The sequence below is a fragment of the Pseudomonas vranovensis DSM 16006 genome (assembly GCF_000425805.1).
Lineage (GTDB): Bacteria > Pseudomonadota > Gammaproteobacteria > Pseudomonadales > Pseudomonadaceae > Aquipseudomonas > Aquipseudomonas vranovensis.
Genome location: NZ_KE384458.1, coordinates 5014 through 60975, shown reverse-complemented (window position 1 = coordinate 60975; position 55962 = coordinate 5014). Strand labels below are relative to the sequence as shown.

57 protein-coding genes (1 of these 57 only partly in view) are annotated in these 55962 nt (G+C 60.5%); 34 read left to right on the top strand and 23 right to left on the bottom strand.

From position 1 onward, the window contains the following. A protein-coding gene (locus H621_RS0125210; RefSeq protein WP_028946039.1) for a ParA family protein crosses the window boundary here: on the top strand, nucleotides 1–121 show its 3' end. 653 nt of this gene lie to the left of the window's left edge; only the last 121 of its 774 coding nucleotides appear in the window; its start codon lies beyond the left edge, outside the window; the stop codon is at nucleotides 119–121. A 74-nt stretch (nucleotides 122–195) separates the two neighbouring features. On the opposite strand, the gene H621_RS0125205 is transcribed toward H621_RS0125210, so the two are convergent. Next, a complete protein-coding gene (locus H621_RS0125205) occupies nucleotides 196–672 on the bottom strand; it encodes an isochorismatase family protein (protein WP_028946038.1) in 477 nt (158 codons plus the stop codon). Between the two features lie 234 nt (nucleotides 673–906). On the opposite strand from H621_RS0125205, the gene H621_RS0125200 reads away from it, so the two are divergent. The 3 genes from H621_RS0125200 (at nucleotide 907) to H621_RS0125190 (ending at nucleotide 4900) form a co-directional block, all read left to right on the top strand. Then, a complete protein-coding gene (locus H621_RS0125200; protein WP_028946037.1) occupies nucleotides 907–1422 on the top strand; it encodes a sigma-70 family RNA polymerase sigma factor in 516 nt (171 codons plus the stop codon). After that, nucleotides 1419–2342, top strand: a complete 924-nt coding sequence (locus tag H621_RS0125195) for a FecR domain-containing protein (RefSeq protein ID WP_028946036.1) — start codon at nucleotides 1419–1421, stop codon at nucleotides 2340–2342. Before H621_RS0125200 ends, H621_RS0125195 begins: the two co-directional genes overlap by 4 nt. Before the next feature lie 110 nt (nucleotides 2343–2452). Beyond that, entirely contained in the window at nucleotides 2453–4900 is a 2448-nt protein-coding gene (locus H621_RS0125190) for a TonB-dependent siderophore receptor (protein WP_028946035.1), read from the top strand. A gap of 116 nt (nucleotides 4901–5016) precedes the next feature. Here H621_RS0125190 and H621_RS0125185 read toward each other — a convergent pair whose 3' ends face one another. The 5 genes from H621_RS0125185 to H621_RS0125165 form a co-directional block, all read right to left on the bottom strand. Continuing rightward, on the bottom strand, nucleotides 5017–5991 hold the full coding sequence (locus tag H621_RS0125185) for a 5-oxoprolinase subunit C family protein (RefSeq protein WP_028946034.1): 975 nt from the start codon (nucleotides 5989–5991) through the stop codon (nucleotides 5017–5019). Continuing rightward, nucleotides 5988–6860 (bottom strand): 5-oxoprolinase subunit B family protein, encoded by an 873-nt coding sequence (locus H621_RS0125180; RefSeq protein WP_028946033.1) that lies wholly within the window; start codon nucleotides 6858–6860, stop codon nucleotides 5988–5990. The genes H621_RS0125185 and H621_RS0125180 overlap by 4 nt, the downstream gene beginning before the upstream one ends. Beyond that, nucleotides 6857–8230: an acetyl-CoA carboxylase biotin carboxylase subunit gene (locus tag H621_RS0125175; RefSeq protein ID WP_028946032.1), complete on the bottom strand. Its 1374-nt coding sequence runs from the start codon at nucleotides 8228–8230 to the stop codon at nucleotides 6857–6859. The genes H621_RS0125180 and H621_RS0125175 overlap by 4 nt, the downstream gene beginning before the upstream one ends. A 10-nt stretch (nucleotides 8231–8240) precedes the next feature. Further along, the gene (locus H621_RS0125170; RefSeq protein ID WP_028946031.1) at nucleotides 8241–8486 is read right to left on the bottom strand and encodes an acetyl-CoA carboxylase; all 246 of its coding nucleotides are present in this window, start codon (nucleotides 8484–8486) and stop codon (nucleotides 8241–8243) included. A 63-nt stretch (nucleotides 8487–8549) separates the two neighbouring features. Beyond that, on the bottom strand, nucleotides 8550–9308 hold the full coding sequence (locus tag H621_RS0125165; RefSeq protein WP_028946030.1) for a 5-oxoprolinase subunit PxpA: 759 nt from the start codon (nucleotides 9306–9308) through the stop codon (nucleotides 8550–8552). 125 nt (nucleotides 9309–9433) lie between these two features. On the opposite strand from H621_RS0125165, the gene H621_RS0125160 reads away from it, so the two are divergent. After that, nucleotides 9434–10351, top strand: a complete 918-nt coding sequence (locus tag H621_RS0125160) for a LysR family transcriptional regulator (protein WP_028946029.1) — start codon at nucleotides 9434–9436, stop codon at nucleotides 10349–10351. 217 nt (nucleotides 10352–10568) lie between these two features. Here H621_RS0125160 and H621_RS0125155 read toward each other — a convergent pair whose 3' ends face one another. From H621_RS0125155 to H621_RS0125145, 3 genes are all read right to left on the bottom strand, one after another. Further along, nucleotides 10569–11981 (bottom strand): DUF1254 domain-containing protein, encoded by a 1413-nt coding sequence (locus tag H621_RS0125155; protein ID WP_028946028.1) that lies wholly within the window; start codon nucleotides 11979–11981, stop codon nucleotides 10569–10571. A 203-nt stretch (nucleotides 11982–12184) separates the two neighbouring features. After that, nucleotides 12185–13651: a DUF1254 domain-containing protein gene (locus H621_RS0125150; RefSeq protein ID WP_028946027.1), complete on the bottom strand. Its 1467-nt coding sequence runs from the start codon at nucleotides 13649–13651 to the stop codon at nucleotides 12185–12187. Between the two features lie 301 nt (nucleotides 13652–13952). Next, nucleotides 13953–14891, bottom strand: a complete 939-nt coding sequence (locus tag H621_RS0125145) for a LysR family transcriptional regulator (protein WP_028946026.1) — start codon at nucleotides 14889–14891, stop codon at nucleotides 13953–13955. 278 nt (nucleotides 14892–15169) lie between these two features. Here H621_RS0125145 and H621_RS0125140 point away from each other — a divergent pair, with 278 nt between their 5' ends. The 3 genes from H621_RS0125140 (at nucleotide 15170) to H621_RS0125130 (ending at nucleotide 18074) form a co-directional block, all read left to right on the top strand. Beyond that, nucleotides 15170–16606: a purine-cytosine permease family protein gene (locus tag H621_RS0125140; RefSeq protein ID WP_028946025.1), complete on the top strand. Its 1437-nt coding sequence runs from the start codon at nucleotides 15170–15172 to the stop codon at nucleotides 16604–16606. 38 nt (nucleotides 16607–16644) lie between these two features. After that, nucleotides 16645–17622: a carbon-nitrogen hydrolase family protein gene (locus H621_RS0125135; protein WP_028946024.1), complete on the top strand. Its 978-nt coding sequence runs from the start codon at nucleotides 16645–16647 to the stop codon at nucleotides 17620–17622. A 68-nt stretch (nucleotides 17623–17690) separates the two neighbouring features. Beyond that, nucleotides 17691–18074, top strand: a complete 384-nt coding sequence (locus H621_RS0125130) for a hypothetical protein (protein ID WP_028946023.1) — start codon at nucleotides 17691–17693, stop codon at nucleotides 18072–18074. A 226-nt stretch (nucleotides 18075–18300) separates the two neighbouring features. On the opposite strand, the gene H621_RS0125125 is transcribed toward H621_RS0125130, so the two are convergent. Further along, entirely contained in the window at nucleotides 18301–19026 is a 726-nt protein-coding gene (locus tag H621_RS0125125) for a tellurite resistance TerB family protein (protein ID WP_028946022.1), read from the bottom strand. 157 nt (nucleotides 19027–19183) lie between these two features. Between H621_RS0125125 and H621_RS0125120 the strand changes: the two genes are divergently transcribed. After that, nucleotides 19184–19780, top strand: a complete 597-nt coding sequence (locus H621_RS0125120) for a DcrB/PsbP domain-containing protein (RefSeq protein WP_028946021.1) — start codon at nucleotides 19184–19186, stop codon at nucleotides 19778–19780. A gap of 172 nt (nucleotides 19781–19952) precedes the next feature. Next, nucleotides 19953–20813: a CAP domain-containing protein gene (locus H621_RS0125115; protein WP_028946020.1), complete on the top strand. Its 861-nt coding sequence runs from the start codon at nucleotides 19953–19955 to the stop codon at nucleotides 20811–20813. A 94-nt stretch (nucleotides 20814–20907) separates the two neighbouring features. Here the strand turns inward: H621_RS0125115 and H621_RS29065 are convergent, their stop codons facing one another. Further along, the gene (locus tag H621_RS29065) at nucleotides 20908–21549 is read right to left on the bottom strand and encodes a GIY-YIG nuclease family protein (protein WP_028946019.1); all 642 of its coding nucleotides are present in this window, start codon (nucleotides 21547–21549) and stop codon (nucleotides 20908–20910) included. Between the two features lie 264 nt (nucleotides 21550–21813). Between H621_RS29065 and H621_RS0125105 the strand changes: the two genes are divergently transcribed. Then, nucleotides 21814–22215, top strand: coding sequence for a P-loop NTPase family protein (locus H621_RS0125105; protein ID WP_028946018.1), 402 nt, complete (start codon nucleotides 21814–21816; stop codon nucleotides 22213–22215). A 3-nt stretch (nucleotides 22216–22218) separates the two neighbouring features. Beyond that, on the top strand, nucleotides 22219–22833 hold the full coding sequence (locus H621_RS0125100) for a class I SAM-dependent methyltransferase (protein ID WP_028946017.1): 615 nt from the start codon (nucleotides 22219–22221) through the stop codon (nucleotides 22831–22833). A gap of 159 nt (nucleotides 22834–22992) precedes the next feature. Here the strand turns inward: H621_RS0125100 and H621_RS29355 are convergent, their stop codons facing one another. Beyond that, nucleotides 22993–23298: a hypothetical protein gene (locus H621_RS29355; RefSeq protein ID WP_028946016.1), complete on the bottom strand. Its 306-nt coding sequence runs from the start codon at nucleotides 23296–23298 to the stop codon at nucleotides 22993–22995. On the opposite strand from H621_RS29355, the gene H621_RS29125 reads away from it, so the two are divergent. From H621_RS29125 to H621_RS0125060, 7 genes are all read left to right on the top strand, one after another. After that, a complete protein-coding gene (locus H621_RS29125; protein WP_425337443.1) occupies nucleotides 23208–23864 on the top strand; it encodes a TonB-dependent receptor domain-containing protein in 657 nt (218 codons plus the stop codon). The two genes, H621_RS29355 and H621_RS29125, sit on opposite strands and share 91 nt — an antisense overlap. A 159-nt stretch (nucleotides 23865–24023) precedes the next feature. Next, nucleotides 24024–24854, top strand: coding sequence for an alpha/beta fold hydrolase (locus H621_RS0125085; RefSeq protein ID WP_028946014.1), 831 nt, complete (start codon nucleotides 24024–24026; stop codon nucleotides 24852–24854). Nucleotides 24855–24872: 18 nt separating this feature from the next. Then, on the top strand, nucleotides 24873–25175 hold the full coding sequence (locus H621_RS0125080) for a PLD nuclease N-terminal domain-containing protein (protein WP_245219128.1): 303 nt from the start codon (nucleotides 24873–24875) through the stop codon (nucleotides 25173–25175). A 117-nt stretch (nucleotides 25176–25292) separates the two neighbouring features. After that, a complete protein-coding gene (locus tag H621_RS0125075; RefSeq protein WP_028946012.1) occupies nucleotides 25293–26168 on the top strand; it encodes a universal stress protein in 876 nt (291 codons plus the stop codon). Between the two features lie 314 nt (nucleotides 26169–26482). Beyond that, the gene (locus tag H621_RS0125070) at nucleotides 26483–26980 is read left to right on the top strand and encodes an RNA polymerase sigma factor (protein ID WP_028946011.1); all 498 of its coding nucleotides are present in this window, start codon (nucleotides 26483–26485) and stop codon (nucleotides 26978–26980) included. Beyond that, nucleotides 26977–27957, top strand: coding sequence for a FecR family protein (locus H621_RS27555; protein ID WP_051270723.1), 981 nt, complete (start codon nucleotides 26977–26979; stop codon nucleotides 27955–27957). Before H621_RS0125070 ends, H621_RS27555 begins: the two co-directional genes overlap by 4 nt. Nucleotides 27958–28035: 78 nt before the next feature. Then, complete coding sequence (locus tag H621_RS0125060) at nucleotides 28036–30435, top strand: TonB-dependent siderophore receptor (RefSeq protein WP_028946010.1); 2400 nt, start codon at nucleotides 28036–28038, stop codon at nucleotides 30433–30435. Nucleotides 30436–30508: 73 nt separating this feature from the next. Here H621_RS0125060 and H621_RS0125055 read toward each other — a convergent pair whose 3' ends face one another. After that, on the bottom strand, nucleotides 30509–31807 hold the full coding sequence (locus H621_RS0125055; protein WP_028946009.1) for an SLC13 family permease: 1299 nt from the start codon (nucleotides 31805–31807) through the stop codon (nucleotides 30509–30511). A 30-nt stretch (nucleotides 31808–31837) separates the two neighbouring features. Beyond that, nucleotides 31838–32662, bottom strand: coding sequence for an amidohydrolase family protein (locus H621_RS0125050; RefSeq protein WP_028946008.1), 825 nt, complete (start codon nucleotides 32660–32662; stop codon nucleotides 31838–31840). A gap of 158 nt (nucleotides 32663–32820) precedes the next feature. On the opposite strand from H621_RS0125050, the gene H621_RS0125045 reads away from it, so the two are divergent. From H621_RS0125045 to catA, 5 genes are all read left to right on the top strand, one after another. Then, on the top strand, nucleotides 32821–33558 hold the full coding sequence (locus H621_RS0125045) for a GntR family transcriptional regulator (protein ID WP_028946007.1): 738 nt from the start codon (nucleotides 32821–32823) through the stop codon (nucleotides 33556–33558). 171 nt (nucleotides 33559–33729) lie between these two features. Beyond that, the gene (locus H621_RS28615) at nucleotides 33730–33963 is read left to right on the top strand and encodes a hypothetical protein (RefSeq protein ID WP_156905656.1); all 234 of its coding nucleotides are present in this window, start codon (nucleotides 33730–33732) and stop codon (nucleotides 33961–33963) included. Nucleotides 33964–34089: 126 nt separating this feature from the next. After that, nucleotides 34090–35448, top strand: coding sequence for an 8-oxoguanine deaminase (locus tag H621_RS0125040; RefSeq protein WP_028946006.1), 1359 nt, complete (start codon nucleotides 34090–34092; stop codon nucleotides 35446–35448). Between the two features lie 131 nt (nucleotides 35449–35579). Then, nucleotides 35580–37094 (top strand): nucleobase:cation symporter-2 family protein, encoded by a 1515-nt coding sequence (locus H621_RS0125035; protein WP_028946005.1) that lies wholly within the window; start codon nucleotides 35580–35582, stop codon nucleotides 37092–37094. A 468-nt stretch (nucleotides 37095–37562) separates the two neighbouring features. Continuing rightward, nucleotides 37563–38195, top strand: coding sequence for a type A chloramphenicol O-acetyltransferase (gene catA / locus H621_RS0125030; RefSeq protein ID WP_028946004.1), 633 nt, complete (start codon nucleotides 37563–37565; stop codon nucleotides 38193–38195). 197 nt (nucleotides 38196–38392) lie between these two features. Here catA and H621_RS0125025 read toward each other — a convergent pair whose 3' ends face one another. Continuing rightward, nucleotides 38393–39391 carry a cyclase family protein gene (locus tag H621_RS0125025; RefSeq protein WP_028946003.1) on the bottom strand — a complete coding sequence of 333 codons (999 nt, stop codon included), beginning with the start codon at nucleotides 39389–39391 and terminating at the stop codon, nucleotides 38393–38395. A gap of 98 nt (nucleotides 39392–39489) precedes the next feature. Between H621_RS0125025 and H621_RS0125020 the strand changes: the two genes are divergently transcribed. Continuing rightward, nucleotides 39490–40407 (top strand): LysR family transcriptional regulator, encoded by a 918-nt coding sequence (locus H621_RS0125020; protein ID WP_028946002.1) that lies wholly within the window; start codon nucleotides 39490–39492, stop codon nucleotides 40405–40407. Between the two features lie 126 nt (nucleotides 40408–40533). Here H621_RS0125020 and H621_RS28870 read toward each other — a convergent pair whose 3' ends face one another. Both H621_RS28870 and H621_RS29055 read right to left on the bottom strand, forming a co-directional pair. Further along, nucleotides 40534–40674, bottom strand: coding sequence for a hypothetical protein (locus tag H621_RS28870; RefSeq protein WP_177431061.1), 141 nt, complete (start codon nucleotides 40672–40674; stop codon nucleotides 40534–40536). After that, nucleotides 40652–41044 (bottom strand): hypothetical protein, encoded by a 393-nt coding sequence (locus tag H621_RS29055; protein WP_028946001.1) that lies wholly within the window; start codon nucleotides 41042–41044, stop codon nucleotides 40652–40654. Before H621_RS29055 ends, H621_RS28870 begins: the two co-directional genes overlap by 23 nt. Nucleotides 41045–41286: 242 nt before the next feature. Here H621_RS29055 and H621_RS0124995 point away from each other — a divergent pair, with 242 nt between their 5' ends. Beyond that, nucleotides 41287–41778 carry a GNAT family N-acetyltransferase gene (locus H621_RS0124995; protein WP_028946000.1) on the top strand — a complete coding sequence of 164 codons (492 nt, stop codon included), beginning with the start codon at nucleotides 41287–41289 and terminating at the stop codon, nucleotides 41776–41778. Between the two features lie 138 nt (nucleotides 41779–41916). Here the strand turns inward: H621_RS0124995 and H621_RS0124990 are convergent, their stop codons facing one another. Beyond that, a complete protein-coding gene (locus tag H621_RS0124990) occupies nucleotides 41917–42846 on the bottom strand; it encodes a LysR family transcriptional regulator (protein WP_028945999.1) in 930 nt (309 codons plus the stop codon). 193 nt (nucleotides 42847–43039) lie between these two features. Here H621_RS0124990 and H621_RS0124985 point away from each other — a divergent pair, with 193 nt between their 5' ends. From H621_RS0124985 to H621_RS0124955, 7 genes are all read left to right on the top strand, one after another. After that, nucleotides 43040–44386, top strand: a complete 1347-nt coding sequence (locus H621_RS0124985) for a dicarboxylate/amino acid:cation symporter (protein WP_028945998.1) — start codon at nucleotides 43040–43042, stop codon at nucleotides 44384–44386. Nucleotides 44387–44405: 19 nt separating this feature from the next. Beyond that, nucleotides 44406–45305, top strand: a complete 900-nt coding sequence (ttdA, locus tag H621_RS0124980; RefSeq protein WP_028945997.1) for a L(+)-tartrate dehydratase subunit alpha — start codon at nucleotides 44406–44408, stop codon at nucleotides 45303–45305. Beyond that, nucleotides 45302–45910: a L(+)-tartrate dehydratase subunit beta gene (gene ttdB / locus H621_RS0124975; RefSeq protein ID WP_028945996.1), complete on the top strand. Its 609-nt coding sequence runs from the start codon at nucleotides 45302–45304 to the stop codon at nucleotides 45908–45910. Before ttdA ends, ttdB begins: the two co-directional genes overlap by 4 nt. Before the next feature lie 142 nt (nucleotides 45911–46052). Then, nucleotides 46053–46922 (top strand): isocitrate lyase/PEP mutase family protein, encoded by an 870-nt coding sequence (locus H621_RS0124970; protein WP_028945995.1) that lies wholly within the window; start codon nucleotides 46053–46055, stop codon nucleotides 46920–46922. Between the two features lie 700 nt (nucleotides 46923–47622). Then, a complete protein-coding gene (locus tag H621_RS0124965; RefSeq protein WP_028945994.1) occupies nucleotides 47623–47964 on the top strand; it encodes a DUF3077 domain-containing protein in 342 nt (113 codons plus the stop codon). 378 nt (nucleotides 47965–48342) lie between these two features. Then, complete coding sequence (locus H621_RS0124960; protein WP_028945993.1) at nucleotides 48343–48717, top strand: avidin-fold protein; 375 nt, start codon at nucleotides 48343–48345, stop codon at nucleotides 48715–48717. After that, a complete protein-coding gene (locus H621_RS0124955) occupies nucleotides 48714–49220 on the top strand; it encodes a GNAT family N-acetyltransferase (protein ID WP_028945992.1) in 507 nt (168 codons plus the stop codon). Before H621_RS0124960 ends, H621_RS0124955 begins: the two co-directional genes overlap by 4 nt. 22 nt (nucleotides 49221–49242) lie before the next feature. On the opposite strand, the gene H621_RS0124950 is transcribed toward H621_RS0124955, so the two are convergent. From H621_RS0124950 to H621_RS0124930, 5 genes are all read right to left on the bottom strand, one after another. Continuing rightward, on the bottom strand, nucleotides 49243–49674 hold the full coding sequence (locus H621_RS0124950; RefSeq protein ID WP_028945991.1) for a glycine zipper domain-containing protein: 432 nt from the start codon (nucleotides 49672–49674) through the stop codon (nucleotides 49243–49245). A gap of 153 nt (nucleotides 49675–49827) precedes the next feature. Continuing rightward, nucleotides 49828–51084, bottom strand: coding sequence for an OprD family porin (locus H621_RS0124945; protein WP_028945990.1), 1257 nt, complete (start codon nucleotides 51082–51084; stop codon nucleotides 49828–49830). Nucleotides 51085–51131: 47 nt separating this feature from the next. Further along, entirely contained in the window at nucleotides 51132–51845 is a 714-nt protein-coding gene (locus tag H621_RS0124940; protein WP_028945989.1) for a sulfite exporter TauE/SafE family protein, read from the bottom strand. A 21-nt stretch (nucleotides 51846–51866) separates the two neighbouring features. Further along, nucleotides 51867–53264, bottom strand: coding sequence for an amidohydrolase family protein (locus H621_RS0124935; RefSeq protein ID WP_028945988.1), 1398 nt, complete (start codon nucleotides 53262–53264; stop codon nucleotides 51867–51869). Between the two features lie 21 nt (nucleotides 53265–53285). After that, a complete protein-coding gene (locus H621_RS0124930) occupies nucleotides 53286–54635 on the bottom strand; it encodes a uracil-xanthine permease family protein (RefSeq protein ID WP_028945987.1) in 1350 nt (449 codons plus the stop codon). Between the two features lie 254 nt (nucleotides 54636–54889). Here H621_RS0124930 and H621_RS0124925 point away from each other — a divergent pair, with 254 nt between their 5' ends. Beyond that, nucleotides 54890–55915: a substrate-binding domain-containing protein gene (locus tag H621_RS0124925; protein WP_028945986.1), complete on the top strand. Its 1026-nt coding sequence runs from the start codon at nucleotides 54890–54892 to the stop codon at nucleotides 55913–55915. The last annotated feature ends 47 nt before the right edge of the window (nucleotides 55916–55962 follow it).

Below are 55962 nucleotides of genomic sequence, written 5' to 3'. Positions count from 1 at the left end.
CAGCTCGGTGAAGATGCGCGAATCCCACGAAGCGTCGATTCCACTGGTCCGTTTGGCACCTCGCAGCAAGCTTTCGCTGGAGTTCGTGGATTTACTGGGCGCCCTGGAACGTGCGGCGTAGGCCCGTATACGGTGGAACCGCTGGCGACCGCCTGCGATCGGCCGCGCAGCGCTCGTGGTTCGAGACCGTTACGCCTAGCCCAGTTCGGCGATGACCTCGGCGCGGGTGGTGACCTGGCGCAAGTGATGCTTCCACAGGTTGATGCCCATCTGGCCGGACCTGTCCAGGGACGAGCCCACGGTCAGGTCGGTGATCAGCGTCGGGTTAAGGCCTGCATCGAACAGCGCAAACCCGGCAGCCAGCACACAGGTTTCGGTCTGGATGCCACAGACCAGCACCCGCTCGACACCAAGCTGCTTGAGGTAGGCGATGGTTTCAGCGCTCTGGCCGTAACCGTGCTTGATGAACACCTGGTCAGCCTCGACCAGGCTTTCGTCCTCGGCCGCCGGGTGCCAGCCGAGTTGCTTTTCAAAGGGGGTGATCTGCTCATCATGCAACTCCACCGACGCGACCGCAGGCATCCTCGCAGACAGCGCCCGCACGCCATCGACCAGCCACTCGGGCGGGCTGAAGGTGGACTGGACATCAACGATAAGCAAAACCTGGCGCATGAACTTCTCCCCCGCAGCGCTTGATATGGCCGCGGAGTATACGCCGATGCGGCAACGGTCTTGCACTGATCCGGTGGGAGCGACTGTCTTGCACCACGACCGCAGTGCGGTCGGTCGCAGGCAGCGGGGCAGAGACGTCGCAGCCTCGCTCCCACCAGGCTTTCCAACTTCCCTTCGGCCTTATACAATCGCGACAAATTCCTATTCGCATTAATTGCCTTCCAGGGAGAGGGAATGTCCACAGCAGGCTGTGATGCAGGGCACCACGAGCATCTGCATGAGCTCTATCGGGATTACAACGGCTGGCTGCGAGGCTGGTTGCGTCAGCGTCTGAACAATTCAGCCGATGCAGCCGACCTGGCGCAGGACACCTTCGTGCGCGTGCTGCTGGCTCGCACATCCGGCACCTTGCAGGAGCCTCGCCGCTATCTGGCGACTATTGCCCGTGGCCTGGTGATCGACCTCTACCGTCGCCGCAGCTTGGAACAGGCCTACCTTGAAGCGTTGGCGCTACGCCCCGAGGTGCATGCGCCTTCGGCAGAAGCCCGTGCCTTGATTTTCGACAGCCTGATGGCCATCGACCGCATGCTCGATGGCCTCGGTGCCCGTACGCGCCAGATCTTTCTCGCCGTGCAACTGGACGGGCTCACCTACGAGAAGACGGCTGAACGGCTTGGAGTATCGGTGAGCACGGTACGCAAGCATCTCGCCACTGCCCTGATGCACTGCCTGCTGCTGGATGAGGCATGAAAGTCGTTCTTGCCCAGGCAGTGGAATGGTATGTGCGCCTCAACGAAAGCTCCGTCAGCGAAACCACCCGCCGCCAATGGCAAGCCTGGCTGGCCGCCGACCCGCAACATGCCCAGGCCTGGGAGCGTATCGAGCAACTGCAGCAACGCCTGGCCCAGGCACCCGCTGCGGTAGCGTCCAGCACGCTCGAACAGGCCCGACAACAGCGTCGCGCCGCCCTGAAAATGTTCGCCTTGCTGGTGGGTGTCGGCATGGTCGGCTGGCAGGGCTACCAAGCTTCGCCCTGGCGCGCAGACTACGTGTCAAGGGTGGGGCAACGTCGTACGCTGACTCTCGCCGATGGCAGTCGACTGGTGCTCGACACCAACACCCGGGTCGACGTGCAATTCGATGACCGTCAACGGCTGATTGTCCTTCGCCAGGGCGAAATCCTGGTCGAAACAGCCAAGGATTCGCGCCCGTTGAGTGTGCAAAGTGCCGAAGGCCGCATCCTCGCCCTCGGTACGCGCTTCGCGGTGCGCCAGGGCGAGGGAATCACCCGGGTGACCGTCGAGGCCCACGCCGTGGAGGTACGTCCGCGCCTGACGACGGCGCAGGCAGTGCGCGCTGACGCCGGGCATACCCTGAGCTTCGCCGCCGACAGCGTTGGCCCGCTGCTGCCCGCGCCAGCACAGGTGTCGGCCTGGACACGCGGCATGCTGGTGGCGATCGACTGGCGGTTGCAGGACCTGCTCGCTGAGCTTTCCCGTTACCGCCACGGGTATCTGGGCTGCGCCCCCGAAGTGGCCGACCTGCGTGTTTCAGGCACCTTCCTGCTCGATGACACTGAAGCCGTACTGGCCAACCTGCAGGACTCCCTGCCGGTGTACCTGCGCCGCGTGACGCGCTACTGGGTTCGCGTGGAAAGCAGGCAAGCCTGAGCGCGTGAAAAATTTTCGTTATGTGGGTAACAGATTTTCATTCCTGTTTCGGCTCTACCTGCACGTGCGCATCAGACGCAGCCCCTGCCAACCCGAACAGGAACCTTTGCATGTCCTTCCACCCTTCGATTCTTGGGTGCAGCATCCACCATGCTGCGCTTGCCCTGGGCCTGTCCGGCTCGCTTCTGGCAATGGCGCCAGCCTGGGCCGAACCGCTCACCTACGACATCCCGGCCGGAAGCCTGTCTGTTGCACTCAGCCAGTTCGCCGCGGCCAGTGGCGTGATGATTACCTTCAGCTCCGAAGACACCGCCGGCCTGCCATCGCCGGGCCTGCAGGGTGACTTTGAACTGGACCAGGGGTTTGCCCGGTTGCTGCAAGGCAGTGGTTTGCGCGTGGTCCAGGCCGGGGAAAAGCGCTACGTGCTGGCCAAGGTTGACAACAGCGGCGCCGTGGAGCTCGGCGCTACCAGCATCAACGCCGCTGGCCTGGGTGCCACCTCCGAAGGCACCGGCTCTTACACCACCGGTTTGAGCAGCACCGCGACCAAACTGCCGCTGTCATTGCGCGAGACACCGCAGTCGATCAGTGTCGTCACCCGACAACGCATGGACGACCAAGGCCTCAACGACCTTACCGAAGTACTCAAGCAGACACCCGGGCTGTCGGTGCAGAGCCTGGGCAGCGAGCGTTTCAACATCTACTCCCGCGGCTACAGCGTCGACAACTATCAGTTCGACGGCATACCCACCACGCTGGACATCGTCAGCCAGGTCTCGGCGCAGAGCCTTGCCGACATGGCCATCTATGACCGCGTCGAAGTGCTGCGCGGCGCTACCGGCCTGATGACCGGTGCCGGTGACCCCTCGGCCACCATCAACATGGTGCGCAAGCGCCCCACCGCCGAGTTCAAGGGACACATCACCGCGGGCCTGGGCTCGTGGGACAAGTACCGCACCGAGCTCGACCTGTCTGGCCCGCTCACGCCGACCGGCAACGTGCGCGGGCGCATGGTGGCGGCGTATCAGCAGAACAACAGCTACGTTGATCACTATTCCCAGGAAAAGCAGATTTTCTACGGGATCCTCGAAGCGGACCTGACCGACACCACCGTGCTCACCGTGGGCGCCGACTACCAGAAGAACGACCCCCAGGGTTCCTCCTCGGTGGCGTTCCCGTTGTTCTACAGCAACGGTCAGCAGACCGACTTCTCCCGCTCGACCAACAGTGCCGCGCGTTGGAGCAGCAACCCCCAGGACGCACTCAACACCTTCGCCAGTATCGAGCAGCAGCTGGGCTACGACTGGAGCCTGAAGGTGGCCGTCAACCAGATGTACATCAAACGTGATGACTACAAACTGGCCACCGCCAGCTGGGGCTTCCCCGACCTCAACACCGGCGCCGGCGTGCGCCTGTACGGTGGCGCCGGCAGCACCTGGCAGAAGCAGACCGGTGTAGACGTACAGGCCCAGGGGCCTTTCCAGCTGTTCGGCCGCCAGCATGAGCTGATCGTCGGCTACAACTTTTCCCGCTACGAAAACCGCCACTCGCCCCTGCGTGGCTCGGCCATCGAAGGCACATTCGTCAACTTCTACGCGTGGGACAACTACACCAGCGAGCCGAACACCAGCAACGGCAAGCTGTATGACGGCGACACCACCATTTACCAGAACGGTACCTACATCGCCACGCGGCTGCGCCCCACCGACGCGTTGTCGATCATCCTCGGCGCCCGTGCCAGCGACTACAAATACAACTACGACCTGGAGTATGTGCTGACCCCGAACAGCAACCGCACCACTCAGTACCGCGAAAGCGGCGTGGTCACGCCTTATGCCGGCGTGGTCTACGACCTCAACGACATTCACTCCGTGTATGCCAGCTACACCAGCATCTACAAGCCGCAGAGCGTGCGCGACGCCAGCGGGGCAACCCTCGACCCGCGCGAGGGTGACAACTATGAAATCGGCCTGAAAAGCGAGTTCTTCGGTGGCCGCTTGAACACCAGCCTCGCGGCGTACGAAATCAAGCAGGACAACCTTGCGGTGATCGATCCGGGCCAGGTCATCCCCGGCACCACCTCGGCGGCCTACAAGGCGGTGAGTGGCGCTACCACCCGCGGGTTCGAGATCGAGGCCAATGGTGAGTTGATGCCGGACTGGAACGTTGCCGCCAGCTACAACCACAGCATCACCGAAGATGCCGACGACGAACGCATCAACACCGAAGCGCCGGCCAACATGGTCAAGCTGTGGACCACCTACCGCCTGCCCGGCGACCTCAATCGCCTGACCATCGGTGGCGGCGCCAACTGGCAGAGTGGTACCCACATCACGGTGACCCCGAGCACCGCCCTGGGAACCGTCAAGGCCAGCCAGGATCAGTTCACCGTGGTCAACCTGATGGCCCGCTACCAACTGACCGATCAGCTCTCCACCACCCTCAACGTCAACAACGTGTTCGACAAGAAGTACATCAGCGCCCTGGACACCACCTTCTTCAGCGGCTACTACGGCGAGCCGCGCAACGTGATGCTCTCGACCCAGTACCGATTCTGATACATCGCAACCACGACTGCTGCGCAGTCGATCGCAGCCTCGTGCCTCGGCAGCGCCTACAGATTACCGGTATAGCCGCTGGCGACAGCCTGAGAGCGACCGCGCAGCGGTCGCTCTCAGGACGGAAACAGCTTGCTCAGGCAGGCCAGTTTTTTCTTGTAGGAGCGTCGTGCCTCCAGTGCTTCTTCAAGGGTAACGGCAACAAACCGGGCCTTCTGGTTAGGCTGCATCTGGCCGACCAGGTCGAGGTCGGCGCTGATCACGGTGCCAATCATGGCGTAGCCGCCACCGGACACCGCATCGCGGTGCAGCACGATAGGTTCAAGCCCGGCCGGCACCTGGATAGAGCCGATCGGATAGCAGCTGTCGACGATGTTCGACGGATCGGACCCGGCACCAAACGGTTGTTCACGCGGTTGAAAGCTCAGCGCACTGCCACCCTTGAAGCGGTAGCCGATGCGGTCGGCCTCCGAGCCCACGGTCCAGGCTTCGGCGAAAAAGCTGTCCGCTGCAGCGGCAGTCAAACGCTCGTAGTACAAGCCCGGTACCACGCGCAGGGTGATCTCGCCGCCCAACGACTGGCGCAAGGCCATGGGCAGGCTGGCACCGGCCCGGCTCTTGCCACTGGCAACCCCCACCGGCAACACATCACCGGCGATCAACCGACGCCCCTGGAAACCACCCAGGGCGCCCAACGCATAGGTAGAGCGACTGCCCAGCACCACCGGCACGTCGATGCCCCCTGCAACGGCCAGGTAGGCCCGCGCGCCGGCCTTGGGAAAATCAAAGCGCAGCACTTGTCCGGCCTTGACCGTAAAGGCGGTGTCGGGGTGCATGTCCACACCATCGACCTTGGGCGTCATGTGCGCGCCGCACACGGCTACCAACGCATCCTGCTGGAACTCAAGCTCCGGGCCGAGCAGCGTACATTCCAGCCCCGCCGTGCCCGCCGGGTTGCCAACCAACTGATTGGCCGCGCTCAAGGCATATTGATCGAGCGCACCGGAAGGCGGAATGCCCAGGTGGTAGTAGCCTTCGCGGCCCAGGTCCTGCACGGAGGTGGCCAAACCTGGTTTGAGTACCTTGATCATGCCAGCACCTCCTGCAGCGACTTGGGATAACCGACCGGGTCGGCCAGAAACGCATCCAGCGAGAACTCCACCGGACGAATACGCAGGTCAAAGCGTCCTGCGTCCACCTCGGCCACAGCCTGGTCGTAGGCCTCGCGATCCATCGGCTTGAACTGCACGATGTCGCCCGGGCGGAAAAACACCATGTGCTCCTTGAGGTACGCCAGGTTCTGCTGCGGGTCGTAGATCGGCGCCGGCGTCACGCCGAACATCTGGTAGCCACCGGCACCGCGCACCGAATAAATGCAGCCAAAGCAGCCGCCGTGGCCCAGGGTCAACTTCGGCGTGTCGGTGCGTGGGCGCAGGTACTTGGGCACCTGCAACTGGCGCTCGCGCTCGACCATCTGGAACATGAACGGCAGCCCCGCGACAAAGCCCACCATCGAGACAAACCACGGCGCACCACTGTGGGCGGCGATGAACGCCTCGACATCCGCCAGGCCGTTGATCCGGGCAGCGTATTCCAGGTCGGTTACGCTCGGGTCTTGATGACGGTCGCGAAAACGCATCAGGGTTTCGTGGGTCCAGGGGTCGTTGTACAGCACCGGAATCTCGATGATTCGCGTGTGCAGGGTACGTTGGGCGACGGCCTCGGCTTCAGCGGCTTTCACCGCTTCAAGCAGCGTATGCGGGGCGATACGGTCCGGGTCGAAACGAATTTGGAACGACGCATTGGCCAGGCACACATCCAGCACGCCGTCGAGGGCCAGGCGCTCCACCGCGCGCGTCACCGCCATGCCTTTGAAGAAGGCTTCCAGCGACATGCTGTCACTGACTTCGGCAAACAGATGTTCATCTGCGCCAAAGCTGTAACGGATTGGGGTGCTCATGCGTTACCTCCGCTACGGCGCTCGGCCAGCCAGGTTTCGAGGGTGCCGGTATGAAAATCGGCGCTGTGCAGCCAGGGTTGCTCCAGCAGTTCACCGTGCAGCGACAAGGTGCTGGCCATGCCGCTGAGCGTGGTCTGCTCCACTGCCAGGCGCGCACGGGCCAAGGCCTGGGCACGGTCGCTGCCATGCACGATCAATTTGGCCAGCAGCGAGTCATAGTAAGGCGGCACGCGGTAACCCGGGTAGAGATGGCTATCAACACGCACACCCTCCCCTTGCGGCCACACCAGCGTGTCTACCTGCCCGGGGCTTGGGAAAAAGTCCCGGGCCGGGTCTTCGGCGTTCAGGCGCATTTGCAAGGCGGCGCCGTGCAGTTGAATGTCGCTTTGCTTGAGTCCAAGCGGTTCGCCACCGGCAATGCGCAGCATCGCCTGGACCAGATCGACGCCGGTAATCAACTCGCTGACCGGGTGTTCCACCTGAATCCGCGTGTTCATCTCGATAAAGAAGAACTCACCGGTGACATCGTCATACAAGTATTCCAGTGTTCCGGCGCCCTGGTAGCCGAGGGCTTCGGTCAAGCGTACCGCACTGGCGCAGAGCGTCTCGCGCTGCTGCTGATTCAGGGCCGGCGACGGCGCCTCTTCAAAAATCTTCTGCCGCCGACGCTGCAGGGAACACTCGCGCTCGAACAGGTGAACGGCGTTCTTTCCATCGCCCAATACCTGCACTTCGATGTGCCGCGCCTTGCTGATAAAACGCTCCAGGTACACCGCGCCATTGCCGAACGCCGCCTGGGCCTCGCGTTGGGAGCGCGGGAATTCCTCACTCAATTGCCGGGCGTTTTCCGCCAGGCGAATACCGCGCCCGCCGCCACCGGCCGACGCCTTGATCAGCAACGGGTAGCCAACAGACTCGGCCGCCTTGAGTGCCGAATCCACATCGAACAACTCCCCCGGCGAGCCCGGCACCACCGGCACGCCAGCCTCCTGTGCCGTGCGCCGTGCCTCGGCCTTGTCACCCATGCGCCGGATCGTTTGCGGGCTGGGGCCGACAAAAATCGCCCCGGCGGCGAGCACGGCCTCGGCAAAGTCGGCGTTCTCCGAGAGAAAGCCGTAACCCGGATGCACCGCGTTGGCGCCCGTGGCCTGCAAGGCACCGAGCAGCGCCTCGACATTGAGGTAACTTTTATCGGCGCGGGCCGGGCCGAGGACATGGACTTCATCCGCCAGGCGCGCGGCCTGGGAGTCAATGTCTGCCTCGCTGCAGGCGGCAACGGTGGGAATGCCCAGCGCCTTGGCGGCATGGATGATCCGCACGGCAATCTCGCCACGGTTGGCGACCAGCAATTTACCAATGGCTTGCGTCATGATCGCGCCCTCACAGGTTATCGAGCGTGGCGATGACCTGACCCGGCTCCACCGGATCGCCGTCTTCCACCAGAAAGGCGCCCAGGCGGCCATCCACCCCGGCGGTCAGTTCCGAAAACTGCTTCATGACTTCGATCAGGCCAATCACGGTGTCGGCGCTGACCTGTGCGCCCTCCTCGACGTATACGGGTGCGTCAGGGGTAGCCTTGCGGTAGAACGTACCGGGCAATGGGGTAATTACGCTGTGTTCGGCCATGTCTGTTCCTCTTGGAATTAGTTGTAGAAAGGCAGGCAAAAATGATGGTTACGGGCGCGGGCTTCAGCGCGGCGCGCGTACGCTGATCCCGGCGTTGTCGAGTGCCTTGCGCGTGGCTTCAACCAGCGCCAGGGCGCCGGGCGTGTCGCTGTGCAAACAGATAGAGTCGAATTCGATTGCCAGGTCTTCCCCCTCGACCGTGCGCACTACCCCTTCCTGGCAGGCACGCAACACCCGCGCAGCCACTTGGGCCGGATCGTAGGCACGCACGTTGCGGGTAAACACGATGGAGCCGCTGAGGTCGTACTCACGGTCGGCGTAGAACTCGCGGATCACCGGTTGACCAAGCTCGTTGGCGACCCGCCAGATCACCGACCCCGGCATGCAATACAGCAGCAGCTCGGGCTCAAGGCGCTGCAGGTTCTCCACCAGCAAGCGCGCTGCCTCTTCGTCTCGTGCGAGGTGCATGTACAGCGCGCCGTGGGGCTTGATGTGCTGCAGCGCAACGCCCTGAACCCGGGCGAGCTCGCGCAGCGCCCCGAGCTGATAGAGCATGTCGTCGACCAGCTCCTGGGCCGGCGCATTGATGTGCCGGCGGCCGAAGCCGACCAGGTCACGAAAGCCCGGATGCGCGCCAACCGCCACGCCCAGCCGCTTGGCCTGCTCGACCGTGCGGCGCATGGTGCCGGGGTCGCCGGCATGAAAACCGGTGGCGATATTGGCCGAACTGATGAAGCCCATCAGCTCCGTGTCGACGCCATCGCCGATGGTCCATGGGCCAAAGCCTTCGCCCATGTCCGAATTGAAATCTACTGCCTGCATGGTGCTCGCTCCTGACACTTGTCACTACCTGCAGGCCACGTTAGATTCCCTCTCACCCCTTGGGAAGATCTATTAACAGATATGGCATCTTCTGAAAAACAGATACCTGTCCGACCGGAGCGAACATGTCACTGACCCTGCGCCAGGTGCGCTACTTCGTCGCCACCGCCGAGATCGGCCAGATCTCCCAGGCGGCGATCCACCTGAACATCTCCCAATCGGCGGTAACCACCGCCATCAAGGAGCTGGAAGCCATGCTGGGAACCCTACTGTTCCAGCGCTCGGCCCAGGGCATGAGCCTGACCGATGCCGGGCGGCACTTTCTCAACCGTGCCTACGTGATCCAGCGCAGCGTCGACGATGCCCTCAACAGCCCGCTCCCCGACGTACGCGCCAGCGGCCAGCTGCGCCTGGCCGCCAGCTACACCGTGATCGGCTACTTTCTCCCCCACCACCTGCAACGCCTGGGGCACTGGCACCCGGACGTCGCCATCGAAGTACACGAACAAGAACGCCACTCCATCGAACACGGTCTGCTGGAGGGCCAATTCGACATGGCTGTGGTCCTCACGGCCAACCTCACCCACCCGGACATCGTCTCCGAAACCCTGTTCAACTCCGAACGCCGCCTGTGGCTGCCCAGCCACCACCCACTGTGCGAGCAGTCCGCCGTGAGCCTGGCCGACGTGGCCAAGGAGCCCTACATCCTGCTGACCGTCGACGAAGCCGAACAAAGCGCCATGCGCTACTGGGAACACGCGCACCAACGCCCGAACGTGCGCGTGCGCACCAGCTCGGTGGAAGCGGTGCGCAGCATGGTGGCGAACGGAAGTGGCGTGGCGATTCTGTCGGACCTGGTTCATCGCCCGTGGTCGCTGGAGGGCAAGCGGATCGAGACACTGACAATCACCGACAAGGTGACGCCGATGAGTGTGGGGTTGGCGTGGCATCGGGAGCGGGAGTTCAGTCCGGCAATGAATGCGTTTCGCAATTACTTTCATGATGCGTTCTTGGCGCCACAGCAGCTTTCGGCGCGGCGGTGACTTGAACCACGATCGCAGGCTGTCGCCAGCGGCTACACCGGCTCGGCTTGCATCCGTACTGGCTCGGCTTGCAGCTGTAGCCGCTGCCGAGGAACGAGGCTGCGATCGACTGCGCAGCAGTCGCCAGGCAGGAGCGGGCTTGCCCCGCGATGCGGCCAATAGCGGACGGTCACGTCCAGACTATTGGCCGATGATCAGGATTGAAGGTACTAAGCACTCAATTGACTTTGTTCAATTGCGGCAACTGCCACTTGCCCGAAAGCACATCGTCTGTGGGTTGATACAGCCGTAACATCACGTAGAAACCGCCTTCGGGTGCCGGAAGCCAGTTAGCGGCATTTTCTCCCTGTGGTTTTTTGTGGGAAATGGGAATGGTGATCGAACCGTCCGCCGCGACTTTCAACCCCTTCGTATCGGGACCTACCTTGTAGCGACTGATCTCGTTATCGACCAGCATTTTGTCGCTGGCGTCATACATGGTCAGCGACCAGAAGGCATTCACCGGCGGTGCCGAAGCCAGTTTGATTTCGTATTGATTGGCTCCAGTGAGTGGCTGGTTTTTGCTGTCGGTGAAGCGCAGTGGATACATCGCTTCATGCTCACCCTGGCCTCCCAGATAGGGGCCGGCCACCATGGCGCGCAGCGGGTAGTTGTAACCAAAACTGTCAAGGCCGGTCACCCAGTTCCAACCATTGCGCACTTCCGACGTGCTGGCCAGCGACGCAATCGCCACGTAGGGCGCATCTTTCAAACCTTCCTCAAGACCTTTGCGTGTGGCCGGATTGAGCTTCTCGGGTGAAAAGCCCTTTTCCGTCAGGCCGATGCGCGCGAATTGGGCAAACAATGCCGCGTCGCCTGGTTTGACCGGATTGTCCTTGAGCGCCGACGCCAGCTCGGTGAAGAAACCCAGCGGGTCGTCACCCGTCTTCGGCAACGCAGGCAAGGTTTGTTCCTTATGCGTTTTGCCACTCAACGGCATGACACTGAACTGTTTCTGCAAGGCGAGAATCGGTGCCACATCTTCACCCTGGTTGACGTGAATACGCCCCCACAGCCAGATTTTCTTGGTGGAGACGTCCAGGCGCTTCGCGTCTTTTGGCAGCTCGCCCTTCCAGCCCGGCGGCACCAATACAAATTTTCCGGCCTTGGTACCTGTCGTACGCCGGCCGACGTAGTGCTCAAGTTCCTGCCACATATTGAACACATCGACCACGTAATAACGGTCATGGGTATCGGGCACAGTCAACACGTAGGGCTCGGTCAGGTCCAGCACCGCACTCATGTAGTAGGTGTCATTATTGGCAGTGGGCATGTCCTTGGCGGACGGTGACGCCAGCGAAGTCGCCCAGCCGATCTGGTTCAGACCTGCACGATAGCTGGTGTCGGGCCTGGGTGAGGGAACGGTGATGTATTCACGTGCCACTCGTTCCATGCGAACCAGCGGATAACCCCAGTTGTAAGCCGAGATCGCCAGGCTGTAGCCATCGGCCTGCATCCCTTTTTCTACTGCATCAGGTGTTGCAGGTGTGGTCAGCAGTAAATCCGGTGTGCTGGCTTGCACGTGCATCGCGCTACCGAGCGCAACACACAAGGGCAGAACACAAGCCAAAAGACTACGTGGTGAAATCATAACGAGCATCCTTCCATGAGTACTTCGACTGGCGCAGCCGTCTGAAGCGCCTGTCTGACGATTGAACATCTGCAAGAACCGTAGGCACTGGGTTTCGACTCGTCAAACGAACCTGGGCTAATGGCGTTGCGATAACGGCCGGATATCCCAGGTGCGACTGGCAATTTTACCGATCGAGACTGAGGCACGCTTCAGCGCACTGCTCACTCAACCCGTTCGAAATCCGGCAGCTTGAAGCTCTTGTCGTTCAGTGCCTCAGTGCCGCCATAGAAGCGCATGGCCGGTAGCGGCCGCTTCCCGGCGGTGGGAATCCAGTTGCTGTCCAGTCCGGCAGGCGCTTTGGGGCCGACGTAGATCGTGACGCTGCCGTCGGCATTTTTCTTCATTGCATCCAGATCGTACGAGGACAACGTCGTGCGATTGGTATCGCTGTAGATGAACGACATGGTGTCACGGTTATAAACGGTCAATGCCCAGAACTGCTTGACCGGCATCTGTGCGGGCACATCGATTTTGTAGTTCTGGCCAGCGTCGAGAGGTTTACCGTTTTTATCCGCCATGGCCATCAGATATTGGGTTGCCGGTGAGTCGCTTAACGCCTTCGGCATATAGGTACACCAGAAGTACTCCGCCGCCCGCCCGATCAGATCAATACTGTCAGCATATTCAAAAGAGAAACGCTTGTTTTCATCGGTCATCAACAGCGAGGCATAGTGGCGGTCCGGCCAATAGAGCTTGTCTTTGGGTAGGTTATCGAACCAGTGTTGCAGGTAGAACCAGGCATCAATTGCCGCCTGGCGCATCGCTTTTTTCGTCACCTCGTCTGGGGCAAACGGCTTGCTTTTCTCGATGCCCAGTGACCGCAGCATCCCGATCATCACCTTGTCCTGTGGACGCGCAGGCTCGACGCTCATTACCGCATGCATGTCCGCGAAGTGCCGTTCGTCATAGAAGGGCAACGTCGGGTAAACCTTGTCGATCGGGTCGATAAAGCGCTGCTGCGGAGGATGACTCGCTTCTGCCAGGTAATACATGCGCAGTTGTTTTGCATACTGATAAGCGTCAGCGGCGGATTTGCCTGGGGCGCGCACAGAGCGGAAAGCGAGGGCGATCCGGTAGTTGGGTGACGGCACGTGAATGTAGCCAGCGGGAACTTCGCCGGTATATCCCGGCGGCGTGAAAAGCAATTTCCCGCCCTTGCCCTTGTCTAGACCCGATGGGCCCACGTCGGCGATGGTGAGCTGCCAGGCATCCACCACCTGCCCGTAGACGCTGCCCTCCTCGCTCGCGGCAGGCAACTCCAGGACCACCGGGCCTTTTTGCAGATCGGTGAATGCCGTGATGTAAGGAGTACTGCTATTGGCCGTGATCGCTTCAAGTTTCGGCGTTGCCGGCGCCGAATAGGCAATGATGTCGTTGTCCTTGACCCCCAGGTTGTCAAAGGCTGCGCGCCTGAAACTGTAGATGGCGATCGCCGGCATGTTCCAGAGCACGGCTTCGAACGCGCGCTGGTATTTTATCTGATAGTCGAAATCCTGGATGGAACTGCGCGAGCCAGGAGGAGGTTGCCCGCCCTGGGTTTCCATACCCTCCTGAGCAAAACCAACCTCGGAGCCAGCCAATACCGCAATAGCCAGCAAGGTGACGGTGAAATGTCTGATCCTGTGCATCGTTCGTACTCCCGCAATTGATCCCTGATTAGCAGGTAAACGATGAACACTATAGACAAACGATAAACCAACACCTTTCGTAGGATGCGTTGCTCAACTTACCTGCCATTGAAGTACTCATGTCAGTCATTAAGGCATGACCTGATCGGGTCTCTCATTTACCAACGCAACGCCCAGCCTATTCACCAGGCTCGTACGCGTAGACTGTGTTGAAACCCTGCCAGACATTCGACTCAGCCCCGCAGAGATAGGCGTGATAGAACCACCTCGCTACGCAACGCGGCACATGCTCGTATCAAGTTTATGAGCGTGGCATAACGTCGCCCGACTTCAATGCCACCGCGTGCTGTGCCGTCTGCAACGCTTGCAGCAGCTTGGCCAGTGACTCCGTCGGTACTTGCCCTTGTCGGGTAATGCAGTGAAATGCTGCGCTATACCTCAGCCGCTGCGGTGCAATTACACGCAGCATGCCGCGCGCTACCCAGATATCGGCGTAGTGGGTCGGCAGGTAGCCGATGCAGGTGCCGGAAGCAATCAGCGTGGCGATGGCCTCCATGGAAAAAGCGCTTACCGAGTTGCCGAAACGCAATTTGTGCGGCCGGCGGCTTTCGAGCATGTAGCCACGGTCTACGTAATCTGCAGCACCGATTTCCTCGTCCGTAAAATGCTCGTCGGGACGCGCGAAGAAAGGATGTCCGCGTCCGCAATACAGGTTTTGTTCTTCCTCGAACAGCGCCTGGTAATGCAGGCCCGAAAGCTGGTGGTTAAAACAACCAATGGCGAGGTGCAGACGTCCTTCGAGCACGGCTTGCTCTAGCTCGTCGGCGCGCATTACCTGAAGGTCGATGCGGGTACGGGGCGAGTCTCGGCGAAAGGCCGCAAGGGCCAGCGGCAGTGGTGCCTGCTCGAGCGAAAGCAGGTTATCGGCACTGCCTATCTGCAAGAACTCTGGATACTGCTCGTTAAGCATGACCACCCGCTGATGAAAGCGGTCGATATCAGCATACAGTTCCTGCGCCGCCGCATAGGTTTGGGCGCCTTGCTCGGTAAGTTGAAAGCCGCTCTTGCCGCGACGGCAGAGGGTGTAGCCGAGGCGAACTTCCAGATCTCGCACCAAAGTGCTCAGGCGAGGCAGGCTGGTATTCAGGCGTACCTGCGCGGCAGTGAAGCCTCCAGCCTCGACGATGGTGCAGAAGATGCGCAACTTGCGCAGATCCACGTCTGAGAGATTGGTGAGCATCAAGACCTCCGGTACAGATTCACGAATGCCATCGGGACAGCCCTTATACCAGCAAAGTTGCCTTGCGGATCAATGCGCCTGAACGGTCGCGAAAGAGGCCGTGCTTTAGTTGCGATTTCGAGTAAGTCAGCTTCTGTACTGCAGGATTTACCGGCCATTTCTTTCTTCCGATACTCGCGGTGCTGCTGGGCGGCAGTGTTGCAGGGAGGTAAGCCACTGCCGCAGCCTGCACGAGCACGACTTCACCCAGAAAAAAAATAACGTTTACGGAGTGCGGTATGGCAACTCAACGAAGTAGCGGGTCGAGCCGACCTACCATCGAAGCTCGCTCAATCGATTATGTGCCTCGTGCAGAACGGCACGGTAAGGTCTGGCACCAAGGCCCGTTCTGGTTTACCGGCAACTTTGTGTTTCTCACAATGATGGTCGGCTTCGTTGGGCCGAGCATGGGGCTCAGCATCCTGTGGAGCGTACTGGCGGTTGTCATGGGTGCTGGCTTCGGTACCGTATTCATGGCCTTGCACGCCAACCAGGGGCCGAAGATGGGCTTGCCGCAGATGATCCAGTCACGCGCGCAGTTCGGCAGCCGTGGAGCCATTGTGCCGTTTGCGGCGACTATCTTTGTTTACATCGGTTTTATAGTGTTCGGCGTCATTTTGGTAACCCAGGCCATACAGCTGGTTCTGCCGGGCTCGACGTGGTTCTGGTACCCCACATTGATTGCGATCAGCATTGTGATCGCCGTGGTGGGCTATGACCTGTTGCACTTTGTGCAGCGTTGGCTCACGTACCTGCTGATTGTGGTGTTTGGCATCGTGACGTTGATGGCTGTTACTGCACTGCCAGCGGCGGCTCCACCACCGGCAAGCTCGGGCTGGAGCACCACCGCGTTCCTGGTGCAGTTGTCACTCGCAGCGGGCTACAACATCAGCTATTCGGTGTATGTCTCCGATTACTCACGCTACTTGCCCCAAGATTCGTCCAGCCCCAGGTTGATCTTCTGGACCTACTTGGGCGCGGCTGCTTCGGCGGCCTGGCTGATGTCGCTGGGCGTGGTGTTGTCCAGCTATATACCGGGCGCCGATGGCATCGTTTCGCTGGTGCAAACCGGCAATTATTTGTTCCCTGGCTTTGGCATATTCGTCGCGTTGGTAGGGGCCGTCGCACAGTTGTCGGTCACCGGCATAAACAGCTATGGCGCCATGCTTACCGGCATCAGCGCAGTGGACGGTTTCCGACCAGTACGCCCCGGTGTCCGTGTGAGAGTGATTGGCCTGAGCGTGGTGGGCCTGGTGTCTCTGGTGATCGCGCTGGCGCTGCCGGCTGCCTACATGGCCAGCTTCAATGGCTTTGTGCTGCTGATGCTGTACTTCCTGATCCCGTGGACGGCGGTCAACCTCGTCGACTTCTATTCGATTCGCAAAGGTGAATACGCCATCGCCGAAATATTCAATCCGCACGGCGTATATGGCCGTTGGGCCTGGCGCGGCGTGCTTGCCTATTTGGTCGGGTTTGTCGCGATGGTGCCGTTTTTCTCTCTTCCGTTTTTCGTTGGCCCGGTAGCTGAAATGCTGGGCAGTGCGGATATCGCATTCATCCCCGGCCTGCTGATTTCCGGCGGCCTGTATTTCGTACTGGCTCGCAACGTCGAACGCTCCTCCGAGATTGCCGCGCAACGTGAAAGTCAGCGGGTGCTTGAAGGTATTGCCGGGTAAGCGCCCACTGATTAACGACCATAAGACAAGGTTTTCAAATGACCAGCAAACGCGAAAAAACAGTCGCCATTGTGCAGATGCCTGCGGCTCTTCTTGATCGAGCCGAATCGATGCGCCGGGCAGCCGAACATATCAGGGAAGCTGCACGCAAGGAGGCTCAGCTCGTGGTATTTCCGGAAACCTGGCTGAGCTGCTACCCGGCATGGGTATTTGGAATGGCGGGCTGGGACGATGCGCAAGCAAAGTCCTGGTACGCCAAACTACTGGCAGATAGCCCGGTTATTGGACCGCCTGAAGAAATGGACGATGACCTAGCGGTGCTGCGTGAGGCTGCGCGCGTTAACGCAGTCACCGTGGTGATGGGTATGAACGAGCGCTCCCGCCACCACGGCGGCTCGCTGTACAACTCCCTGGTGACTATTGGCCCCGATGGCGCCCTTTTGAATGTGCACCGCAAACTGACGCCCACCCACACCGAACGCACGGTATGGGCCAGCGGTGATGCCGCCGGGCTACGGGTAGTCGACACCGCGGTTGGTCGCGTAGGGGGATTGGTGTGCTGGGAACACTGGCACCCCCTGGCGCGCCAGGCTCTGCATGCACAGGATGAACAGATTCATGTGGCGGCCTGGCCGGACATGCCGGAAATGCACCATATCGCTGCCCGTTCCTATGCGTTCGAAGGGCGCTGCTTCGTGCTCTGCGCCGGCCAGTACCTGGCCGCTGCTGATGTACCGGCCGAGTTGCTGGCGGCCTACCGCCGTGGAGTTGGCGGCCATGCACTGGGGGAGGACTTACTGTTCAACGGCGGATCGGGTGTGATCGCCCCTGATGGTTCGTGGGTGACGGCGCCGCTCTTTGATGAACCTGGAATTGTAGTGGCAACCATCGACCTGACGCAGATCGACGCCCAGCACCACGACCTCGATGTAGCCGGGCATTACTTGCGCCCGGATGTTTTCGAGCTCTCGATTGATCGACGCGTACGCACCGGCTTAACGCTGCGCGACGTCTGATCTCTCCTCGATCGTATGTTCCGGGTAGCCGTGCATAGGCCGGCCCGGAATATCAGTGAGGCTAACCTATGGTTCAAGTACTTCTGGCTGCCGCTCTGTCATCCATCGCGTTGGGTGCGCTCTCCGGATTCGCCGTTCTGGCTTCTGTGGACTACCCAGCCAAGCTTCGCGCCCTGGGCGTGGTCAACCCGATGCGCGTGCGGCAGGCACATCTGGACTGGATCATCATGGGGACGGTGATGGCGGTCACCGCGCTTGCCAATCCGCAGCTTCCTGACTGGGTCGCTGCGCTGGTGATGTTTGGTGGCGTGGTAAATCCCCTGACGTTTGTGCCAATGGCGTTCTCCACCACGGTGGAGACCACCAAGGCGTTTCAATGGGTGTCGCTCGTGTCGTTTGTTTCGCTGAGTGTGGGACTGATTGCAGCGGCAGTTATATTTATCGGTGGTTGATGCTTTTTTGGCGCCGCAGCAGCTTTCGGCGCGGTGGTGACTTGAACCACGATCGCAGGCTGTCGCCAGCGGCTACACCGGCTCGGCTTGCATCCGTGGCCGCTGCCGAGGAACGAAGCTGCGATCGACTGCGCAGCAGTCGCCAGGTAGGCGCAACCGTCTTGCACAGACTGTGTGGTTATGCGACCTACCGCTATCGATGAAAAGCGCAGGCATCTCAGCCCGATCAGACGCCTCCCTTGGCCTGTTGTTCCAGGTGTACCTGCAATGTCGGATCGATTTGCAGTGCGCCGGCCAGTTCATCAAGGTAGGCCCGCTCTGCGTCCTGCTGGTCATCCACCAGCATCACGCTGGCCAGGTACATTTCCGCGGCCATGGCCGGGTCCTGGGCCGACTGAGCCACCTCGGCAGCATCGAGTGGCTTGCTGACTTCCTCATCCAGCCATTGCTGCAGTTGCGGGTCGCTGGTTTGACGTTTGATTTCAGCGTAGATCAACTGTTCTTCTTGCTTATCGATGCGACCGTCAGCCTTGGCTGCCGCAATCAGCGCGCGCAAGATTGCATGGCTGTGATCCTCGGCCTCGGGGCCGGACAATTGATCGACAGTACGAACCGCCTGCTGCGGGGCTGCCGCCTGGCTGCGCTGCCAGCTTTGATAAGCCTGGAACGCCATCATGCCCAACGACGCCAGGGCCGCGTAATTGGTGCCACCAGCGGAGCGCCCCTGTGTAGAGCCGCCAGCGCTGCTGCCACCACCGCCACCCAACAGGCCGCCCAGTAAACCACCAAGGCCATTACTGCCACCCGTTGCACTGCCGCCGCCAAGCAGGCCACCCAGCAAGCCGCCCAAACCGCCCAGGCCGTCTTGCGATGGCATGCCGCCGCTCCCTTGTTGCGCCTGCGAGCCCTGCCCGGCCCGAAGTAACTGTTCGAGTAGATCACTGGTGTTCATGGCACCGCCCTCGGTCGGTAGTTATTGCCCAGACAAGCAACGATAGCCCCCTGAAGGCGATCCGCCATGACCGTCTAGCCGACAGGCAACCCGGGGCTTACCGAGCAAGCAGGTTTATGTGAGCATATCCACCCTGCTGTGCCCCATGAGAGGCTGTATGTCGATTTTCAACAAAAGCACCCTGACGCTGACCCTGGCCGTCGTCGGCCTGTTGGGGCTGTCGAATCTGCAGGCTGCCAGCACACCCACTACCAAGCCGGAGCCTGAAGTAAACGTCGCGGTGCTCGGCGGCAAGTTCAGCTTCAACCTGCCGGCAGGCTTCAACGCCAGCCCGCTGAGCGCCGATGAGCAGAGCAGCGAAGGCGCCGGCGCCGTGGGTACCCTGTATGCCAATGCGCAGGAAAAGCGCGTGGTCATGGTGATCGAGAAACCCCTCCCCGACGCTTCTCGCACCGGCGACAACGACGATGCTTTCCTCGACGGCGCCGTCAGTGGTTTCGTCGACCGCCAGAGTGCCGGGCTGCCAGACTTTCGCCAAACCGGCGAATCGCGCCTTAGCCGCAACGGGCTGGGTGTGCGACAAGTCGACAGTACGGCGACCCTGGGCGGCGGCAAAACGTTGAACAGCACCTTTATCGCCGGCTCCGGTGATCGCATGGCCGTCATCCAGGTCATTTCCCGCGGCGACGACGCCAGCGGTCATGCTGCGCTGGTCAAGCGAATCGCCCCACGTTTCGAAGGCACCTCCGACTGACTCCTGTTGGCCGTTTTTTGCCGGCCTTACATGAAGGCGTCAGCCTGGAACAGAGGCATTGCCCCCCATAAATTTGTCCCCTTTGCTCGTGAACCTTGTGTACAGGACCGCAGTCTTAGCCGAGCCCTTTTATCGGCATTACCGCCGTCATCCCATCAGAGCTGTTCGCCCCATGCGCCAAGCCGTCCGCTGCTCCCGCTTTGTCTCGCTCTGCCTCATTCCTTTGCTCCCCCTGTTCGCCAGCCCCGCCCTTGCCAGCGGGGAAAGACAACTGGTGGAGGCTATCAACGACTACCGCGCCCAGCCCCAGCGCTGCGAGAGACGTGTGGTTCAGGTCTCGACGCCGCTGACGTTGAAGTCGAACCTGGCGTTGCCGGTTGGCTATGGCGGCGCTTTGCGAGAAAGGTTGAAGACTGCCGGGTATCAGGCGGTGACGGTGCGGAGCATCCGTCTGGTCGGCGCGCAAGATGCCGAGGAGGCCTTTGACATGCTCCAGAGCGACTACTGCGCAGCCCTGCTCGATACTCAGTTTGCCGATATCGGCGTCAGTCGCGCCCGGAATGAGTGGCGGGTGGTGCTGGCGCGCCCCTTGCTCGATGCTCAGCTGGGCGATGGACGGTCCGCGAGCAAAGCGTTGCTGGCACAGGTCAACGCAGCACGGGCGAAGCCACGCCTGTGTGGTCGCCAGCGCTTCGCAGCGGCACGTCCGTTGACCTGGAATACCGCCCTGGGGGCGGCGGCGCAGAAGCACAGCCGGACGATGGCCAACAGCAATTTCTTCGCACACCGTGACCCCGACGGTGACATGCCGGCAGACCGGGCGAGGGATGCCGGTTACCGTGGCCGTCGGATCGGTGAAAATATCGCCGCCGGACAGGGCTCACCGAGCAAGGCGATGACAGGCTGGCTGGCCAGCCCCGGGCATTGCGCCAATCTGATGAACCCGATGTTTACCCAGGTGGGGGCGGCCTATGCCGCGAACTCGCGTAGCGATGAGGGTGTGTATTGGACGATGCTGTTCGGCGCGCCTTGATGGGGCGCGAGCCCCGGCTGGCTCCCCATCGTAATTCGACCATCAAGGCGCCTGGTTCTGGCAACGCCGTCACCCGATCGGCCCATCTGCCTCCTTAGGCCTCCTCGATCTTCTGGTGGATGGCGACCAGATCCGGGAAAAACTTCAGGCAATGAGCGGTGAAGAACTCGCGGGATTTGTTGATCCGGTACTTATCGAACAGGCAGTGCAAGGCCTGCTCAAGTTTTGAATAGTTTGTGGTTTCAAGCTGACTGATGATCGTGAAGCGAAATGGCACCCCCGTCGTATAAAGCTGGGTGATGCGTTTATCGACGGGGCCGGTAGTGATCCCGATCTTGACTATCTCGACTTGGTCAGCGGTATAGAGACCGGTGGAGAGCACGTACAAGGTGCCGATATCGGCCTCCAGCTTGGCAAGATCTTCCCCTTCGATGAAATCATCGTCCTTGATCTCGACTGAGGCCGCATCCGCCAGGAGCGTCATCAGGTGAGGCTTACGGCTTTTATCTGCAGCGATGTCCGATGCGCCTCTGCAGGCCAGATAGATTCGGGCCAGAACCGCATGGTCCACGTCCTTGTAGTTGCCAGCCGCGACGTTTTTTAGATGACTCGGGGTGCCGACGTGCTGGGGGTAATCAACCTTCACGATCTCTCGGATCTGCTGGGGTGTCAGTCCTTCAGGATGCTGGCGAAGAATTTCGCGCACTACATCGATGAAGCTGAGTTCGTTGTGCATTTCAAGTCCTGAAAATTCTGCGATCCGTTGATGGTATCAGCGGGCCGGGGAATGAAACATAGTCTGCGCGCACTGCAGAACGACGCGTGTCGCCCCAACGCTGCCGGTGACAATCGCGTGTAACCAGTACAAGAACTCATTAGCCCACTCCCACCGCCCTCTTTTGGCCGTTCCCGACATCCGCGATGACACCGCCAGGGTTCGATAGCGGACGGCCGCAGCTGATATGCGATATCTTGCCGCCCCGAAACCCGGCTTGTATTCATGGAGGAACAATTGCGGATTTACATGACAGGCGCCTCGTGCGCGGGCGTGACCACTCTGGGTGAAAACCTCGCCTCACCGTTCGGTATGCGACATGCCGACATCGAGGACTTTTTCTGGCTGCCAACCAACCCTGCTTTCTCGACCAAGCGTCCTGTCAGTGAACGCGTGCCATTGATCCGACAAACACTGGGTGACGACGATTGGCTGCTGACCGGCTCCTGTATGCCGTGGGCTTCGCAGTCTGATGAACCGAGCCTTTCAGGACGTAACCAGGCCTGGCACGAAAGGTGGCTTTCAGCGCAGACGTCTGCGGTTTTAGAAATTGACGGGGCAAACAGTGCTGAAAAGATGGCGGCTGAAGTCAGTCACTCGTTGGCGAGGATGAATAAGGATGCTTAGCCTGTGACCAGCTGGAGCGATTTCTACAAAAAGACTGAAAAGCGGGGTATCTCTCCCCTCCTCTCCAGGGCATTGCAACTTGCCCCGGAGCACGGCGACAACCGTCAAGCCATCGATCTGGGTTGCGGTGCAGGTAACGAAGCACGCCAACTTTTAGAAGCAGGCTGGCACGTGCTCGCCATCGATAACGAGCCAGAAGCTATTGCTCGAACCACCGCAACCTGCTCAGGTTTAGACGCAGCCCAACTGACCACCTGGCTGATGGATTTTGAGCAGATACCCGATCTGCCTCAGGCGATGTTGATCCATGCCGGCCTGTCGCTGCCCTTCTGCCGGCCTGATCGCTTTCAACACCTTTGGGACCAGATCCTGAACGCATTAAAGCCCGGCGGCGTGTTTGCCGGCCATTTGTTTGGTGTCCGGCATGGGTGGTCGGCATTCGATCATTTGTCATTCCACACTGAACAGGAGATCCGAAGCCTGTGCGACAGGATGGACATTTCATTGCTGCGTGAATCTGAGACGTTAATGGAGGGGCGCTCCGGGCCACTTAATTGGCATCGTTTCAATTTTGTTGTGACCAAGCCCACACAATCCCGGGGTACTGCTCGCGGGTGAAGCTATCTTAGTTCTGGCAACGCCCGTTTGTGTGTCTCATCTGGTCGCCTGCCCAAGGAGCCCCCATGCCACTGGTACGCATAGACATCAAACGACACCCCGATCCCGCGCACCTGCCCAGGCTTGGACAAGTCGACTATAGCGCCATGAAACGCACGATCAATGTCCCCACCATGACAACTTCCAGGTACTGACCGAGCACGGCAGCATCACCAAACATGTGCTCAACGAATCCCAGTGTGGTGTGCTGTTGCCGGCGTTCTTCTCCAACGGTGCCACCGTCAAGCCATCGCGCTCCACCAACTCAGGTGCCAAGTGGGCGTACAGCGACACCGAGACCCAGCGTTTTTTCACCAGCACCACCTGGACAACGACTGGTTGGTCAAGCTGGAAGCCCACTTCCGCCGCGACGGCGTCGACAACCTGACCTCGTCGGTCAATGGCCAGATCAACGCCGTGGATCACTCGGCCAGCGCGTTTACCAGCAAATACTACTCGACCTCCAGGACAACGTCGCCGAAGCCGATGGCCTTCGTCTGGATGTGCCCATCTCCACCGCCTACCGTGCTGCCTCCGGGGTCTCGAGCCGTGGTTTTGAAATGGAAGTCTCTGGCGAACTGATGCCCGACTGGAACGTGCAGGGTGGCTTTACCTACCACCACTCCGAAGACAAGGACGGCGCCAAGGTCAGCACCACTCAACCTGAACAGATCCTCCGCCAGGCAACCACCTACCGCCTGCCTGGCGCCCTCAACCGCATGACCGTTGGCGGGAATGTCTCCTGGCAGAGCAAGATCCACTACGACACCACACTGGGGTTCGGTAGCAACGCTATCGACGCCCATTTCGAGCAGAAGGCCTACACACTGGTCGGGCTGATGACTGCATATGACTTCAGCCGCAACCTGCGGGGCAATCTCAACCTCAACAACCTTACCGACCGCAAGTACTTCAGCGGCATGGGCAGCTACGGCTCGGCGTTCTACGGTGAACCCCGCAACATCATGGCAAGCCTTAAATACGACTTCTAATCGGTAGAAGCGGATGCGTGAAGGCGCAAAGCCACTGATTTTCGCCATTTCGCCTATCCTCATAGTCCACCCAAAGAAACTGACTTCACGCTGGGCTGCACTTTGTTCAACCAGGCCACGATCCTGATCTGGCCTCCACTTCATTGAGGAGATGCGAACATGGGGTATGTCACTACGCAGGACGGTGTCGAGATCTTTTACAAAGACTGGGGCCCGCGCGATTCCCAGGTGATTTTCTTTCATCACGGATGGCCGCTCAGTTCCGACGACTGGGATGCGCAGATGCTGTTTTTCCTGGCCAATGGCTACCGGGTCGTTGCGCACGACCGGCGGGGTCATGGGCGATCCAGCCAGGTCTGGGACGGCCACGACATGGATCACTACGCCGACGACGTCGCGGCCGTGGTCGATCATCTTGGCGTGCTGGGTGCTGTGCATGTGGGGCACTCAACCGGCGGCGGAGAAGTCATCCATTACATTGCCCGTCACGGCGAGGACCGCGTGTCGAAGGCTGCCATCATCGGCGCGGTGCCGCCGTTGATGGTCCAGACCCCAAGCAACCCTGGCGGCTTGCCGAAGTCGGTGTTCGATGACTTGCAGGCACAGCTCAAGGCCAACCGCGCGCAGTTCTACCATGACATTCCAGCCGGGCCTTTCTATGGTTACAACCGCCCCGGTGCAATGCCGTCCGAGGGCATTATCCGCAACTGGTGGCGCCAAGGCATGATGGGCTGCGCCAAGGCGCATTACGACGGGATCGTTGCCTTCTCCCAGACAGACTTCACCGATGACCTGAAGAGCATCACGATCCCCGTGCTGGTGATGCATGGCGATGATGATCAGATCGTGCCTTACGAGAACTCCGGGCTGTTGTCGGCCAAGCTGTTGCAGAACAGCACGCTGAAAACCTACGCCGGCTACCCACACGGCATGCCTACCACACACGCCGATACCATCAACGCCGACTTGCTCGCATTCGTTCGAGGTTGAACAACGGGGGAGCGGGTAATGATCCTGCTCCCCTTCTCCACCCACCAAATCGAAATGAACCCTGGCCGCCTCGCCAAGCCTAACCTCCAGAACCTACTGGAGGCTTACATGGAAAACGGTCATATCTGGATCTCTCTCGCAGTCCTGCTCACCCTGGTCGAACTCTGGGCCATCAAACGCATCATCGGCAGCAAAAGCCGGGCGGACCACAAGATGTTGTGGATCGTGTTCATCGTCTTTGTGCCGGTGCTCGGCCTGATCGTCTGGGCAGCGGCCGGACCTAAATCGAGCCCGGGTGTGCCGATTTCACGCGAAGGCTGAAGGCACTCGCTCCTGCCTGCGATCGACCGCACAGCGGTCGTGATTGATGCAGGTCAAGACGCCCGGCGTGGTTCGCGAGAGGATGGCTGGAAGCAAGGACTGCACAAGGAGCTATTCATGTCCCCGTTGAACCACATTCTGGTTGCTACCGATTTATCCAGCGCTGCCCGCAACGCAGCAGAGCGAGCGGCGCAATTGAGCAAGGCGCAGAGCGCATCACTGGATCTGCTCTACGTCGCCAACCCGGCCCCCTACGAGCGCCTCAAGCAGGTCGTGGTACCGGATGACGACTTGTTGAGTAGCGTGCTGGAGACAGCCAGCGAAAAAGCCCACGAGCTGGCAGACCTGCTGTTCCAGCGCTACGACATCGCTTCTGGCGTACAGGTCGCGTCGGGCTCGGTGACCACGGAGATCACCCGTGTAGTGCAGGACAAACGCACCAACCTGTTGGTGTGCGGAGCAAAGGGGCAAAGCCTGGCTCGCCGCCTGCTGCTGGGCTCTACCGTGCAACGCATGCTCAACCGCATGCTCTGCCCCATGCTGGTGGTCAAGCACGCCCCGCGTGATGCGTACCGTACCCTGCTCGTTCCCGTTGATTTCTCGCCTTCATCGCTTCGCGCCATCGAGCTGGCGAAGTCCGTGGCACCGCAAGCCGAGATCATCCTTCTGCACGTTTACGAAGCGCCCTTCGAGGGCAGCATGCGCTTTGCCCACATCGACCAGGACACCCTCACCCACTACCGCAACGTCATCAAGAAAGACGCCGTGGAAAAACTCGCGGCATTGAGCGAAGCCGCCGGGCTGGTCAATGCCCGGCAGATCGTGGTGCACGGTGACCCGGCCTGGCGGATCGTTGAGCAGGAACAGGAACTGGACTGCGATTTGATCGTGATCGGCAAACAGGGTGAAAGCGCACTGGAAGAGCTGTTGATCGGCAGCATCACCAAACATGTGCTCAACGAATCCCAGTGTGATGTGCTGGTGTCACTGTAGGCCGCGCGCACGAACCACGACCGCTGTGCGGTCGATCGCAGGCTGTCGACAGCGGCTACCGCGGTTGCACGCCGTAGCCGCTGCCGGGGAACGAGGCTGCGATCGACTGCGCAGCAGTCGCCAGGTAAGCGCAACGGTGTTGCTGCCGCAGGCCGCGACGCATTTCGTCCAATAAGAAAATAAATAGCAATACTTCTTATTTACATGCGATTGACAAGTATTTAAGCTTCCTGGCGCGACTAACCCGGTCGTACCACAGAGCCGCCGATCGTGCCGATTGTCCCCTCGCCCGAGCCAATGTCTGGAGCCCGCCGTTGAACTGGCAGGACATCGATCTGCGCTGGGCCTACAGTGACCTGCTGCTCAGCCTCAGTCGTCAGACCCGTTGCGTGCAACGTGCCTATGATGTGCTGCACGACGCCCTCCTGCGATTCGCGCTGGCCCGCCACCCCCAGCCATTGACACAGCCCAACGCCTACCTCAGGCAGGTCGCGCAGTCGGTGTTGATCGACCATTTCCGTCGCAACGCCCGTCTGCAGCCACTGCCCGAGCACCATGAAGAAGCCGGCGATACGCATTTCGCCCCGTCCGCCGAGCACTTGCAGGATATCCAGCAGCGGCTGGTGGCCCTGCAACGCATCCTCGACTGCCTGCCGCCGCGCTGCCGCGAAGTATTCTGGCTGGCGCGCATCGAAGGCTGCGCGCAGAGCGAGATCGCCCAGCAGTTGGGTATCAGCCTGAACATGGTGGAGCGGCACATGGCCCGTGCCCTGGTCGACCTGCGCAACGCCCGTGAACTGCTAGGCCCATGAGTACAGTTCGCGACCAGGCTGCGCTGTGGTTTGCGCGCATGTACAACGCCGCGGCCGACCATCCTGAACGCGCGCAATTCGAGACTTGGCTGGCCGCCGACCCACGACACAGCAGCGAATATCATGAGCTCGCCGAACTGTGGGGCGACCTGGCCTCCACTCGACACACCGAAGCGCTGGCCCAGGCCATGGAGCAGAACCGTCGGCGCCAGCGCCGCCGACTGCTGCAAGGGGGTGTGTTGACGGTGTTGCTGGCATTGGGTAGCACACTTGGCTGGCACGCCCATCGCTATGGCCCGCTGGAACTCGAGCTGCACACCGGCATCGGCGAACGTCAGGTGCAGCAGTTGCGTGACGGCACTGAACTCATGCTCGACGCCGACACCCACCTGCGCCTGCGCTACGCCGCCACCTTGCGCCAGGTCGAACTACTGCGCGGCGAGGCCATTTTCTCGGTGGCCAGCCAGCCACAGCGACCCTTCGTCATCAACAGCGGCCTGGCCCGGGTACGGGTGTTGGGCACCCGCTTTGTGGTCAATCGCCTGCCAGACCGGCTTAGGATCAGCGTCGATCATGGCCTGGTCCAGGTCGACAGTCTCTCCCGCCCCGGCGAAAGCCAGGTATTCAAGGCCGGCCAAGTCGCCGAGGTGAGCGCCGACGGGCGCCTGCACCGCCTGCCTCGCGCCGCCAGCGACGCCTTCACCTTTGAATTGGGGCGTTTGGTGTTCGACCAGGCCGACCTGGCGGAGGTCGCCGCCAGCCTGTCGCGCTATCGCCAGGTACCTGTGCGGGCCGGCAGCGGCAAAAGCCCCCGAATCAGCGCTGTGGTGCAACTCGACGATATCGAGGGCTTCCTTCAGTCGCTCCCACAGGTCGTGCCGGTGCGTCTGCTCGATGAAGCGGGCACCACCCTCCTGCAGCCCATCCCCGCGCAGGCAAGTGCCAGTGAAACTACCGCTCGTCCGCATCGCAAATAATTCGCAATCACAACATCAGGGTAAAGCGCCCCCCGCGCGTTAGTGCTAGAGCTATCAAACACAAGAAGGATTATCTGCATGCCGATGCAATCGACCCTGCGTGCCCTGTCGGCCGCAGTGGCCATGACGCTGGCCACCCAGGCCCTGGCCGCGCCCATCGACCTCAACCTGCCAGCCCAGTCGCTGGCGACCTCACTGCGTCAATTGGGCGAAGCCGCTGGCATGACCATCGCCGTCGACAGTAGCCTCGTCCTGGGTCGCCAGGCGCCGGCGGTCAGCGGCCAGCTGGACGTGCGCAACGCGCTGACCCTGCTGCTCGCAGGCAGCGGCCTGAACTACCAACAGAGCGGCAACACCCTGATCGTCAGCCAACCGAGCGGGAATGCCCTGGAGCTCGGTGCGACCAGCATCAATGACTCCTCCCTTGGCGCTACCACCGAGGGCACCGGCTCCTACACCACCGGCTCGACCGCCACCGCGACCAAATTGCCGCTGTCGATCCGCGAAACACCGCAGGCAGTGAGCGTAATGACCCGCCAGCGCATGGAAGACCAGAACCTCACCCAGTTATTGGACGTGGTCAAGCAGGCACCGGGCCTGAGTGTCAACCAGGGCGGCAACGCAGGGTCGGACTCGAGCCAGATTTTCTCGCGTGGCTTTGCCGTCGAAAACTACCAGGTCGATGGCTTGCAGCGCCTGGACAGCAACTACAAATCCGTGGCCCAGAGCAGCGACATGGTCCTGTACGACCGCGTCGAGATCATTCGCGGCGCCACCGGCCTGACCAATGGCGTGGGCACTCCCGGTGCCACCGTGAACTTGATCCGCAAGCGCCCGACTGCCGACTTCCAGAGCAGCGTGTCGGTCGCTGCCGGTTCGTGGAACTACCAGCGCAACGAGGTCGATGTCAGCGGCCCGTTGAACGACAGCGGCACCCTGCGTGCCCGCGTGGTCGGTGCCTATCAAGACAACGAGTCGTACATCGACCGTTTCAACGAACGCAAAAAGGTGTTCTACGGCATCATCGAGGCTGATCTGACACCCGACACACTGCTGACCTTTGGCATGGACTCGCAGTCCCACGAAGCCGACGACCATGCCCGCAGTGGCCTTCCCCTGTTCAACAGTGACGGCTCGCGGGCCAAATGGTCCCGCTCGGATTCGGCGGCCGCCAGCTGGGCCTATTCCGACCGGCACTTCACCACCGGTTTCGCCACCCTCGAGCACAACCTTTCCGAGCGCTGGAAAGCCAAGCTGACCCTGAACCGCGACCGCTATGAATACGATGAAGTGCTCGGCTATGCCGCCGGCGGCAACCCTGACCCTGCGACCGGGGCCGGTGTCAATCTGTGGGCCGGGCGCTGGGCAGCCAAGCCCGTGCAAACGAGCGCAGACCTGAACATCGCGGGCAACTTCGACCTGTGGGGCCTCGAACACGATGCGGTATTCGGGTATACCCGACAGCACACGCAGTACCGCACCAACGGCTATCCGCTGTGGTGGTTCGATGGCTGGAGCAATGCCATCCCGAACATCTACACCTGGAACGGCGACACCCCCGGCAAACCGCCGCTGCCGGCCACCAGCCGCATTGACTATCAGGAAGATCAATCTGCCACCTATGGCAGCACTCGCCTGCGTCTGACCAACGATCTCTCGCTGATTCTCGGTGCCCGCGTCAACGACTGGAAGAACACCGTCAAGACCGACTACTACGACGAGACCCCGGACACCGACGTCCGTCGCCAGGAAACCGGCGTCGTTACGCCATTTGCCGGTGTGGTCTACGACCTCGACCAGCACTGGTCGGTGTATGCCAGCTATACCAGCATCTTCAAGCCGCAGAGCAACAAGGACATCAACGGCCAATACATCGACCCGCTCGAAGGCGACGGCTACGAGGTCGGCAGCAAGGCCGCCTTCTTCGATGACCGCCTGAACTTCGGCCTGGCATTGTACGAAATCAAACAGGACAACCTGGCCGTACTCATCCAGCCCAACGTCCCGGTGCCCGGTGGTGGCTTCGCCTACCGGGCCGAATCGGGCACCAAGACCCGCGGCTTCGAGCTGGAGGTCAGCGGCGAACTGGCCCCGGACTGGCAGGCCAGTGCCAGCTTCAGTCGTAACATCGTACAGAACGCAGAGGGCGGCAAGCTCAACACCAACGTCCCGCAGAACACCTTCAAGCTGTTCAGCACCTATACCCTGCGCGGCATTGGCAATGGGTTGACCCTGGGCGGAGGGGTGAACTGGCAGAGCAAGATCTACAGCGACAACCAGGGCCCGAACCGCGTGCGCTTTACCGAGGACGACTACGCCGTGGTCGACCTGATGGCACGCTACCCGATCACCCGCCAGTTGAGTGCCACCGTCAACGTCAACAACTTGTTTGACGAGGAGTACTACACCAGCACGGCCGGCAGCAGCTACTACGGCACCCCGCGCAACGCAACGGTAGGCCTGAAGTACGACTTCTAGGTCATCCGCAGCGGCAATGCAAAACGCCCAGCCTTTAAAGGACTGGGCGTTTTCAGTTACCACTCCAGGTTGTTCAAAAAAAGGTCAGCACCAGGTTGAACAGCATTGCCGCCACGAAGCCGGCGGGCGCCGCACGCAGCAGCAGTTGCGGGAACAAGCGCGTGCGGCTCTGCTCATCGGCGCAAGAGCTCAGAATCAGGCTGCCGCCCGAGGAGAACGGCGAAATGGACGTCGCCTGAGCACCCACGACAATGCTGACGAACAGCACCATCGGGTCAATGGACATCGCCGCCGCCAACGGCGGCACCATCGGGAACAACGCCGGTGTGACCACCCCCAGGGTACTGGCGAAGACCGACATCAGGGCCGCGACGATACCGAACACCAGCGCTACCATGATCGGCGAGATATTGCCGCCGATCCACGAAGCCAGGGCGTCGATGGCACCGGCCTTGATCGCCACCGAGATCAGCATACCGACGCCACAGATCATGATCAGCGTGCCCCACGGCAACGAGGCAATCGCCTTGCGCTCGTCGCCAAGCTTGAGCACCAGCGCAACCACCGAGAACACACTGGCGATCAGGCCGATGTCCACCTTCGAATTGAAGAACGTCACTGCCGAGTTGTCAGGGAACAGGATCAGCGCGATCGGCCCGGCCAGCACGATCAGCATCATCAGTACAGTCAGCGACAAGGTGATCTTCTGCTCGCGGTTGAGCGGGCTCGGGGGCTCTACCGTAATGGCGGCGTTCTTCAGTGCGCGGCCGTGACCGGCGACGAAGACGAACACGGAAATGACCACCAGCGGAATCACCATGGTGCTGGCGAAGATGGCCAGGCCGTTGATGAAGGCTTCACTTTCGGGAACCCCAAGACCGGTCATGAGGCCGCGGAAAATGATGCCACTCTGGCTCGACACAAAGTTGGCGCCGCCCAGCGCACCATAGTTGACCGCCATGCCGCCCAGGATCAGGCTCATTCCGGTGCGCTGGCATAGCATCAAGGTCAACGGCGCCATAAAGGCCAGCACCGTGTAGTAGCCCGCCCCAAGGCCGGCAATCACACAGGCAGTGAGGAACACCGCATAAGGCAGCAAATGCGGCGCGTTGCGACAGCGATAAAGCAGATGCTCGGCCAGCTTCTCCAGCGTGCCATTGACCGTGGCGAAGCTGTAGAACAGGCAGACCGAGAAAATGATGAAGAAGATCTTCAGCGGCCACATGGCAATGACTTCAGACGGGCTCAAGCCCATGCCGAAGCAGCCCAGCAGGTAGGCGAAGGCGATAGCGAACAGGCCGATGTTGACCCTGGTGATGTAACCCAGGGCGACAGCAAGAACGATCGCGGCGACGACGTAGAGGCTCATCATAATGCGTGTACCTGATTAGTCTGGTGAAGCTCAACGCGCCGACGCGGCGAAGCCGAACAGTTTCGAAGGGTTGTCCACCAGCACCTGGCGACGCTCCAGCGGATCGGGCAACAAAGCCTCAAGCCACGCGAATTGCTCGTCATAGCCGGTGCGTGACTCGAACTGGGTATGCGGCCAATCGCTGCCCCAGACGAGGCGATCGATACCGCCGCACGCCGCGCGCAAATGCGTCAACACGGCGACCGCACGCACTAGGTCGGACTGGCTGCGATACGCAGCAGACAACTTGACCCACACCCGCTGCTCCCCGAGCAACACAAGCAGCGCCTGGTGTGCAGGGTCAAGTGGATCGATGTCGCGCTGGGGCAGCGCGAAGTGGTCTACCACCACCGTGACGCCTGACTCAATGATGGCTGGCAGCACCTGACTCAGCGCGTCAAACACAGCCTGAATCTCCACTTGCCAGCCTAGCCGTGCCAAGCGCTGGAAGAAGGTTTGCCATTGCGCTGCAGTGAAGTCATTCGGTGCCCTGCCGATCAGGTTCAAGCGGGCACCGACCACGCCAGCATTGGCCAGCGCTTCGAGCTGTGCGTCGTCGATCTGTGGGTCGACGACCGCCACCCCACGCAAACGCTCCGGGAAACGCATCAGCGCTTCGAGCATGAAATGGTTGTCGGTGCCCAGGAAGCTGGGCTGGATCAGCACGCCATGGGCAAGGCCACAGCGATCCAGGTGCGCCAGGTAGTCTTCTACCAAGGCATCGTAATCGGGACTGTAGCGGCGATCAGCGGCCATCGGCAGGTCATGGCGAAAGATGTGGGCGTGAGAATCGACGCCCGCAAGCGGCATGGACATCAAGAGCTACCTCTATTGATTTTTGTTAGGGGCCACGGGGTGATGCATTCGCGGCCAAATTCATATAGATGACTGAATGACCATATCTATAAACAACCATTACTGTCAATCTGGCGACTGAGGTAAAGTGGCGCATGGCTTGAAATCGGATCGATGGTATGACCCCTAATCACCTTGGACATGACGAGCGTCTCCCGCTCTATCAACGGCTTCGCGACGAGATCGTGGCGAAAATCGCGGTCGGCGAATGGCTGCCGGGCGAGGCGATTCCCACAGAAGCTGAACTGACTCGCAGTTACGGCGTTGCCGTCGGTACCGTGCGCAAGGCGGTCGACACCCTGGTCAGTGAAGGACTGCTACTGCGCGCGCAGGGCCGTGGCACTTTCGTGCGCCGCCCCAACTTCGACGGATCACTGTTCCGCTTCTTTCGCCAGGTCAACGCCAGCGGTGAATCACAGGTTCCGCAAAGCCTGATACTGACCCGCACCCAGGAACCCCCGCCTGCCCAGGTTCGCCAGGCACTGAACCTGGCGGTAGGGGAAACCACCCTTTGCCTGGAGCGTCTGCGCCTGATCGAGGGCCAGCCGTTGCTTCACGAGCAGATCTGGCTGCCTGCTGCAAAATTCGGCCCCCTGCTAGCGATCGACCTGAGCGACTTCGGCACCTTGCTCTACCCCTTCTATGAAGAGCACTGCGGCATGCGCGTGGCCTCGGCACGGGAAACGCTGACGGTAACGTCGGCCGACGAAGCGTTGGCTGGCGTGTTGCAGGTGGCGGTGGACAGCCCGGTGGTGGTGGTCGAGCGCGTGGCGCTGGGGTATGACCGCCAACCGCTTGAGTACCGGTTGTCGCGGGGGGCGGCAGATACTTTTCGCTATCAGGTCGAGATTTCGTAGTCCCGGTCCACCGAGGTAGCCGCTGGCACAGCCTGCGATCGACCGCTGCGCGGTCGGGGTTCAGGAGAATTCCCCTACATTCCCTGTATACAAAAACTCATTATTCTGGTTACATAATTCCACGCCTACGACACCGGTAATCGCCGGTGCGTATTGCGACGGTCCAAAGCCATGCAACACCCATTGCTGCTCGCACCTGTCGAGCGTCATCCACGAACGTCGTTCCACGACGCATTCGTCTCTGTCGCGTACACCCACAAAGCTTCCTGGATCACCTTTGAATGCCTGCCGCTGTGCCAGGCTCCACAGGGTGGACTGGATCATCTGCCGGTCACTTCACGCCACTGCTCGGCCAAGCCCAGGACACGCTCCCGGGCAGCACCGCTGCGCGCACGTACGCACTGAACGATCCAGCCTGCCAGGGATTGTCTCCACGCAGTGCCGGGGTACAAGGGCTTCATTCAAGCTGCCCCCCCCGTGCCTGCAACAGAACCAAGTTGAATGCCAACTCCAATCGGGAGAGGAATACGTATGCCCAAGACATTACTGGTCAAGAACGCCGAACTGCTGGTGACCATGGATGGCGAACGCCGGGAGATCAAACGCGGTGGCCTGTACATCGAGGACAACCTGATCAAGCAGGTCGGCCCCAGCGAAACGTTGCCGCAAACGGCCGATGTGGTGCTGGACATGGCCGGCAAAGTGGTCATCCCAGGCCTGGTCAACACTCACCACCACATGTACCAGAGCCTTACCCGCGTAGTACCGGCGGCCCAGGACGGCGAACTGTTCAACTGGTTGACCAACCTGTACCCCATCTGGGCACGACTGACGCCCGAAATGATCGCCGTGTCGACCCAGACCGCGATGGCTGAACTGATGCTCTCCGGCTGCACTACTTCCAGCGATCACCTCTACATCTATCCCAACGGCTGCAAGCTCGACGACAGCATCCACGCCGCCGGGGAAATCGGCATGCGCTTCCACGCCGCACGCGGCAGCATGAGTGTCGGCCGCAGCCAGGGTGGCCTGCCGCCCGATTCGGTGGTGGAGAAAGAAAGCGACATTCTCAAGGAGTCCCAGCGCCTGATCGAGGACTATCACGATGCCAGCCACGGTTCGATGCTGCGGGTTGTGGTGGCACCCTGCTCGCCCTTCTCGGTGAGCCGCGACCTGATGCGCGAAGCCGCGGTGCTGGCGCGCCAGTACGGTGTATCGATGCACACGCACCTTGCAGAAAACGTCAACGACATCGCCTACAGCCGCGAAAAGTTCGGCATGACGCCGGCCGAGTACGCCGAAGACCTGGGCTGGGTCGGCCACGATGTGTGGCATGCCCACTGTGTTCAACTCGACCAGCACGGCATCGAACTGTTCGCCCGTACCGGTACCGGCGTAGCCCACTGCCCGTGCTCGAACATGCGCCTGGCCTCGGGCATTGCGCCCATCCGCAAGATGCGCGACCACGGCGTACCGGTGGGCCTGGGTGTCGACGGTTCGGCCTCCAACGATGGCGCCAGCATGATCGGTGAAGTGCGCCAGGCGCTGCTGTTGCAGCGGGTCGGTTTCGGCCCCGATGCGATGACCGCTCGCGAAGCGCTGGAAATCGCCACCCTGGGCGGCGCCAAGGTGCTCAACCGCAATGACATCGGTGCCCTGGCCCCCGGCATGATCGCCGACTTCGTCGCGTTCGACCTTGGCCATGTGTCCTATGCCGGCGCCCATCACGACCCGCTCGCTGCCCTGGTGTTCTGCACCCCGACCCACGTCGATACCAGCGTGATCAATGGCCGCGTAGTGGTCAAGGATGGTCGCATCACCACCGTCGACCTGCCCCTGGTGCTGGAGCGCCACAACCAGCTGGCCCGTCAGTTGGTAATCGGCGACTGACCCTCGTTCAAGCCGTTGCGCTCATTGCCGGGCGCAGCGGCGTGACACCCGTTCTACCCCACAGAACGCATCCACTGCGACTGAGACCGTGCTGTTAGACGCATCAAAATAACAAAAGCGAGCTACTCACCATGACATCTCCCGCTTCATCTCGTCCCGAAGACGAGAACCTCGGCGTTGGCGCCAACCTGGCCTACGGGCTGCAGCATGTGCTGACGATGTATGGAGGCATCATCGCCGTTCCGCTGATCATCGGTCAGGCGGCCGGTCTTTCATCTGCCGAGGTTGGCCTGTTGATCGCTGCCTCGCTGTTCGCCGGCGGCCTGGCGACGTTACTGCAGACACTTGGCATTCCCTTCTTTGGCTGTCGCCTGCCGTTGGTCCAGGGGGTGTCCTTCGCCGGCGTCGCCACCATGGTCGCCATCATCGGCAGCGACGGCACTGGAGGATTATCAGTGGTGTTCGGGGCGGTGGTCGCCTCATCGTTGATCGGCCTGCTGATCACGCCGCTGTTCTCGCGCATCATCAAGTTCTTTCCACCGCTGGTGACAGGTATCGTCATTACCACTATCGGCCTGACCCTGATGCCAGTCACCGCGCGCTGGGCCATGGGTGGCAACAGCCAGGCCGCCGATTTTGGCAGCGTGGGCAATATCGGTCTGGCGGCGTTCACGCTGGTCACCGTGCTGCTGCTCAGCAAGCTGGGTAGCGCCAGCCTCTCGCGCCTGTCGATTCTGCTGGCGATCGTGATTGGCACGCTGGTAGCCGCAGCCGTTGGCATGGCCGACTTCTCGCAGACCCTTGAAGGGCCGTTGGTGGCCCTGCCCGAGATCCTGCACTACGGCATGCCGCAGTTTCAGGTCGCTGCCATCCTGTCGATGTTGATTGTGATCATCGTGACCATGGTCGAGACCTCTGCCGACATTCTCGCCGTCGGCGCGATCATCGAAACCAAGGTCGACTCGAAGCGTCTTGGCAACGGCCTGCGCGCCGACATGATCTCCAGCGCCCTGGCGCCGCTGTTCGGCTCCTTTACCCAGAGCGCGTTTGCGCAGAACGTCGGCCTGGTCGCCGTGACCGGGGTGAAGAGCCGCTATGTGGTGGCCACCGCCGGCCTGATCCTGGTGACGCTCGGGCTGCTGCCGGTCATGGGCCGCCTGGTCGCCGCCGTGCCTACCGCCGTTCTCGGCGGTGCTGGCCTGGTACTGTTCGGTACCGTCGCGGCCAGCGGCATCCGCACCCTGGCCCAGGTGGACTATCGCAACAACATGAACCTGATCATCGTCGCCACTTCGATCGGCTTCGGCATGATTCCCATTGCAGCACCGAACTTCTACCATCACTTCCCGGCCTGGTTCGAGACCATTTTCCACTCCGGCATCAGCTCGGCTGCGATCATGGCCATCCTGCTCAACCTGTTGTTCAACCATCTGCGGGCCGGCAACTCCGACCAGCAGTCGGTATTCGTCGCCGCCAGCGAGCGCACCCTGCGCTACCGCGATGTCGCCGGGCTCAACGAGGGTGATGTGTTCCGCGATGGCAAGTTGTTCGACTGCGACGGCAACGAAGTGCCGATCGTGGAAACCGACGAGGACCATGAACCAACCTCGGCACCGCGCAGAAACCACCTCGAACCGGCGCACTGACCGGCCATGAATCAGGCATAGCGACGCGCAGGCGTCGCTTTGCCCCAGGTCACGAAACAACGCCACGATCACGACGTTGTCCCCGCCTTTCACTTGCCCCCGGGTCGCTTCCGACCTGGCCGCGGCCAAGCACATCGCCCCACCCCCTTGCACCCCACGCCGGTGAAAATACTTGAACTGATGCGCGCCGTGGGCGCTGTCGCGCTGATTGCCGAACGTCGCTTCAGCGACGCGTTGGTGACAGCACCGCGTTGGGCCGTGACTACGAGGCGTTGCTGGCGCGCTCGGCGGCCAGCGAGCCGCACGCCCTAGGCTTCATAGGAGCAGGCACGTTTTCAATGTGTGCGGGCGGTCACCCTCCACAGTCGAAAAGCTCTGCTCCTACTTTTTATCAGGCTGAAGCAGCGGCACCGCCGCTCCTGCCCCCTATGGCATACTTGAGCCTTTTGTAATGGGAATGGTTGTCACATGGGATACACACCGGTTGATACAGCGCGCTGGGGCCGCAAGGAGCATTTCGAGACATTCCAAGCCGTGGCCCAGTGTACGTTTAGCCAAACCGTCCAGCTGGATATCACCAAGGTCTTGGAGCGCACCAGGGCGCAGGGCTGGAAGTTCTACCCCAGCATGATCCACCTGATCGCCCGGCTGCTGAACCAACACCCGGAGTTTCGCATGGCGATGAAAGACGAAGCGCTGGTGACCTGGGATGTGATTCACCCAAGTTTCACGATTTTCCATAAACAAACCGAGACCTTCTCGTCACTGTGGAGCCATTACGATGAAGACCTCGGTCAGTTCCTGCAGACGTTTTCAGACGACGTGCAGCGCTATCGCGATGATGTCGCGTATTTCCCCAAGGGGTTCATCGAGAACCTGTTCTTCGTGTCGGCCAACCCTTGGGTGAGCTTTACCAGCTTTGATTTCAACATGGCCAACATCCACAACTTCTTCGCCCCCATGTTCACCATCGGCAAATACTATGCGCACGGTGACAAGGTGCTGATGCCACTGGCGGTGCAAGTGCATCATGCGGTGTGCGATGGTTTTCATGTCGGCAGGTTGATCAATGAGCTGCAAACGGCCTGCGATGACTTCTAACGGCAATCGTTGATGTATCGCGCCGCCGTAGTCGCTGGCGACAGCCTGTGATCGAGCGCGGAGCGGTCGTCTGGATACCCTCTACGACCGCGTTGCAGCCGATCGCAGCCTCGTTCCTCGGCAGCCGCTACGGTTGGCGTTTCCCCGTAGCCGCTGGCGACAGCCTGCGATCGGCCGCGCAGCGGTCGTAGCGTTGCTCAGTGAACCGGCAAGGCCATCGGACGCATCGGTGCGGCGTCGGCACCGCGCAGTTTCAGCGAAGCCCCCAGGAACGCGAATTGGTAGACGCGGTCCCGGGCCAGGCCTTCCAGGTTCACCAGTTCAATGATCAGCGCGCCCTGCATGGCCAGTAGATAGGTATGCACGGGCAGGTAGTTGCCCTCGACTTCCGAAGGGAAGGTCTCGAAACTCAGGTTGTCGGCCCCCACCACCATCGCACCGCTGTCCTCCACCAGGAACTTCGCTGCATCCAGGCTCAGGCCCGGGGGGTTGGTCATGTAGGCCTGGGCGTTGTCATAGTCACGCATGCGTCCGGTACGGATCAACACGACGTCACCTTTCTCCAGCGCCACGCGCTGCTTGGCCAGGGCCTGCTGCAGATCGCTGCGGGTAACGCGGTAGTTGTCCGCCAGTTGCTCCAGGCCCTTGGCCGCGGCAACATCGATCATCACCCCGCGCGCGATGATCGGCGGCAGCTTTTCTGCACCTGTGACATTCCAGCCACGGTCGCCCAGGTGCTGGTCGGCACGAAAGCCGTTCCAGATCTTGCCGTCGAGACCGAAGTGATTGAGCGCGTCGATATGGGTGCCCATGTGGGCATACATGGAAACCGCCGAACCGCTGTAGCTGACGTGCTGGTTCATCGGTTCGCCAACCTTCATCGGGTCGGCGATGACATTGCCGTGCGGGGTGTGGGTCATCCACATCTGGTAGGGCGGGTCACCCGCCGCTTGCCAGCTGGGCATGCCGACAAAGTACTCCACCGCCAGGTCGTAGGCCGGGGCCCCGTTGACCCGGGCCATGATCGCGGCCTGCGACTGCGGGGTCATGAGGTTCAGGCGCCCGATCTCGTCCTTCTCTCCCCAGGGGCTGATACCCACCTCGGGCTTGGCCAGCGCACCGGCACTGCACAGTGCGCCGAGCATCGGCACGACGGCCAACCGGGTGACATTCTTGATCCACGAACGCAGCAACATGAGATGACTCCTGTAAAAGGGAGCAGTCATGTTATTGACTGATGCATCATAGATAATCAGGCGTTTCGTTGATTGATATTCAACCCAGGAGAAAATATATGGATGTATGGGTGGCCATGCGTACGTTTCGCCGGGTGGTCGAACGCGGCAGCTTCAGCCTCGCGGCTGTCGACCTGGGGCAATCCACGGCTGCGGTGAGCAAGCAGGTGCGGCAACTGGAGGAACGCCTGGGCAGCCTCTTGCTGGTGCGCACCACTCGCCGCATGAGCCTGTCCGAGACCGGCCAGGCGTACTTCAGCGAATGCTGCCACTTGCTCGATGAACTCGACGCCCTGGAACGTGCGACCCAGCTCGGCGCCAGCGAGCCCAGCGGCCGCCTGCGCGTCAACGCGCCGCTGTCATTCGGCCTCAAGGTGCTGTCGCCGATCCTGGTGGCATTCATGCAGCGCTACCCACAGCTCAAGGTCGAGCTCACCCTCGACGACCGCTTGCTGGACGTCGTCAGCGAAGGTTTCGATGTGTCGCTGCGAATTCGCAGTCACCTGCCGGACTCATCCCTGGTCGCCCGGCGCCTGGGCGACGTTGAGCAAATGATCTGCGCCGCACCGGCTTACCTGGAGGCCAACGGCACGCCGCACAGCGTCGACGACCTGCGCGAGCACAGCTGCCTGGCCTATCGCCTGGCCGAGCACCCGGGCAGTTGGCACCTGCAAGGCCCGCAAGGCAACAGCCGCCTGGAGCTGCCGGTGCGCCTTGCGGTAGACAACAGCCTGATGCTCAGCGACCTGTTGCTGGCCGGCCTGGGCATCGGCGCCCTGCCCTCGTTCATCGCCCAGCCCTTGCTCGACAGCGGCCAACTGCTGCAACTGCTCCCCGGGCAGTCGATGCCACGGCGCTCGATCTATGCCCTGTACGCCAGCCACAGGCATGTGTCGCAGAAAGTGCGGGTGTTTGTCGACTTCCTCGCCGATGCACTCCCTGCCGGCATGGCAACAGCCGCAACACCTGCTCCGTAGCCACTGCCGCCTGGCTGCGCAGCAGTCGCTTCAGGGATTTTACGACCGCTTCGCGGCCGATCGCAGCCTGGCGGCAGCGGCTACGACAAAAGGCCATCACGCGACGATGCAAGCGCCGGTGCATGGTCAGTAAATGCCACGACAGATGGCCTCCACCTCCCCTTCGGTCATGTCCCTGGGGTTGCCGTCGATCAGGCGCTGCAACCCGTTCACCACGTCTGCCGCCATCACGGGGATCGACGCCTCATCGATCCCCAGCCTGGACAAGCGTGTTTCCAGGCCGCTCTTCGATGGCCTGAACGAACGCCAGTGCTGCGCTGGCTGGGTCCTCGAACGTCGCTTCGGGCAAGAGATACGCTGCCAGTTCGGCATACTGCTGCTGTGCCGCCGGCAGGTTGAAGCGAATCATCGGCGCCATCGACGACACCCGGTTCGCCGTGGAGAGGGCCTGGGCATCGAGGCGTTCGTCGGTCAGGCGGTTGAGCAAGTCCTTGGCCAGTTGCTCATAGAGCACCGCCAGAACGATCAACGCCACGCTCATGACCACGATTGAAAGCAGGGTATAACGCGCCACCAGGCTGCGGCGAGGCCGGGCCAGACGCCGCCAGAACGCGCTCGCGGGAAATCCGGTATCCATGGAACTTGTAATTATTGTTCATGTGATGTCGGGGGAGCATAAGGACCGAGGGATGAGGTTCCCCATGCCGGCATGGATCAGGCGAAGATGCCGTTGGGCTGGATCTATCACCTTGATGGGGTCGACGGGGAGCTGAAGAGGGTTTGTCTTTGATTCGCTAGAGCGTGGGCATGCAAGCTTGGGGAAATGCACTCTGATAGGCTTCGAGCGTCTTTGATTGATGTGCCTGCAAAGGATAGAACATGACCCTGGAGTTCAAGCGCCTCACCGAAATCGGGCTGTCAGACATCGTATCGCTCAACAACAACCCCAGCGTGCTGCGACAAATGCCACTGGGCGGCGCACATTTCGATGACGTTACAGCCAGAACATGGGTCAATCAAAAAGACGCCCAGTGGGAGCAGCATGGCTATGGCCCATGGGCATTCCTGATCGATCAGCAATTTGCTGGCTGGGGCGGCCTGCAACATGAGAACGGTGACGCAGATCTGGCACTGGTGCTTCATCCCACCTTCTGGGGGCGTGGCAGGGCCATTTATCAAGCGATTGTTGAACGCGCCTTCACCGAGATGGGGCTCTCTTCCATCACGATCTTGCTGCCGCCCACCAGAACAAGAATAAAAGCAATCTTTCGACTGGGGTTCCAGGCGGACGGTGAGGTTGATATTGATGGCGTGCGCTTTTTGCGCTTTCGCCTTTACGGGCCGAGCAATCAAGCTGACTCAGACGACTGAGGTCAGCGTCTTGCAACTGACCGCAGTGGGTCGAAAACAGAGGGGCACGGTTGATTGCTTTCGACCCTTGGCTGCCCCTGGCGAATGGCAGCAATCGGCCAGAAGCAGTCGATGCTCTACAACAGGTGCGTTACAGTATTAACGCGCCCAGGCAGCAAGACTATTTGCCTGCTGATCTGCCTTGCTCTTGAAAAAATCCCTGAGGTGTTCAATGAAGAATGACACTTTCGCAGATAAATTCAGGCGCTCCAAGTAAACGGCATAGATGTCCGCCGGAGGCGTTTCATAGTCCCCTAGCACCTCTTCAAGCCTTCCGGATCGTAAATGATCAGCTAGGTTCCACTCCGCTCGCATAAGTATCCCATGCCCCTCCAAGGCCCAGTTCAAAGCGACCTCACCGTCATTGGTACTCAAGCCACCATGAACCTTTATGGACTCAATTTGTTTACCCCGACTCAATCGCCAAGTGCCAAATGCCACATCGTTTTGCCGCAACACTATGCAGTTATGCTTCATGAGATCACGTGGAGACTCCGGTCTGCCGAAGGTGTCGAGATAACCCGGTGTGGCACAGAGACGTCGGCGGTTGGTGGCAATCTTTCGAGCAATCAATCTGGAGTCCGGTAGCTCACCGAAACGAATGGCTACATCGATCGCGTCATCAGGAAGATGGATAGGACGGTCGCTTAGGTGCAGCTGGACCTCCACCTCAGGGTAACGCTTGGCAAAGGATGAAATTGCCGGCCCTACATGTGTACGCCCAAAGCCAAGAGGCGCATTCACCCGCAGCAAACCCTTCGGTTCGGCGCGGCTGCTTGAGACCTGCCTCTCCATCTCTTCAATCTCCTCAAGGATCCGTTTGGCATTAACCAGATAGGTCTCACCTTCCGCCGTGAGGCTGATGCTGCGTGTCGTCCGATTAAGCAAGCGTACCCCAAGGCGCTTTTCCAATTGCGCAAGACGCTTCGTCACTGCAGGTGGAGTGAGGTTCAGCTCGCGAGCGGTGGCCGCCAGACTGCCCGCCCCGACCAACTGACTAAAGAAAGCAAGCTCAGACACTTGGTTCATAATTAACCCTAGGTAAACAATGAGTTTAATTTCATTGTATTACACCATTTTGAAAAAACCATTACCTTAGGCCTGCGTGATTAACCACAAAAAATCTGGGCTATTAGCTGCCAGCCTGTGAGGAGGTTTTCCTCCCGCTACGTAGCCCAGTCGCCACATAAATCCGACTCACAACAATAATTCGGAGACGGCAATGGCCAAGCGATTGGTAGGTAAGTTGTACGTGCAGGTTCTGATCGGGGTCTCGATCGGCATCCTGTTAGGTGTGTTCTGGCCGCAGGTCGGCGTGGACATGAAGCCGCTGGGTGATGCGTTTATCAAGCTGATCAAGATGGTGTTCGCGCCCATCATCTTCGCGACGGTGGTGCTGGGCATCGCCAAAATGGAAAACATGAAAGAGTTGGGTCGGGTAGGTGTGCGCGCCCTGATCTACTTCGAGGTACTGTCAACTTTCGCTCTCGTTCTGGGCCTGATTGTTGTCAATTTGGTGCAACCGGGACAAGGGATGAACGTCGACCCAGCCACCCTAGACACCCAGGCAATTTCCACTTACACCTCAGCCGCAGCCACTGGCACGGGCGGTGTCACCGACTTCCTACTCCATCTGATTCCGGGCAGCGTAGTCGACGCCTTTGCCAAGAATGAGATCCTGCAGATCCTGCTTTTCTCTTCTTTGCTGGGCATTGCCCTGGCCAATCTCGGCGAACGCGGCAAGCCGGTCGTTGACGTACTGGAGGCCTTCTCCCACGGCATGTTCTACATCGTTGGCTTGGTCATGCGCGTCGCGCCGTTGGCAGCCTGTGGCGCAATGGCGTTTACCGTAGGCAAGTACGGCTTGGGCTCAATCGCGTCGCTGGGCAAATTGATGGCGACCATGTACCTGACTTGCTTCCTGTTCGTGGTGATCATCCTGGGCAGCATCGCGCGGATGTCGGGCTTCAGCTTGTGGAAGTTCCTCAAGTACCTGCGCGAAGAACTGTTCACCGTGCTCGGCACCAGCTCATCTGAGTCGGTGGTCCCTCAAATGATGAACAAGCTGGAAAAGGTCGGGGTGTCTAAGCCTGTCGTCGGCCTGGTTATCCCATCCGGCCTCACCTTCAATCCTGACGGCCAGTGCATCTATTACACCATGGCCGCGATCTTCATCGCCCAAGCCACCAACACTCCATTGTCCCTGATGGATCAACTGATCGTACTTGGCGTGCTGCTGCTCACCTCCAAGGGTTCGGCAGGGGTAACTGGCTCAGGCTTCATCACTCTCGCTGCGACCTTGGCAACCATGGACAACATACCGGTAGCCGGCATGGTGCTGCTGCTCGGCGTCGATCGTTTCATGTCCGAGGCTCGCGCTATCACCAACACCATCGGCAACGCGGTCGGAACGATGGCCATCGCGAAGTGGGTTGGTGCACTTGATAGCGACCGGATGAATCAGGTTCTGGATGGCAAGGCCTGCGCTGAACCAGAGAAAGAAGAGTTACAGGGGACGGCTCCAGTAACTGCCGTCAGCCCTGAAAAAAAACACCTTGTGATGCACTGAGGAAATAACCGTGGATACCATAGATAAAGAAGCAGCCGTCTCATCGCTGACCGACACCCTGGCCAAGTTCACTGCCTATATTGGCAAACGCCTGCCCAAGGACGTGAAGGATAAAACGGCCAAGCTGCGTGCAGCAGAAACCAATCCGCTGGCCATTGCAGTGTACGACTCGATGGCCGACAACCAGGAATACGCCGACAAGCTCAACCGCCCCAGCTGCCAAGACACCGGCGTGATCCAGTACTTCATCTCGGCTGGTGCGCGTTTCCCGCTGCTCGGTGAAATGGAAGGCATCCTCGAAAATGCTACCAAGGAGGCCACCATCCACGGGCCCCTGCGCCATAACGCGGTGGAAACCTTCATCGAGAAGAACACTGGCACCAACACCGGCTCGAAGATCCCGTGGCTGGACTGGGAAATCATCCCCGATGCCGACTACGCCATCGTCGACGTGTACATGGCCGGTGGCGGTTGCACGTTGCCAGGTTCGGCCAAGGTACTGATGCCAGGCCAAGGTTATGAAGGGGTGACTGAGTTTGTCTTCGATGTAATCACCTCCCGTGGTGTAAACGCCTGTCCACCTTTGCTGGTAGGTGTGGGTGTCTCCACCTCGGTGGAGACTGCAGCACGCCTGTCGAAGAAGGCCATTCTGCGCGAAGTGGACTCCAGCCACCCGAATGAAAGCGCGGCGATGATGGAAAAGCTGCTGGAAGAAGGCCTCAACGAAATCGGCATCGGCCCGCAGGGCCTGACCGGCAACAGCAGCGTGATGGGCGTGAATATCGAGTCTTCGGCGCGTCACCCCTCGACCATTGGCGTGGCAGTGTCCACCGGTTGCTGGGCACACCGCCGCGGCAAAATTCGCATCAACGCCGACCTGACCTATGACATCCTCTCCCACGAAGGGGTAGTACTGTGAAGAAGATCATCAATACCCCGATCAGCGACGAAGATCTGGCCAACCTCAACGTCGGCGATGTGGTTTACCTTACCGGCCAACTGGTAACCTGCCGTGACGTCGCCCACCGCCGCCTCATCGAGCTGGGCCGCGAGCTGCCTGTTGACCTTCGTGGCGGCGCTATTTTCCACGCTGGCCCAATCGTCAAGAAGAAAGAAGACGGCAGCTTCGAGATGGTGTCCATCGGCCCTACCACCAGCATGCGCATGGAAAAATTCGAGAAGCAGTTCATCGAGCAGACCGGTGTCAAGCTGATCGTAGGCAAGGGCGGTATGGGGCCAGAGACCACCACCGGGTGCCTGGAGAACAAAGCCGTACACGCAGTATTCCCCGGTGGCTGCGCAGTACTGGCCGCCACCCAGGTCGAGGAAATCGAGCGTGCTGAATGGCAGGATTTGGGCATGCCGGAGACTCTGTGGGTCAACCGAGTGCGTGAGTTCGGGCCTCTGATCATCTCCATCGACACCAAGGGCAACAACCTGTTCGAGCAGAACAAGGCCCGCTTCAACGAACGCAAAGGTGCGGTCATCGAGAAGATCAATAGCCAAGTCCGTTTCATCAAGTGACGAGCAGGGGCAGTTTAGCGAATACACCTAAACTGCCCATCTCTCAACCTTGTTAAGGCACTTATCTATAAGTCAGAACATCCAACACAAATCCTAGCACGGCCTCAATTTACGCCTCACTAGATAATTTTAAGAGATTGCCATGCGAAACCGTTCCCACCATGAATTACGTAATGACTTCCGCAGAATTCTTCAAGGTCAAGCATGTATTAGCACGGCTTCAGTGTTTGATCCCTTGTCGGCGCGCATAGCTGCGGACCTTGGTTTTGAAGTGGGAATATTAGGTGGGTCCGTGGCATCTCTGCAGGTATTAGGTGCCCCAGACGTCACCTTGATTACGCTGAGCGAATTTGCAGAACAGGCTGCACGTATCGGGAGAGTAGCCCGTTTACCGATTATTGCCGATGCTGACCACGGTTATGGTAATGCCCTGAACGTGATGCGTACAGTTACGGAGCTTGAGCGGTCTGGCGTTGCAGCGCTTACGATCGAAGATACATTACTGCCTGCGCGCTTCGGAGGGCGACCGGTCGAGCTCATAGGTATTGATGAAGCGATAGGTAAAGTACGCGCAGCTAAAGAATCAAGAGTGGATGGGTCGCTAGCGATAATCGCCCGCACACATGCAGGTGCCCAGCCTTTATCAGATGTCATTAAACGAACCCGGGCATTTGAAAGCTCCGGCGCCGATGCCATTTGCCTCGTGGGAGTAAAGGACTTTGAAAGTCTCGCAGCTATTGCAGACGGCCTAAGCACTCCGATCATGCTCATAACCTATGGTAACAGCGAGTTGCGAGATGCACCTGGCCTAGCAGACCTTGGCACTCGCATCGTAGTGGACGGACACACGGCCTACTTTGTAGCTGTTCAGGCAACGTTTGAAAGCCTGCGGGCACAGCGTAACCAAAACAGCATTGGTAGTAGTTGCGCTGCTACGCTCGTGAAAAAGTACTGTTTGCAGGAAGATTACAGTGATCAAGCCGCGATACTTATGCAGTTTCCCCGTGTGTAAGCAGACCAGGAGCCCTTTTTTGGATGTCTACCTAGTGTGAACAGCCTTAATATTGGCCAACCGACAGGGAGGCAAATAGCGAGAAAAAACCTTAATTCAGTAAATCACGCACGCTCATACTTCCTTCTGCTGGGCGATGGAAGTTACTGTAGCGTCTGACCAGACTGCGTTACGGCGTTACCAACCGCCTATTTGATAGCTCGTAACGTTGCTGAAAGTGGTATGCGGACGGTTGCGAATGGCCGCTATGGGTCGATAGCGGCCGTATTTTACAGCCCTCTAGAACGGGCTCGCTCCGCGACAGCAATCACACCGATACCTCGCATCGCGAGGCAAGCCCGCTCCTACTGACTGGTAGTTGGCTTGTTCCAGGGGCAGGCACGCGTAGCAAGCACCGCTCCGCTACCTGACACACATTCAGCTGGCTCTTGAATACTACCCCCGACCCCGCTACCCTCCCCCTGTCGTTGTAAATCCAGCGACCGGGTTTGGTCACCTGCGAGAAATCAAGGCGCACAAGCGCCCCATCCGATTCAGCTGGCGCTTTTTTTGTGTCTGCTGTTTCGTGTTATGGCGGCTGTGCGTGGGGCGCACTCGTGCGCGCCGGGTTCCTTGATTCCCGGTTGACCAACCTGCGTACAGTCGCCACCCATCGTTTGGTCACGGTTCGTGGCGGCTCCATCAATCAAGGAGCTCCACAATGACAAAACCCGTTCCTGACCCTCCCCTCACCACGCAAACCGCCACCACCTTCGGCTCCTGCAACGGCAGCCACGAACCTCTGTTCGCTGTACGTGCCGGTGTCTCGTCCGAAGATGCCCTGATCCACGCCTCCATCCTCATCAAGAGCGCCTACCAGACCAACGCCCAGGCCTGTGAACTGGCCGACCCCGAGGTCCGTAACCTGCTCTGGGGTTCGCAGCACACGCTGGAAATGAGCCTGGCGCTGATCGAGGCGTTGCTGGATGAAGTAGAAGCACGGGCGGCGACGTCAACGGTTCTGCAGCGCTCGGTTGAAGCCATTCAAGCTGCAGTGAAGTAGTGACTGCGGGTTGACCAGGGGCCGCCGATGCGGCCCTTCGCACGCTGCGCATTGGCGCAGCAAGGTGGCGAACGCGAGCGAGTTCAGCCCGGCGCAGCAGTTTTGGCACGGCGGTGATTTGAACCACGACCGCTGCGCGGCCGATCGCAGGCTGGTGCCAGCGGCTACACCGGCTCGGCTCGCCATCCGTAACCAGCTTTGCAGGCGATCAGTGCAATGCTGTTGATTGCTCCCTGCGACAGGCAGACAACGACCAGTAGCGGAGCGCGGGGCAGCTATGGTGTGATGACTGCTTGTTCCGCCATTGGCAGGTGGATCTTTGTCCAGCCTGCAACGATCACGCGCTGGAATCTCTGATTACCACAGGATGCGCTATTCATGGAAATACCCTTCTCCACAATCAGTGAGCGCTTGAACAATCGCCGATTCGCGGTAGCGGACAACGCCAGCGGATTGTCCGGCGCAGGCACCGTGTTTCATTATCAGGTCGAGGGCGATGCCATTTCCGGTACCTACCAGGGCGGCCGGATCCGCAGGGGCACTCAAATCGGCCGCGTGACAGGCGCCGACTCCATTGAACTGCTGTTTCAATGCCTGACAACGGAGGGAGAGATGCTTGCCGGCTGGTCGCGTGGCACGGTGGCTGTCGATCACCAGGGCCGGACCACACTGCGCTTTGTCTGGGGCTGGTTGTCGGGTGCGACCGGCGGTGGGGAGTCGAGCTACACCGAACTTGCCCAGGCCTGCGCATGAACATGATCATCCGCACTGAACAGGCCGAGGACATCGACACCATCAGCCGCCTGACCGAAGCCGCATTCCGCACTCAGGTGCATTCAAGCCACACCGAACACTTTATCGTCGATGCACTGCGACGCGCCGGCCAGCTCAGCGTGTCGCTGGTGGCCGTGGACAATGACGCGATCATCGGCCACGTTGCCCTTTCCCCCGTCGCGCTCAGCACTGGAGAAACCGGGTGGCACGGCCTTGGGCCTATCAGCGTATGGCCGGATCACCAGGGGCAAGGCATCGGTTCGGCGTTGATGAAGGCTGCGCTGGTGCAGCTACAGCAACTCGGCGGTGCCGGCTGCGTGGTATTGGGCGACCCTGGCTATTACGGTCGCTTCGGCTTTCATGCCCACCCTGGCCTCGAACTGGCGGGGGTTCCACCCGAGTACTTCCAGGCGCTGTCGTTTGGCAGCGATGTGCCGACAGCGGCGGTGAAGTACCACGAGGCCTTTGAAGCCACCGAGTGAACGAGTAGCGCCGGGTGCTGCTTCAGTCGTGATGCTTGTGTTTATGCTTGTGCTTGGAATGGCCGTTGTGGTGATCGTTGTTGTGGTGGTGATCGTTGTCATCGGCCAGGTTGTTACCCACCGCACTGCCCGCCGCACCGCCCAGGCCAGCACCGATGGCGCCGCCGGTCGAACCGCCTACGCTGTTACCAATCACCTGCCCGCCCGCGGCACCGAGGCCGCCACCCAGGGCTGTTTCGGTTTTCTTGCCGTCCTTGGCCGTCATGGCGCCTCCGGCAGCACCGCCCAACCCGGCTCCGATGGCGGCACCGGTACTGCCGCCGACCGCCTGCCCCACCACACTACCCAACGCCCCGCCGACACCGCCGCCTATAGCGGTGGTGGTGCCTTCCGACGCGATGGAATAAGGCGATGCCAGCAGGATGACTGCAAACAAGGGGAATGTTCTACGCATCGTACTTACCTCCAGATTCATCGAAGGATTAAGTCTGTTGGATGCAAAACAACCGGGTCAATGCAGATCCGGCTGTTCATGAATGCAGGTCAATGGATGGGTGACTAACTCGACCATCCATCGCTCCATTTGACGAAATGCCGTGCAGCAACGCTAGAAAAGCTCGATCGGCACACTGACGATCAGGCGATTTTCAGTGAAATCATTCACGCCAAAATCACGACCCACTTCTGCGTTGATCCAGCGAACGCTAAGCCCCTGGAACTGGCGAAGCTGAAAGGTATAGGTCAGCCCCAGGTCACGCTCCCACTCGCGTCCGTTCGATGTCTCGGCAGTGTGGATGTGGTCGCCGTGCGCATAGCGCATCAACATCGTCAATCCCGGTATGCCAAGGGCGGCAAAGTTGTAGTCGTAGCGCAGTTGCCACGACCGCTCCTGAGCGGAGACGAAGGTATTGGCGAACAGGTCGTTTGCCATCGTGCTGCCCAGCGAGCGGTCGATCGTGACCCAACCATCCTCCCCGTACATGCGCTGCAGGCCCAGGTAGAACCGATGGCCGCCATGCGCGGCCGAGAGCAGCAAAGACGCCGCCTGGTTATCCAACGTTCCCGCGACCGAGCGCCCCGTGTCGCGGGTATCGAATGCCCCCAGCACACCGCCGACGGTCCAGCCGCCCACGGGTTGGTAATGGGTGATGCTGTAGTAGTCCTGGTGATAGACGTTCTGCAGCTCTGCCGTCCAAAGACCCAGTGCTGAATCCTTGCCCAGGCTGTACTCGCCGCCGGCATAGGTGAAACGGTCGGAGGTTGCGGTTGCAACGGTGCGGCCACCCATTGACGGGTAGAGATCTTCGCTATCGGCAGCACTGCGCGGGCTGAAGGAATGAATCCGACCGGCATGCAGCGTGAGGTGCTCGAACTCTCTCGAGGTGAACATGGCGCCTTGAAAGGTCTGGGGCAGCAACCGACCGTCGTTGAAGCGCAAAACGGGGATGTCTGGCAACAGCTCACCCAGGCGCAGTTCGCTGCGAGACAGGCGAAGCTTGGCAGTCAGGCCCAGTCGGCCATAACTGCCGGGTGCGCGGCCATCGTCGTGGTCATAGGGCAGCAGTTCGGTGCCGGTACGGTCCGGGCTGCTGTCGAGCTTGACGCCCACCAGGCCCAGAACATCCAGGCCTGCTCCGACAACCCCTGGGGTGTAACCCGAAGTGGCTTTGAAGATGAACCCCTGGGCCCATTCCTGACGCTGGCTTTGCGGAGCATCCGCGTCACTGTAGTCACGGTCGAAGTAATAGTTGCGCAACGTCAGCGTTGCCTTGCTGTCGTCGATGACACCTGCTTGAGCAATAACCGGCCCGGCAGACGCGCACAGCAGTGCCGCCCAGGCAGTGGGAGTTTTCAAGACGGACATAGCGAATTCCTTTGTTGTACTTTTTGTGGAATGCGATGGTTTGTTGCTTATTGCACCAGCAAGAGCGCCCCGGAGACGAAGGCGAAGACCAGCACGAAACGGCGCAGGCGCGTCTCGTTCACCAGGTCTCGGGCCCAGTAACTGGCGGCCACACCCAGAGCGAGCGGAACGCACAGGGCCAGCACCGGTGAGACCTGCTCGGCGTGCAAATGCCCACCCAAGGCCAGGACCACCAGCGAGATCACTTCACCCACCAGAAAGCACAAGGCGACAGACCCTCTCAATGTGGCGACGGGCGAGTGCTGATACACCAGGGCCAGCGGCGGGCCGCCCACCCCGGTAGCGGTTTCGGTGATGCCGGTGATCACCCCGGTCGAGATCAGCGCCCGGCGTCCGGGCACGAAAGACGGTGCCATCCAGGTAGCCAGGCACGCCGCTATGGTTGACAACCCGATCAACAGATTGAGTTGCGAGAGCGGCAACCAGAGCAGTATCCAGACGCCGCCAAACGTGCCGGCAAAGCGTCCCAGGGTAATCCACGAACTGCCCCTGAAATCGATAGCACCACGCTCGCGCCAGGCCACCACGGCATTGAGTGGCAACATCAGTATCAACAGGCTGATGGGCAAGGACTCAGGCGCCAGCAATCCCATTACCGGCGCCACGATCAATGCGAAACCCATTCCCGTTGTGCCCTGGATGAGCGCACCGCACGCGACGGCGACAGCAATGATGTACAGGGGGTCGAAGGGTAGATTCATCGTTCACTCGTTCCTGGTCGATTAAGCCACAGTCGGCAAGGGGTGCACTTTATGGATCGGGGCCTGGTCGACGACGCTCCTGGCCAGCGCATCCACTTGACGCATCAAAGAGCGTGCATCCCAGTCCGTGGGCCAGCCTTGCCACAAGCACACCTTGCCCTGGACTACCACGGCCTGGATCTGGTCCCGATTGGCCAGCCGCACCAAGTCCCAGGTCAGGTTCCAGGATGGCAGCAACTCCGGCACTGCCAGGTCCACCAGCAAGAAATCCGCAGCCTTGCCCGGCGCAATCCTGCCGGTCACCTCGCCTAGCCCGAGCACACCGGCAGCGTGCTGGGTACCCATGTCGAGCCACAGCTGGCCACCACCACACACCGAGTCGCCTACCGGCAAGCCGTGGGCAAAGCGCTGAGCGGCCTCGGCGTAATCGAGCAGGCGAAAGCCGTCGCCGCGAGTGCCGTCGGTTCCGAGGCCGAGGGGAATGCCCAGACAATGCATCAAGTGCGCCTGGGCCACGGCATTGCCCTTCCAGGCACTCGCTACCGGGTTGTAACTCACGGCAGCGCCGCTATCGCGCAACAGGCAGATTTCGTTCGAGGTCAGCAGCGTGGCGTGGGCAAGCAGTGCTCCGGGGCCAAGCGCGCCAGCCCGGTGCAGATGTTCCAGCGGTCGAACCCCATAACGCTCCAGCGAGCGCTCGACCGCCACCAGATGCTCGTTGACGTGACTCTGGAACACTCTTCCCGCCTCATGGCACAAGTGGTACACAGCGCCCAGGGTGTTGTCGGTGGCAATCTCCGGGATCGGGATCGCCAGGGAGGGCGTGATCAACGCATCGTTGTCCCATTGCGACAAGTGCTGTTCGCCCATGGCGAGGACCTGGCGCGCATCAAGCACGCGCGCCCCTTCAAGGTCGTTGCAGGTTTTGGCCAGCACACAGCGTATGCCAACCTCATGGACCGCTTGGGCAATCGCTTCGACACCTTCCTTTGAACGCGTTCCGGCATCGCACACCGTGGTGAACCCACCGCGCAGCGACTCGAATGCCGCCAGCTTGCTGGTTAGATACAGCAGCTCGGTATCGAGCGAGCCTTCCAAAGGAATCCACACGCGGCGAAAAATCTCCGACGGTTCGCCAAACACCAGGCCTTTGCCAAAACTCTGACTGAGGTGGTGGTGGGTGTCGATGAAACCGGGCATCAACAGCTGGTTTTCAAGGCGGAGCACCGCATGGCCTGGGTAGCGAGTTTGTAATAGCTGCAAAGGGCCGACATCGACGAAGTGGCCGTCATGCACCAGCACAGCGTGGTCGCGACGAGGCCCTTCGGGCAGCATCAACCACTCGGGTGCCAGCAGCTGATTCGGCGCGACAAGGTGTTCAGGCGAAATCGCCAGGTGATCGGAAACAGTGCAATTCATATAGAAGCCTTAATGTGCGAGTCAGGAGTTGATCAGCGTGGGCTTGGCGTCAACCGGGGTGGGCTGGCGACCAACGCAATGGAACACGAAGTTCATGACCGCCGCCGTGAGGGCGCCCATGGCCACGCCATTGCCGAGCAGGCCGGCAACACCGCTGGGGAACTGGCTGTAGACGCCGGGAACGAGAATCGGCAGCAACCCGACTGCCAAGGCAATCGACACCACGTACATGTTGCCGTGGTTGCGCAAATTCACCTTTCGCAGCATGTCGATGCCCATGGTGCCGACAATGGCGAACACAATCAGGCTGGTACCGCCAACCACCGCTTCCGGTACGCCCTCGATCAGGCGGGACAACGGCGCAAGCAATGCAAACAGCAGTAGCAGCACACCGGAAACGGCCGTGACATAACGTGAGCGAACGTGTGTGGCGCGGATAACGCCGATGTTTTCCCCGCTGGTGATAATCAGCGAAGTGCCCATGAACCCACCGAGAATCGACGTCAGCGCGTCCCCTCGGATGGTGCGTACCACATCCCGGTTGACATCCAGGGGTTTGTCGACTGCCTCGCTGATGGCCACGGTCTGGCCGGTAGCCTCCACCATGGAGACCAGGCAGAACAACATCAGGGGAATCGAGGCGAACACATCGAAGTGCGGCACGCCGAAGGGCATGAAAGTAGGCAGGCTCAACAACGGGTACACACTGAAGCCGGTGCTATCGAATGCGCCAATGGCCACCGCCAGCAAGCTGCCGCCCACCAACCCAAGCAAGATCGACAACTGGCCCAGCGTACCGCGCAACAGGCGTGCGCACAGCACCGTGATGGCAATGGTGAAAAATGCCAGTAGCAATTGCTGGGGCGCGGCGAAATGGGCGCTACCGGGCTGGCCGACAATCAACTGGCCGGACAGCTTGACCAGGTTGACTGCCACCAGCAACAGCATGGTGCCCACCACCACCGAGGGAAAAAACCGCAACAGCCGCCGAAAGACCGGTAGCACCAGAAAGTAGAACACGCCCGTCAGTATCACCGCCCCCGAGGCAGTGGCCACGCCATTTTGCTGGGCGATCAAGATGAACAGCATGATCGGGGCGCCCCCTGGCAGCATGATGAAGGGCAAGCGTGCCCCGCAGCCGCGCAGACCCAACGACTGCAAGAGCGTGCCCAGGCCACAGACCAGGAAGGTGGCGCTGAGCAACTGCAGCGTCAGCTCGCTGGAAAAGCCCAGCGCCGTGGCCATCAGAAACACCGATGCAATGGGTGATGCAGCCATCACCAGTACATGCTGGGCACCAAAAATCAGTAGCTGGCGCCACGGCAAGCGCTCGTCCACGGGTGAAACAGGGTTGTTTGCGTTATCCGGCATATCCCACCTCGACCTGGGCCAGCCACGTGGCCCATTGAAATTATTGTTATTTGGATCTGGATGTAGCCTTGGTGGGAATGTGCAGACATTTCCTCACCCAAATCGATTTTTTATTAAGCCCAAATCGATTTGGGCAGAATGTATTCCTGTTCCTGCAACCTGTCAACGTGGTCGATCTGCCCCCTGAGTGCGAGTAGCTGGTAGCCTCCAGGCAGCGTATAACTCCGCTCATCGCTTAAAGAGCCAACCTATCTATGCCCAACAGCCCCTCTCGCCGCCTCACCATTGCCGATGTCGCCAATGCTGCCGGGGTGTCGCGCACCACTGTTTCCCATGCGCTGAACGACCGCGGACAAGTCGACCCTGCGACACGAGCATTGGTGAAGGAAGTCGCTGAGCGCCTTGGCTACAGCCCCAACCTGCGCGCCCAACGACTGCGCACAGGGCGCGCCAACGCCATTGCCCTGCTCTCCTCCATGCCCTTTGCGGTCGCAGGTGGATCGTCCCGCCTGGGTTTTATGATGGAAATCGCCGCCACGGCGACAGAGGCGGCGTTGCGCCGGGGCGTAGCCCTGGTGCTGGTTCCGCCCATGGATGAAGCACAGACCCTGCTCGACACCCTCGATATCGACGGTGCCGTGATCATCGAGCCAATCGCCAATGACCCGCATGTAGCACGCTTGCGCAAACGCGGTGTGAAGCTGGTGTCCATCGGTCGCCAACCTGAAGCGCAAGCCGCCTTGCCGTATATCGACATGCACGGTGAAATCGCTGGCAGGCTGCTGCTGGAGCACTTGCGCGAGCAAGGCGCCAAGCGCGTGGGCCTGCTGATCGGGGTTCAATCTCGCCACTCGTACCTGGACATGGAGGCTGCCTACCGGGCCTATTGCGAGGCCAACCAGCTGGCCCCGGCGATCGTTCGGGCGGACGAAGGGGGCGGTGAAATGGCTGGCGCTGCAGCGTGCCTGCAACTGCTGGACGAGCATCCCGACATGGACGGCCTGTGTGTTCCGGTCGATGCCTTTGCAACAGGCGCGGTGAGGGCATTGCAGGAGCGGGGACTCAAGGTTCCCGAGGATATGAAAGTGGTGACGCGCTATGACGGATTGCGCGCCCGGGAATGCGCCCCACCGTTGACGGCATTGAACATGCACCTTGAAGAAGTGGCGGCACTGGCCATCGAGTTGCTTTTTGAACAGATCAACGATACTGGACAACGCCAACGCATCGATGCGCCCCTGGCGACCCTGGTCGCACGCGAATCCAGTTTGAAAACATAGCCGCCAGCCAGCGTGTCATGACCGCTGCGCGCTCGATCGCAGGCTGG

Bases quoted from the DNA above. Each gene is read 5' to 3' on its own strand.
- H621_RS0125205 (WP_028946038.1), bottom strand. From the start codon at position 672: ATGCGCCAGGTTTTGCTTATCGTTGATGTCCAGTCCACCTTCAGCCCG.
- H621_RS0125200 (WP_028946037.1), top strand. From the start codon at position 907: ATGTCCACAGCAGGCTGTGATGCAGGGCACCACGAGCATCTGCATGAG.
- H621_RS0125195 (WP_028946036.1), top strand. From the start codon at position 1,419: ATGAAAGTCGTTCTTGCCCAGGCAGTGGAATGGTATGTGCGCCTCAAC.
- H621_RS0125190 (WP_028946035.1), top strand. From the start codon at position 2,453: ATGTCCTTCCACCCTTCGATTCTTGGGTGCAGCATCCACCATGCTGCG.
- H621_RS0125185 (WP_028946034.1), bottom strand. From the start codon at position 5,991: ATGATCAAGGTACTCAAACCAGGTTTGGCCACCTCCGTGCAGGACCTG.
- H621_RS0125180 (WP_028946033.1), bottom strand. From the start codon at position 6,860: ATGAGCACCCCAATCCGTTACAGCTTTGGCGCAGATGAACATCTGTTT.
- H621_RS0125175 (WP_028946032.1), bottom strand. From the start codon at position 8,230: ATGACGCAAGCCATTGGTAAATTGCTGGTCGCCAACCGTGGCGAGATT.
- H621_RS0125170 (WP_028946031.1), bottom strand. From the start codon at position 8,486: ATGGCCGAACACAGCGTAATTACCCCATTGCCCGGTACGTTCTACCGC.
- H621_RS0125165 (WP_028946030.1), bottom strand. From the start codon at position 9,308: ATGCAGGCAGTAGATTTCAATTCGGACATGGGCGAAGGCTTTGGCCCA.
- H621_RS0125160 (WP_028946029.1), top strand. From the start codon at position 9,434: ATGTCACTGACCCTGCGCCAGGTGCGCTACTTCGTCGCCACCGCCGAG.
- H621_RS0125155 (WP_028946028.1), bottom strand. From the start codon at position 11,981: ATGATTTCACCACGTAGTCTTTTGGCTTGTGTTCTGCCCTTGTGTGTT.
- H621_RS0125150 (WP_028946027.1), bottom strand. From the start codon at position 13,651: ATGCACAGGATCAGACATTTCACCGTCACCTTGCTGGCTATTGCGGTA.
- H621_RS0125145 (WP_028946026.1), bottom strand. From the start codon at position 14,891: ATGCTCACCAATCTCTCAGACGTGGATCTGCGCAAGTTGCGCATCTTC.
- H621_RS0125140 (WP_028946025.1), top strand. From the start codon at position 15,170: ATGGCAACTCAACGAAGTAGCGGGTCGAGCCGACCTACCATCGAAGCT.
- H621_RS0125135 (WP_028946024.1), top strand. From the start codon at position 16,645: ATGACCAGCAAACGCGAAAAAACAGTCGCCATTGTGCAGATGCCTGCG.
- H621_RS0125130 (WP_028946023.1), top strand. From the start codon at position 17,691: ATGGTTCAAGTACTTCTGGCTGCCGCTCTGTCATCCATCGCGTTGGGT.
- H621_RS0125125 (WP_028946022.1), bottom strand. From the start codon at position 19,026: ATGAACACCAGTGATCTACTCGAACAGTTACTTCGGGCCGGGCAGGGC.
- H621_RS0125120 (WP_028946021.1), top strand. From the start codon at position 19,184: ATGTCGATTTTCAACAAAAGCACCCTGACGCTGACCCTGGCCGTCGTC.
- H621_RS0125115 (WP_028946020.1), top strand. From the start codon at position 19,953: ATGCGCCAAGCCGTCCGCTGCTCCCGCTTTGTCTCGCTCTGCCTCATT.
- H621_RS29065 (WP_028946019.1), bottom strand. From the start codon at position 21,549: ATGCACAACGAACTCAGCTTCATCGATGTAGTGCGCGAAATTCTTCGC.
- H621_RS0125105 (WP_028946018.1), top strand. From the start codon at position 21,814: ATGGAGGAACAATTGCGGATTTACATGACAGGCGCCTCGTGCGCGGGC.
- H621_RS0125085 (WP_028946014.1), top strand. From the start codon at position 24,024: ATGGGGTATGTCACTACGCAGGACGGTGTCGAGATCTTTTACAAAGAC.
- H621_RS0125080 (WP_245219128.1), top strand. From the start codon at position 24,873: ATGATCCTGCTCCCCTTCTCCACCCACCAAATCGAAATGAACCCTGGC.
- H621_RS0125075 (WP_028946012.1), top strand. From the start codon at position 25,293: ATGTCCCCGTTGAACCACATTCTGGTTGCTACCGATTTATCCAGCGCT.
- H621_RS27555 (WP_051270723.1), top strand. From the start codon at position 26,977: ATGAGTACAGTTCGCGACCAGGCTGCGCTGTGGTTTGCGCGCATGTAC.
- H621_RS0125060 (WP_028946010.1), top strand. From the start codon at position 28,036: ATGCCGATGCAATCGACCCTGCGTGCCCTGTCGGCCGCAGTGGCCATG.
- H621_RS0125055 (WP_028946009.1), bottom strand. From the start codon at position 31,807: ATGATGAGCCTCTACGTCGTCGCCGCGATCGTTCTTGCTGTCGCCCTG.
- H621_RS0125050 (WP_028946008.1), bottom strand. From the start codon at position 32,662: ATGTCCATGCCGCTTGCGGGCGTCGATTCTCACGCCCACATCTTTCGC.
- H621_RS0125045 (WP_028946007.1), top strand. From the start codon at position 32,821: ATGACCCCTAATCACCTTGGACATGACGAGCGTCTCCCGCTCTATCAA.
- H621_RS28615 (WP_156905656.1), top strand. From the start codon at position 33,730: ATGCAACACCCATTGCTGCTCGCACCTGTCGAGCGTCATCCACGAACG.
- H621_RS0125040 (WP_028946006.1), top strand. From the start codon at position 34,090: ATGCCCAAGACATTACTGGTCAAGAACGCCGAACTGCTGGTGACCATG.
- H621_RS0125035 (WP_028946005.1), top strand. From the start codon at position 35,580: ATGACATCTCCCGCTTCATCTCGTCCCGAAGACGAGAACCTCGGCGTT.
- catA (WP_028946004.1), top strand. From the start codon at position 37,563: ATGGGATACACACCGGTTGATACAGCGCGCTGGGGCCGCAAGGAGCAT.
- H621_RS0125025 (WP_028946003.1), bottom strand. From the start codon at position 39,391: ATGTTGCTGCGTTCGTGGATCAAGAATGTCACCCGGTTGGCCGTCGTG.
- H621_RS0125020 (WP_028946002.1), top strand. From the start codon at position 39,490: ATGGATGTATGGGTGGCCATGCGTACGTTTCGCCGGGTGGTCGAACGC.
- H621_RS29055 (WP_028946001.1), bottom strand. From the start codon at position 41,044: ATGGATACCGGATTTCCCGCGAGCGCGTTCTGGCGGCGTCTGGCCCGG.
- H621_RS0124995 (WP_028946000.1), top strand. From the start codon at position 41,287: ATGACCCTGGAGTTCAAGCGCCTCACCGAAATCGGGCTGTCAGACATC.
- H621_RS0124990 (WP_028945999.1), bottom strand. From the start codon at position 42,846: ATGAACCAAGTGTCTGAGCTTGCTTTCTTTAGTCAGTTGGTCGGGGCG.
- H621_RS0124985 (WP_028945998.1), top strand. From the start codon at position 43,040: ATGGCCAAGCGATTGGTAGGTAAGTTGTACGTGCAGGTTCTGATCGGG.
- H621_RS0124970 (WP_028945995.1), top strand. From the start codon at position 46,053: ATGCGAAACCGTTCCCACCATGAATTACGTAATGACTTCCGCAGAATT.
- H621_RS0124965 (WP_028945994.1), top strand. From the start codon at position 47,623: ATGACAAAACCCGTTCCTGACCCTCCCCTCACCACGCAAACCGCCACC.
- H621_RS0124960 (WP_028945993.1), top strand. From the start codon at position 48,343: ATGGAAATACCCTTCTCCACAATCAGTGAGCGCTTGAACAATCGCCGA.
- H621_RS0124955 (WP_028945992.1), top strand. From the start codon at position 48,714: ATGAACATGATCATCCGCACTGAACAGGCCGAGGACATCGACACCATC.
- H621_RS0124950 (WP_028945991.1), bottom strand. From the start codon at position 49,674: ATGCGTAGAACATTCCCCTTGTTTGCAGTCATCCTGCTGGCATCGCCT.
- H621_RS0124945 (WP_028945990.1), bottom strand. From the start codon at position 51,084: ATGTCCGTCTTGAAAACTCCCACTGCCTGGGCGGCACTGCTGTGCGCG.
- H621_RS0124940 (WP_028945989.1), bottom strand. From the start codon at position 51,845: ATGAATCTACCCTTCGACCCCCTGTACATCATTGCTGTCGCCGTCGCG.
- H621_RS0124935 (WP_028945988.1), bottom strand. From the start codon at position 53,264: ATGAATTGCACTGTTTCCGATCACCTGGCGATTTCGCCTGAACACCTT.
- H621_RS0124930 (WP_028945987.1), bottom strand. From the start codon at position 54,635: ATGCCGGATAACGCAAACAACCCTGTTTCACCCGTGGACGAGCGCTTG.
- H621_RS0124925 (WP_028945986.1), top strand. From the start codon at position 54,890: ATGCCCAACAGCCCCTCTCGCCGCCTCACCATTGCCGATGTCGCCAAT.